This is a genomic window from Methylomonas sp. ZR1 (assembly GCF_013141865.1).
GTDB lineage: Bacteria > Pseudomonadota > Gammaproteobacteria > Methylococcales > Methylomonadaceae > Methylomonas.
The window spans coordinates 1-57671 of sequence record NZ_RCST01000002.1 but is presented as its reverse complement, the minus strand read 5'-3'; the positions used below and the strand labels follow the sequence as shown (position 1 = coordinate 57671).

The 57671-nt window shown below is 50.1% G+C and carries 55 protein-coding genes (1 of these 55 running past the window's edge); 28 read left to right on the top strand and 27 right to left on the bottom strand.

Annotated elements, in window-relative coordinates:
• The 7 genes from DDY07_RS23785 to DDY07_RS23755 all read right to left on the bottom strand — a co-directional run.
• Positions 1-1136, bottom strand: the 5' portion of a protein-coding gene (locus DDY07_RS23785; protein WP_171697930.1) for a Tn3 family transposase. It extends 1894 nt beyond the left edge of the window; the window shows 1136 of its 3030 coding nt (coding positions 1-1136); it begins with the start codon at positions 1134-1136; the stop codon falls past the left edge of the window.
• On the bottom strand, positions 1133-1726 hold the full coding sequence (locus tag DDY07_RS23780; RefSeq protein WP_171697929.1) for a recombinase family protein: 594 nt from the start codon (positions 1724-1726) through the stop codon (positions 1133-1135). The genes DDY07_RS23785 and DDY07_RS23780 overlap by 4 nt, the downstream gene beginning before the upstream one ends.
• A 249-nt stretch (positions 1727-1975) precedes the next feature.
• A complete protein-coding gene (locus tag DDY07_RS23775; protein ID WP_171697928.1) occupies positions 1976-3100 on the bottom strand; it encodes an ABC transporter permease in 1125 nt (374 codons plus the stop codon).
• A gap of 2 nt (positions 3101-3102) precedes the next feature.
• Positions 3103-5859, bottom strand: coding sequence for a ribosome-associated ATPase/putative transporter RbbA (gene rbbA / locus DDY07_RS23770; RefSeq protein ID WP_171697927.1), 2757 nt, complete (start codon positions 5857-5859; stop codon positions 3103-3105).
• A complete protein-coding gene (locus DDY07_RS23765) occupies positions 5856-6923 on the bottom strand; it encodes an HlyD family secretion protein (RefSeq protein ID WP_171697926.1) in 1068 nt (355 codons plus the stop codon). The genes rbbA and DDY07_RS23765 overlap by 4 nt, the downstream gene beginning before the upstream one ends.
• Positions 6924-6946: 23 nt before the next feature.
• Complete coding sequence (locus tag DDY07_RS23760; protein ID WP_171697925.1) at positions 6947-8353, bottom strand: efflux transporter outer membrane subunit; 1407 nt, start codon at positions 8351-8353, stop codon at positions 6947-6949.
• Positions 8343-8951, bottom strand: coding sequence for a TetR/AcrR family transcriptional regulator (locus tag DDY07_RS23755; RefSeq protein WP_171697924.1), 609 nt, complete (start codon positions 8949-8951; stop codon positions 8343-8345). Before DDY07_RS23755 ends, DDY07_RS23760 begins: the two co-directional genes overlap by 11 nt.
• An 84-nt stretch (positions 8952-9035) precedes the next feature.
• On the opposite strand from DDY07_RS23755, the gene DDY07_RS23750 reads away from it, so the two are divergent.
• From DDY07_RS23750 to DDY07_RS23650, 20 genes are all read left to right on the top strand, one after another.
• Entirely contained in the window at positions 9036-10061 is a 1026-nt protein-coding gene (locus DDY07_RS23750) for an HlyD family secretion protein (RefSeq protein ID WP_171697923.1), read from the top strand.
• 111 nt (positions 10062-10172) lie between these two features.
• Complete coding sequence (locus tag DDY07_RS23745; protein ID WP_253734781.1) at positions 10173-11675, top strand: DHA2 family efflux MFS transporter permease subunit; 1503 nt, start codon at positions 10173-10175, stop codon at positions 11673-11675.
• 149 nt (positions 11676-11824) lie between these two features.
• Positions 11825-12433, top strand: a complete 609-nt coding sequence (gstA, locus tag DDY07_RS23740) for a glutathione transferase GstA (RefSeq protein ID WP_171697921.1) — start codon at positions 11825-11827, stop codon at positions 12431-12433.
• 94 nt (positions 12434-12527) lie between these two features.
• Positions 12528-12845, top strand: a complete 318-nt coding sequence (locus DDY07_RS23735) for a DUF2934 domain-containing protein (protein WP_171697920.1) — start codon at positions 12528-12530, stop codon at positions 12843-12845.
• A 133-nt stretch (positions 12846-12978) separates the two neighbouring features.
• Complete coding sequence (locus DDY07_RS23730) at positions 12979-13452, top strand: PaaI family thioesterase (RefSeq protein ID WP_171697919.1); 474 nt, start codon at positions 12979-12981, stop codon at positions 13450-13452.
• A 535-nt stretch (positions 13453-13987) separates the two neighbouring features.
• Complete coding sequence (locus DDY07_RS23720) at positions 13988-15157, top strand: replication protein RepA (RefSeq protein ID WP_171697917.1); 1170 nt, start codon at positions 13988-13990, stop codon at positions 15155-15157.
• Between the two features lie 945 nt (positions 15158-16102).
• Complete coding sequence (locus DDY07_RS23715) at positions 16103-16285, top strand: hypothetical protein (protein ID WP_171697916.1); 183 nt, start codon at positions 16103-16105, stop codon at positions 16283-16285.
• 2 nt (positions 16286-16287) lie between these two features.
• Entirely contained in the window at positions 16288-16569 is a 282-nt protein-coding gene (locus DDY07_RS23710) for a hypothetical protein (RefSeq protein WP_171697915.1), read from the top strand.
• 217 nt (positions 16570-16786) lie between these two features.
• Positions 16787-17029, top strand: a complete 243-nt coding sequence (locus DDY07_RS23705; RefSeq protein WP_171697914.1) for a hypothetical protein — start codon at positions 16787-16789, stop codon at positions 17027-17029.
• A 56-nt stretch (positions 17030-17085) separates the two neighbouring features.
• Entirely contained in the window at positions 17086-18129 is a 1044-nt protein-coding gene (locus DDY07_RS23700; RefSeq protein WP_171697913.1) for a DNA-binding protein, read from the top strand.
• 582 nt (positions 18130-18711) lie between these two features.
• Positions 18712-19101 carry a hypothetical protein gene (locus tag DDY07_RS23695; RefSeq protein ID WP_171697912.1) on the top strand — a complete coding sequence of 130 codons (390 nt, stop codon included), beginning with the start codon at positions 18712-18714 and terminating at the stop codon, positions 19099-19101.
• A 2-nt stretch (positions 19102-19103) separates the two neighbouring features.
• The gene (locus DDY07_RS23690) at positions 19104-19901 is read left to right on the top strand and encodes a ParA family protein (protein ID WP_171697911.1); all 798 of its coding nucleotides are present in this window, start codon (positions 19104-19106) and stop codon (positions 19899-19901) included.
• On the top strand, positions 19902-20993 hold the full coding sequence (locus DDY07_RS23685) for a ParB/RepB/Spo0J family partition protein (RefSeq protein WP_171697910.1): 1092 nt from the start codon (positions 19902-19904) through the stop codon (positions 20991-20993).
• Positions 20990-21442 (top strand): DUF192 domain-containing protein, encoded by a 453-nt coding sequence (locus DDY07_RS23680; protein ID WP_171697909.1) that lies wholly within the window; start codon positions 20990-20992, stop codon positions 21440-21442. The genes DDY07_RS23685 and DDY07_RS23680 overlap by 4 nt, the downstream gene beginning before the upstream one ends.
• Positions 21443-21621: 179 nt before the next feature.
• Complete coding sequence (gene mobC, locus DDY07_RS23675) at positions 21622-22167, top strand: plasmid mobilization relaxosome protein MobC (protein WP_171697908.1); 546 nt, start codon at positions 21622-21624, stop codon at positions 22165-22167.
• On the top strand, positions 22164-23237 hold the full coding sequence (locus tag DDY07_RS23670; RefSeq protein ID WP_171697907.1) for a relaxase/mobilization nuclease domain-containing protein: 1074 nt from the start codon (positions 22164-22166) through the stop codon (positions 23235-23237). The genes mobC and DDY07_RS23670 overlap by 4 nt, the downstream gene beginning before the upstream one ends.
• Before the next feature lie 542 nt (positions 23238-23779).
• Positions 23780-25405, top strand: a complete 1626-nt coding sequence (locus tag DDY07_RS23665) for a DUF4942 domain-containing protein (protein WP_171697906.1) — start codon at positions 23780-23782, stop codon at positions 25403-25405.
• A gap of 290 nt (positions 25406-25695) precedes the next feature.
• The gene (locus tag DDY07_RS23660; protein WP_171697905.1) at positions 25696-25974 is read left to right on the top strand and encodes a hypothetical protein; all 279 of its coding nucleotides are present in this window, start codon (positions 25696-25698) and stop codon (positions 25972-25974) included.
• Between the two features lie 355 nt (positions 25975-26329).
• Positions 26330-26776 (top strand): RadC family protein, encoded by a 447-nt coding sequence (locus DDY07_RS23655; RefSeq protein WP_253734778.1) that lies wholly within the window; start codon positions 26330-26332, stop codon positions 26774-26776.
• A 62-nt stretch (positions 26777-26838) separates the two neighbouring features.
• Positions 26839-27189, top strand: coding sequence for a hypothetical protein (locus DDY07_RS23650; RefSeq protein WP_171697903.1), 351 nt, complete (start codon positions 26839-26841; stop codon positions 27187-27189).
• A gap of 250 nt (positions 27190-27439) precedes the next feature.
• Here DDY07_RS23650 and DDY07_RS24530 read toward each other — a convergent pair whose 3' ends face one another.
• Genes DDY07_RS24530 through dcm form a run of 3 tightly spaced genes read right to left on the bottom strand, consistent with a single transcriptional unit; the run spans position 27440 to position 30406 of the window.
• Positions 27440-28672: a type II restriction endonuclease gene (locus DDY07_RS24530; RefSeq protein ID WP_171697902.1), complete on the bottom strand. Its 1233-nt coding sequence runs from the start codon at positions 28670-28672 to the stop codon at positions 27440-27442.
• Entirely contained in the window at positions 28669-29115 is a 447-nt protein-coding gene (locus DDY07_RS23640; RefSeq protein WP_171697901.1) for a DNA mismatch endonuclease Vsr, read from the bottom strand. The genes DDY07_RS24530 and DDY07_RS23640 overlap by 4 nt, the downstream gene beginning before the upstream one ends.
• Before the next feature lie 4 nt (positions 29116-29119).
• A complete protein-coding gene (gene dcm / locus DDY07_RS23635) occupies positions 29120-30406 on the bottom strand; it encodes a DNA (cytosine-5-)-methyltransferase (protein WP_216614941.1) in 1287 nt (428 codons plus the stop codon).
• Between the two features lie 84 nt (positions 30407-30490).
• Here dcm and DDY07_RS23630 point away from each other — a divergent pair, with 84 nt between their 5' ends.
• From DDY07_RS23630 to DDY07_RS23615, 4 genes are read left to right on the top strand one after another with little or no spacing between them, the layout of a single operon-like run.
• Positions 30491-32413: a DEAD/DEAH box helicase gene (locus tag DDY07_RS23630; protein ID WP_171697900.1), complete on the top strand. Its 1923-nt coding sequence runs from the start codon at positions 30491-30493 to the stop codon at positions 32411-32413.
• Positions 32410-32835, top strand: coding sequence for an EcoRII N-terminal effector-binding domain-containing protein (locus DDY07_RS23625; RefSeq protein WP_171697899.1), 426 nt, complete (start codon positions 32410-32412; stop codon positions 32833-32835). The genes DDY07_RS23630 and DDY07_RS23625 overlap by 4 nt, the downstream gene beginning before the upstream one ends.
• Before the next feature lie 13 nt (positions 32836-32848).
• Positions 32849-34462 carry an ATP-binding protein gene (locus tag DDY07_RS23620; RefSeq protein WP_171697898.1) on the top strand — a complete coding sequence of 538 codons (1614 nt, stop codon included), beginning with the start codon at positions 32849-32851 and terminating at the stop codon, positions 34460-34462.
• A gap of 25 nt (positions 34463-34487) precedes the next feature.
• Positions 34488-35354, top strand: coding sequence for an HNH endonuclease (locus tag DDY07_RS23615; protein WP_216614940.1), 867 nt, complete (start codon positions 34488-34490; stop codon positions 35352-35354).
• Positions 35355-35361: 7 nt separating this feature from the next.
• Here the strand turns inward: DDY07_RS23615 and DDY07_RS23610 are convergent, their stop codons facing one another.
• From DDY07_RS23610 to DDY07_RS23530, 17 genes are all read right to left on the bottom strand, one after another.
• Positions 35362-35922 (bottom strand): OmpA family protein, encoded by a 561-nt coding sequence (locus DDY07_RS23610; RefSeq protein WP_253734777.1) that lies wholly within the window; start codon positions 35920-35922, stop codon positions 35362-35364.
• 107 nt (positions 35923-36029) lie between these two features.
• Positions 36030-37883 (bottom strand): LPD7 domain-containing protein, encoded by a 1854-nt coding sequence (locus DDY07_RS23605; protein WP_171697897.1) that lies wholly within the window; start codon positions 37881-37883, stop codon positions 36030-36032.
• Positions 37884-37988: 105 nt separating this feature from the next.
• Entirely contained in the window at positions 37989-40376 is a 2388-nt protein-coding gene (locus DDY07_RS23600) for a type IV secretory system conjugative DNA transfer family protein (protein ID WP_171697896.1), read from the bottom strand.
• 270 nt (positions 40377-40646) lie between these two features.
• Positions 40647-41732, bottom strand: coding sequence for a P-type DNA transfer ATPase VirB11 (virB11, locus tag DDY07_RS23595; RefSeq protein WP_171697895.1), 1086 nt, complete (start codon positions 41730-41732; stop codon positions 40647-40649).
• Positions 41713-42852: a type IV secretion system protein VirB10 gene (gene virB10, locus DDY07_RS23590; RefSeq protein WP_171697894.1), complete on the bottom strand. Its 1140-nt coding sequence runs from the start codon at positions 42850-42852 to the stop codon at positions 41713-41715. Before virB10 ends, virB11 begins: the two co-directional genes overlap by 20 nt.
• Positions 42845-43726, bottom strand: a complete 882-nt coding sequence (gene virB9, locus DDY07_RS23585; protein WP_216614939.1) for a P-type conjugative transfer protein VirB9 — start codon at positions 43724-43726, stop codon at positions 42845-42847. Before virB9 ends, virB10 begins: the two co-directional genes overlap by 8 nt.
• Positions 43723-44406, bottom strand: a complete 684-nt coding sequence (locus DDY07_RS23580; RefSeq protein WP_171697893.1) for a virB8 family protein — start codon at positions 44404-44406, stop codon at positions 43723-43725. Before DDY07_RS23580 ends, virB9 begins: the two co-directional genes overlap by 4 nt.
• A complete protein-coding gene (locus DDY07_RS23575; protein ID WP_171697892.1) occupies positions 44393-44569 on the bottom strand; it encodes a type IV secretion system protein VirB7 in 177 nt (58 codons plus the stop codon). Before DDY07_RS23575 ends, DDY07_RS23580 begins: the two co-directional genes overlap by 14 nt.
• A gap of 144 nt (positions 44570-44713) precedes the next feature.
• Complete coding sequence (locus tag DDY07_RS23570) at positions 44714-45796, bottom strand: type IV secretion system protein (protein WP_171697891.1); 1083 nt, start codon at positions 45794-45796, stop codon at positions 44714-44716.
• Between the two features lie 9 nt (positions 45797-45805).
• The gene (locus DDY07_RS23565) at positions 45806-46147 is read right to left on the bottom strand and encodes an EexN family lipoprotein (protein WP_171697890.1); all 342 of its coding nucleotides are present in this window, start codon (positions 46145-46147) and stop codon (positions 45806-45808) included.
• A 44-nt stretch (positions 46148-46191) separates the two neighbouring features.
• On the bottom strand, positions 46192-46914 hold the full coding sequence (gene virB5, locus DDY07_RS23560; RefSeq protein ID WP_171697889.1) for a P-type DNA transfer protein VirB5: 723 nt from the start codon (positions 46912-46914) through the stop codon (positions 46192-46194).
• A gap of 12 nt (positions 46915-46926) precedes the next feature.
• Entirely contained in the window at positions 46927-49419 is a 2493-nt protein-coding gene (locus tag DDY07_RS23555) for a VirB4 family type IV secretion/conjugal transfer ATPase (protein ID WP_171697888.1), read from the bottom strand.
• Positions 49420-49425: 6 nt separating this feature from the next.
• Positions 49426-49776 carry a type IV secretion system protein VirB3 gene (locus tag DDY07_RS23550; protein WP_064007257.1) on the bottom strand — a complete coding sequence of 117 codons (351 nt, stop codon included), beginning with the start codon at positions 49774-49776 and terminating at the stop codon, positions 49426-49428.
• Between the two features lie 32 nt (positions 49777-49808).
• Positions 49809-50099 (bottom strand): TrbC/VirB2 family protein, encoded by a 291-nt coding sequence (locus tag DDY07_RS23545; RefSeq protein WP_171697887.1) that lies wholly within the window; start codon positions 50097-50099, stop codon positions 49809-49811.
• Between the two features lie 165 nt (positions 50100-50264).
• A complete protein-coding gene (gene topA / locus DDY07_RS23540) occupies positions 50265-52568 on the bottom strand; it encodes a type I DNA topoisomerase (RefSeq protein ID WP_171697886.1) in 2304 nt (767 codons plus the stop codon).
• Positions 52569-52576: 8 nt separating this feature from the next.
• On the bottom strand, positions 52577-53299 hold the full coding sequence (locus DDY07_RS23535) for a lytic transglycosylase domain-containing protein (RefSeq protein WP_171697885.1): 723 nt from the start codon (positions 53297-53299) through the stop codon (positions 52577-52579).
• A gap of 71 nt (positions 53300-53370) precedes the next feature.
• A complete protein-coding gene (locus tag DDY07_RS23530; protein WP_171697884.1) occupies positions 53371-53775 on the bottom strand; it encodes a hypothetical protein in 405 nt (134 codons plus the stop codon).
• A gap of 841 nt (positions 53776-54616) precedes the next feature.
• Here DDY07_RS23530 and DDY07_RS23525 point away from each other — a divergent pair.
• From DDY07_RS23525 to DDY07_RS23510, 4 genes are all read left to right on the top strand, one after another.
• The gene (locus DDY07_RS23525) at positions 54617-55636 is read left to right on the top strand and encodes a DUF932 domain-containing protein (protein WP_216614938.1); all 1020 of its coding nucleotides are present in this window, start codon (positions 54617-54619) and stop codon (positions 55634-55636) included.
• Between the two features lie 67 nt (positions 55637-55703).
• Positions 55704-56027, top strand: a complete 324-nt coding sequence (locus DDY07_RS23520; protein WP_171697883.1) for a hypothetical protein — start codon at positions 55704-55706, stop codon at positions 56025-56027.
• The gene (locus tag DDY07_RS23515; RefSeq protein ID WP_171697882.1) at positions 56008-56163 is read left to right on the top strand and encodes a hypothetical protein; all 156 of its coding nucleotides are present in this window, start codon (positions 56008-56010) and stop codon (positions 56161-56163) included. The genes DDY07_RS23520 and DDY07_RS23515 overlap by 20 nt, the downstream gene beginning before the upstream one ends.
• A gap of 698 nt (positions 56164-56861) precedes the next feature.
• Positions 56862-57410 (top strand): recombinase family protein, encoded by a 549-nt coding sequence (locus DDY07_RS23510; protein WP_064007249.1) that lies wholly within the window; start codon positions 56862-56864, stop codon positions 57408-57410.
• Positions 57411-57671: the final 261 nt, after the last annotated feature.

Below are 57671 nucleotides of genomic sequence, written 5' to 3'. Positions count from 1 at the left end.
TTGACACTCATGCGCTGACCCGTGTCCTGAAGCGTGTCTTTCGGCATGATCTTGTATGCACGCTGCCGCACATTGCCGAATGGTGTGGCATCGGCTACCGTTTCATCTACATAGAGCAGCAACAGGCGTCCAACCCGCTGGGTTTCCAGGCGGCGTTGTCCCTGAACGACAGCAAACGATTGTTTTGCGGCTGCACTGCTTTCATCTTCCAACTGTTTCATGTGGAAAGCCATCGCATCGACCAGATTATCGGTAAACTGCCGGTAGCGTTGCCAGGCATAGCACAACAAGTAGAGATAGGTCTGCTCCGGCTTGAGGTTTCGCAAGTCGTGAACGGTATAAAAATTGGCCAAACTCGCATAGTAGAGCAAGTTCTGCTGTGAAACGCCCAACTTGGGCAGCAAGGCTTTTGCAATCCTGTGCAGCGGTTCCAGCAGGGTGCGCTTCTCGCGTTCGCGGGTCATCTGACGCCAGCCGAAATTCTTGGCATCCTGCTTTAGCGCCGCTAATTGAGACAGGGTATCATCACGCACTAGGAGCTGGGTCAGTGAGGCTTTGGCCTCGTCATCAAGTATTTCCGCAAGCAGGCCGCCCAACCGCCGGCGTTCGGCAGATAGGGTTTCGCTGATCAATTCTTGCAGAGTGGTATAGCCAGGCCGAATGATTTTGTGTTCGTTAAGCCATATGAGCAATTCGGCAGCGATAAACCCTGGTGAGACATCGCGCCGTACAATAGACTCGACTTGATGTGCAAGCTGCGGCAGGAAGTCGGATGTCCACAGCCGATAGCCGAACAATTCGGCGATTCGCCCGCGCTGGGTGTAATACTCATGGTTGGTTATCGGCTTTCGTTCGAACACATCGCCGATGAAATAACGGCTCAAGACAAAAGCGCAATCGTCTTCGACTTCGTTCCAGTCAAACCGGAAAAAGCTGTGCTTGGCCTTGAAATAACCGATTTGCAAAATGCAATAAACCTGCGCATGAAGACCGGGGCGGCTGGCCGCAAGCTCCAATTCTGTTTCAGATAGAGCCAAGTATTCCAACCGCTGATCATCATCGAAATCCGGCAGGCCGTACAGGGCGACTTGTTCAGCTTCCGAGAGGACTGTTAATCGCTCGCTTTTGGCGATCATGGTGACGATGTTCCACTCGAACCAGTCCAACCAATGCGCGCAAGGGTTTCGATCAAGGTAGTCCGTTTGACACCGAAGTTGCGGCAAGCCGCCGCTTTGGACATACCGCCATTCAGTGCGGCAATAATCGCGTCCAGTTTTTCGCCGGTAATGGCTTGCGGACGACCGCCTATCCGTCCACGCCGCCTAGCGGCGGATAATCCGGCAACAACCCGCTCTTGAATTAAGGCTCGTTCGTACTGGGCAAGTGCGCCGAATACATGGAACAGAAGTTCGCCGGATGCGGTGGTGGTGTCCATGCCCTCGGTTAGAGACCGGAAGGCGACTTGTTTACTCTTAAGCGTGTTTACGATTTCCAGCAGATGCGACAACGACCGGCCCAGCCGATCCAGTTTCCATACCACAAGCACATCTCCAGGGTGGACAAATTCAAGTACCTTTGCCAGACCTGTTCGGTCATCTTTTGCTCCGGAAGCACGGTCTTCAAACAAGTGCCGGGCATCTACCCCGGCAGCCAGCAGTGCATCGCGCTGCAAATCGGTGCTCTGCCGATCCGAATCCGATGAAACACGCATGTAGCCTACTAACATAGACGAAAAACCTATCAAATTTAGTTTCCGTATGGTATCGCATTCCGACAGGGTTTATCGCATATTTTTAGGGCTTGTTCGATAGGCAAATTTTAGATCGGTAGCAAGCTGTCGGAAAACATGTGTTTTACGACAGGCTGACAACGGCCATGAGCTGCAACTTATCTCACTCCTATTATTCTTCAAGCTGAAGAACTTGCGATGGTTAAGGTTGTTGGGTACGTTTTTCATGGCGTGCTCAAGACCTAATCAAGCCATCGAGCTAATGGTATTGCGGAAACGAGTCAGCGCCAATACGAAGAAGACGCCTCCGATCGCGATTAATGCAAGAAATTGCGGCCAAACGATGCTGAAGTCGGCGCCACGATACAGGATAGCCTGAGTTAGCGAGACGAAGTGAGTGGATGGAGCCGCCAACATGATGTTCTGCACCAGCACCGGCATGCTCTCGCGCGGGGTCATGCCGCCTGACAGCATTTGCAGCGGCAGCAGAATAACCAGCAATAACAGGCCGAACTGCGGCATTGAGCGTGCCATTGTGGCGAGGAGAATACCCAGTGACGTAGTGGTGAACAGATATAGCGTCATGCCGGCGACGAACAGTGGGATTGAGCCATGAACCGGCACCTCCAGCAGTCCCTGCACGACGAAAGCCAGCGACGCCGTCGCCACGACGACCACGATCAGACCCATCGACCACACCTTGGCGAGCATGATTTCAAACGGCGTCAGCGGCATAACCAGTAAATGCTCGATAGTGCCATGCTCGCGTTCGCGGATCAGCGCGGCCCCGGTGAGGACAATGGACAGTGCAGTGATGCTGTTGACGAGTTCCATTACCGAGCCGAACCAAGCTGAGTTCAGGTTCGGATTGAACAGCGCCCGCGTTTCCAGTTCGACCGGCCACGTCGCGAGCGTGCGATGACCTTGAACGAAGGTCGCCACTTCGCCATTGACGATGGTCTGCACATAGCCGTTGCCGATGAAGGCCTGCGAGATGCGGGTGGCATCGACGTTGAGCTGAATTGCCGGTTGCCGTCCAGCCAGCAGGTCGCGCTGAAAATTGGGCGGAATATCCAAGATGAAGGTAAAAAGGCCGGCATCCATGCCCAGATCGGCGGCGTATTGATCGATGAAGACAGGCGCCATGAAATGTGGTGGATAAAAGGCATTGGCGATACGTGCCGATAACGGCGAACGATCCTCGTCGATGATGGCGATGGGCGCCTTGTGCAGCGACTGCGGAAGGCCGGTGGCGACCACGTAGATCTGAGCACTAAAGGCGAAGACTATGATCACCAGCATAAAGGTGTCGCGGCCGAGGCTGCGTATTTCCTTGATGCCGAGATTAAAAATATTACGTAGCCTCTGCATGATTAACGCTCCTGTTTATCGAGCAGTAAGACGCTCAGGCCGACCACGACCAGAATCGACAAAGCCAGCGGCAGCAGATAGTGGCCCAACTCGGCAAAACCCAATGCTTTGGAAAAAGTACCGCGACTGAAGATCAAATAATAGGTGCCCGGAAAAATCTCACCCACCAGACGAGCACCACCTTCCAGCGACGACACCGGGTCGACCATGCCGGAAAAACGGCTGGACGGAATGAAGGTGGTGATGAAGGTAGCGAAGATGGCGGCAATCTGGCTGCGGGTGAACACTGAGATCAGCAAGCCAAAGCCGGTGGCAAAGGTCACATACAGCAGCGCGGACAAGGTAAATAACAGAAAGTCGCCCTTGTGTTCCACGCTAAACACCCACACCGCCATCGCACACAGTAAAAAGAAATTGACCATGCCCATGGCGATATAAGGCAGTTGCTTGCCGACCAGAAATTCCAGCTTGCTGACCGGGGTGACATACAGATTCAGGATGGAGCCGAGTTCCTTTTCCCGCACCACACCGAGCGCGCTGAGCATGGCCGGGATCAACATTAGCAGGATCGGAAGAACCGACGGCACCATGGCCGGCAGGCTAAGGACATCAGGGTTGTAACGAAAGCGCGTCTCGATGCTTATCAATCCGGCCGGCATCGGGGTCGTCGAGTGGCGACGCACCTGTTCCTGTAACCAGGTCTGGTGCATGGCCTGCACGTAGCCGAGCACGTTCTCGGCGCGGGTCGGCATCGCGCCGTCGATCCAGGCGCCGATTTTGACTTTGTCGCCGCGTTGCAGATCGCGTGCGAAGTTCGGTGGAATCTCCAGAGCCAGGCTAAGTTCGCCGCTGCGCATGCGGCGGTCTAGCTGCTCGTAATCGGTGATAGGCGGCTGAGCGATAAAATAGCGTGAACCGCCAAGATCGAGTACGTAGTTGCTGCTAAGCGAGGTCTGATCACGATCCAGCACGGCAAAACGTAGATTCTCGACATCCATGGTGATGCCGTAACCGAATGTGAGCATCAGAAATACGGTGCCGAACAGGGCAATCGAGATGCGGACGGGATCGCGGCGTAGCTCGATGGCTTCACGTGCACTGATGCTGAACAGGCGCAGCCAGCTGAAACGGGCGCCGACGGCGTGATTGGGTGCCGGTGTTTGAATCGGAAGTCCGTAAACGCCTGTCGGCGCTTCGGCAACAGGTGTGTCGTCGACACCGCCCGCTTGTTTCAGATAAGCGATGAACGTTTGTTCCAGCGTAGCATGGCCGCTGTTTTTCACCAGCATGGCCGGGGCATCGCTGGCCAAGACCTTGCCGGCGTGCATCAGCGAGATGCGGTCGCAGCGTTCGGCTTCGTTCATAAAGTGGGTGGAGATAAACACCGTGACCCGGTCGCGGCGGGCCAAATCGATAATCAGTTCCCAGAACCGGTCCCGTGCGACCGGATCGACGCCGGAGGTCGGCTCGTCGAGAATCAACAAATCCGGGCTGTGGATCACCGCGACCGCCAGCGATAAACGCTGACGCATTCCCAGCGGTAAGTCGTCGGGCATACTGTCCAGTACCGTGTCGAGCATAAAGCGCTGCGCCATTTCGTCGATGCGGCCGGGAATGCCGGCATCAGGCAAATGAAACAGTCTGGCATGCAACGCCAAATTTTGCCGAACAGTTAGCTCGGCATACAGCGAAAACGATTGCGACATGTAGCCGACCCGCTTGCGCGTAGCCATATTGTCTGCATCAATGACGTCGCCGAACAGCTTGGCATCGCCTTCGCTCGGTGACAACAGCCCGGTAAGCATTTTCATGGTGGTCGACTTGCCGCAGCCGTTGGAGCCGAGAAAGCCGAAGATTTCACCGCGCTCGATGCGTAGACTGACCTTGTCGACGGCCACAAAATCGCCGAAACGCATGGTCAGATCGTAGGCTTCGATAACGATTTCCGAGCCATTACGGGGGTCGCGCGGCGGAATGACAATCGTTTTGTGACCCTGACGTTTGGCCTCCGGCAGCAGACCGATGAAAGCGGCTTCCAGACTGTCGGTGGCGGTAAGTTCGCGCAGTTCAGCGGCGGTACCGGTGGCGAGCACTTTGCCAGCATCCATGGCCGCCAGCCAGTCGAAGCGCTCAGCCTCTTCCATGTAGGCGGTAGACACCAGTACACTCATAGCCGAATGGCGTCCGCGTAGCCGCTCGATCAGTTCCCAGAACTGGGCGCGCGACAACGGATCGACACCGGTGGTCGGTTCATCCAGCACCAGCAGATCGGGGTCGTGGATCAGTGCACAACAGAGGGCGAGTTTCTGTTTCATGCCGCCCGACAGTTTGCCTGCGGGGCGGTCGCGGAACGGCGCCAGGCCAGTGCTTTCGAGCAGTTCGGCGATGCGTTGATGGCGCTCCGCCTGTGCGTGACCGAACAAACGACCGAAGAAATCGACATTTTCGAACACCGAAAGCGTCAGATAAAGATTCTTGCCCAATCCTTGAGGCATGTAGGCGATGCGCGGACATACGGCACGGCGATGGGCTGCGTCAGCGATGTCGCCACCCAGCACATCGATTTTGCCGGCTTGCATCTTGCGCGCACCTGTGAGCAGCGCCATCAGGCTGGATTTACCAACACCGTCGGGGCCGATCAGACCGACCATGCGGTTGGCGGGAATCGTCAGGCTGACGTTATCGAGGGCGAGGTTGTCGTGATAGCGCAGAGTGACGCCTTCGATGCTGACCACAGGTGCGATGGCGTCGGTATTCATTCAGGTAGCTTGACCGCGAGTTCGGTGGGCCATTCGGCGGCCGGATCGAGTTTGACATAGGCCTTGCCGGGCAGGCCGGTCTTGACCTGATCGAGATGCTGTTTCAGCAAAGCGGGATCGATTCTCGCCCGCACGCGGAACATCAGCTTCAGGCGTTCGCTCTCGGTCTCCACCGTTTTGGGCGTGAACTGGGCGACGCTGGCGACGAAGCTGGCTTTGGCCGGAATCACATAGTTGGGCAGGGCATCGAGTACTAGACGGATGTCGCTGTCGAGCGCAACCTTGCCGGCGGCGGCGGTGGGCAAAAAGAAGGTCATATAGACGTCGGACAAATCCACCGTGTTCAGTACCCGGCCACCGGCAGCCAGCACTTCGCCGGGTTCGGCGATGCGGTATTGCACGCGCACGTCGCGCGGCGCTTTCAGTTCGCTGTCGTCGATATCCGCCTGCAGGCGGACAACGGTAGCTTTGACCGCCTCGATTTGCGCTTGAGCTTGTACACGCTGTGATTTCGCCGCCTCGATACCGGCACGCGCCGCCATGACCTGAGCTTCCGCGGCGCTGATCATGGCCTGGATGCCCAGCACCCGCGCACGATTGTCATCAACTTCCTGTTTGGGCGTTGCCCCTTCCCCAACCAGTCGGCGTGATCGCGCCAGGCGGCTTTCGGCGGCATCGAGTTCGGCCCGGTGCTGGGCGACGACCGCCAATGCCGCCTGATATTCGCTCTCACGCTGGGCAATGATGGAGGTCGCGGTTTGCAAGGCGCTTTCTGCGTGACGCACCTGAGCCAGCGCTTCGACTTTCTGTGCCTCCAGTGTTTGCGTGTCCATGCGCACAAGCACCTTGCCAACCTGTACGAAGTCACCTTCCCGCGCCAGGACTTCGGCAATACGGCCGGGAATCTTGGTGGCAATATCGATCTCGGTGGCTTCGATGCGGCCATTACCGCTGACAATGCTATCCGGTAAGCCGTTGGGGCGTAAGATCCACCACGCCACAGCCGACGCGATGGCAATGCCGAGGAGGGTGAATGTCAGTATCGATTTTATCTGTTTGTTCATCACTTCTCCTGGAACATTTGCAGCTACATCTGGGCGTTCGCGCCGCCACCCAGCGCTTTATACACGGCGATCAGATTCGTGGAAGTCTCGGCTTCGGAACGCGCCAGCTCGATTTCAACCGCATAAAGTGCGCGCTGGGCATCCAGCACGTCCAGAAATGTGGAAACACCTTCCTGATAACGCAATTGCGACAGACGTACCGATTCCTGGTGGTCTGCCACCGCACGCGTCAACGTCTGCCGGCGAACTTCCTCCTTGAGATAACGCGTCAAAGCGGTTTCCGTTTCCCGAAGGGCTTCGAGTACTGCCTTTTCCAAGGTCAGATAGGCCTCCTTTTGCTTGGCGTCGGCCAGGTCGATGCCGGCGCGGATGCGGCCGAAATTGAGCAAGGGTTGCAACAGGTTGGCGGCGGTGCCGTAGGAGAAGGCGGCCGATTTGAACAGGCTTTCGATATCCGTGTTACGCAGACCTACAAAAGCCGACAACGATATTTTCGGAAACAATTCCGCGATGGCCGCCCCTTGCATGGCCGTTGCCGCTGCGAGCTGGCGTTCAGCCACGCGAAGGTCCGGGCGGCGGCGTATCATTTCGGCGGGCGAAGCCAGAATCTCCCGTCCCGGCGCTGCCGGCACGGCTTCAGTGGAATTCAATTCGGCATCCAGCGTACCGGGTTGACGTCCCACCAGGACTTCCAGTTGCCGCAATGCGGCGACCAGCCTTGCTTCCAGCGCCGGAATCTGGGCGTCCGTGGTCTCGGTCTGGGCCCGCGCCCGCACCACATCGTGCCGGGTTCCTACGCCTTCGGCGTTGAGTCTTTCGGTCAGTTCCAGCGTTTGCTGCTGCGACTTCAGATTCGAGCGCGTAATCCGAAGTTGATTTTGAAGACTGCGGTAGTCAACATAACTGCGCGCCAACTCGGCCGTCAGCGTCACCAGGGACTGGTGATACTGTTCGCCAGCGCCCTCCAGATCGGCAGTGGCGGCCTCCAGTCTGCGTTGCACACGACCAAACAAATCGACTTCCCAGAGGGCGTCGAAACCCAGTTCGAACATATTGTATTTGATACCGGGCGCCAAGCCGGGGAAGGGGTTGTCTTGGCGCTGCGCTCCCGTCGTCAAGTTAACGGTCGGAAACAATTCCGCACGGGTGCCGCGACGTTCGGCGCGTGCCTGATCGATACGGGTCATGGCTATCTTGACATCAAGGTTTCCCGCCAACGCTTGGTCCATGAGATGGTTCAGGTGCGCATCGCCGAAACTTTTCCACCAGTTTTTCAAGGCCTCCGGACTGGCCGGTTTCAAGCCCGCTTCCGGTACTTGTCCTGCCTGCCAATGCTTCGGAACCGCAGGCTCGACTTTGCGGTAATCGGGCCCCATCGTGCATCCGGCCAAACCGCCCAACAGTAATAACCAGCCGGTTTTATGCATCATGACCATGACCTTTGAGGAATAAAGAAACCGCAGCGTCGATCAGACGTTGTTTTGCCGCATCCTCTAGGCCGGATTGCAAACCCAGCAGGCAGCGGAAATGTTGATCGCCTTTCAACATATCCAAAAATAACCGGCTCGATGTTTCTACGTCGGCGATATGCAAGGCGCCACGTGCATGCAGTTCGGCGAGGTAAGACGACAATTGCCGCAACACCGGTTCCGGGCCGGAACGGTAAACCAGTTCGCCCAATTCCGGAAAATGTTTCTGCTCGGCGATGATCAGCCGGTAAAGTTGCAAGGCTTCCTCGGCATAAATCAGCTCGACGAAAGCGCCGGCAATGGCTTTCAAGCCGGCAACCGGGTCGAGGAGTTCGGTCTTGACGCTGGAAAGGGTGTTCAATACCGCCTCGCACTGACTCTCGATCACTGCGGCGAATAACTCCTGTTTGCCTTTAAAATGGTTGTAAAGAGTCGGTTTCGACACCGGCGCGGCTTCGGCGATGGCTTCCATGCTGGTGCCGCTGTAACCGTGGGCAATAAAAACGCGCTTAGCCGCATTGAGAATAGCCTGTCGTTTGGGGTTGTTAGGATTGTTCATCTTAAGGATTGAATAATTTCGTTGCATCAAAGCGGGGTCAGTGATTATACTAAACTACACCGTTTAGTTAGGCAATAAAAATTTATGTCACTCCCTCTCTCCAAAAAAACCCTATTAATCTCTTTTCTGCTCATGGTCGCAATCGCGGCTGGCATCGTCTATTGGCTCAAGGCGATCCATCCTTTCGAGACTACCGACAACGCCTATCTGAAGGCGCACATCAGCTTGATTAGCTCCAAGGAGACCGGGTATGTCAAGGAGGTGTTGTTCGTGGATAACCAGAAGGTGAAGCCAGGCGACCTGCTGGTGGTGATCGATGATCATGACTTTAAGGCCCGTGTCGCCGAGGCTGAAGCCCAGGTGCTGATGGAAACAGCGCACATCCAGACCCTGGAAGCCAACAAACTCACCCAAAACGCCAAAATACGCGAGGAGGCGGCGAATATCGCTGCCGCCAATGCCGATCTGAATCGCGCCGGCAAGGATTTGAAGCGTTACGGCAATCTCGCCCAGGAGGGGGCTATTTCCGCGCAATCTCATGATAGCGCCCAGTCTACTTACACCCAGGCATCCGCCCATCGGGATAAATTCAGTTCGGCCGTGCAGGGAGCGAAAAGTGAATTGGCTACTCTGGATGCGCAAATCGAGGAAACCCGCGCCCGTGTCAAAGCCGCCGAGGCCGCGCTGGAGCTGGCCCGCATCGACCTGGGGAATACCCGTATCGTAGCGCCAATAGCTGGCGTCATCGGCAATCGCAGCGTGCAGGTCGGGCAATTGGTCAAACCCGGCAGTGCGCTCGGCTTTCTGATTCCGGACGATGGCCTGTTCGTGGAAGCGAACTTCAAGGAAACCCAGATCGCCCGGATGCAGCCGGGGCAAGCGGTGGGGATTTACGTTGATGCTTACCCCGGTGAGGTCTTCGAAGGGTCAGTGGACAGTTTCGCACCTGCGTCCGGTTCGGAATTCAGTCTGTTGCCGTCGGAAAACGCCACCGGCAACTTCACCAAAATTGTACGCCGTGTCCCGGTGAAGATTTCGTTCCGCCCCGGTACCGACTTAACTCGTCTGAGACCGGGACTGTCCACCGAGGTTAAGGTTCGAGTAAAGTAGCGCAACATGATCAAGACCACAGAGACTATAGCCGCCGAAGACGTGCCGGAGAGTCATGGCGGTGCGGCTGAAAAACCGCTCACCCCGCAACAATGGTTCGGTTTTTTCGGCATGGTGTTCGGCATTTTCATGGCGATTCTGGACATCCAGATCGTCGCCAGTTCGATGCAACAGATCCAGGCAGGATTGGCGGCTACAAAAGACGAGATTGCCTGGGTGCAAACCGCCTACCTGATCGCCGAAGTGGTGATTATCCCCCTATCCGGCTGGCTGAGCCGGGCGCTGTCGACCCGTTACCTGTTCGTGCTGTCTTGCGGCGGCTTTACGCTGATGAGCCTGTTTGTTGCCTTATCCTGGAATCTGCCCTCGATGATCGTTTTTCGCGCCCTCCAAGGCTTGTTTGGCGGCGCTATGATTCCCACCGTGTTTGCGGTGATCTACACGATGTTTCCGCCCCGTCTTCAACCGTCCATGTTCATCGTCGTCGGCCTGGTGGTGACCATCGCACCCACGGCGGGACCGGTGCTGGGCGGCTATCTTACCGAAGCATTTTCTTGGAAAGCGCTGTTTCTGATCAATCTGTTACCAGGATTTTTGGTCTGTCTGAGCACTTGGCTGTTCGTGCGGGTGGATGAACCGGACTGGAAATTGCTCGAAAAAATCGATTTTCTCGGCATCGTCTACATCATCGTCTTTCTCGGCAGTATGCAATTTGTGCTGGAAGAAGGGGTGCGGAAGGAATGGTTTGATAGCCGCGAGATCGTGTTTTTTAGCGTGGTTGCCGCCATCGCCGGCATCGCCATGTTCTATCGCGAACTGACCATCGAACACCCTATTGTCGATCTCTGGGCATTCCGCAATCTCAACTTCGCCGTGGGCTGTGTGTTCAGCTTCATCCTCGGCATCGGTATGTACACCACCGTTTATTTGATGCCGGTGTATCTGGCCAGCGTCAAAGGTCTTAATAGCCTGCAGATTGGCCAATATGTGATGGTCACAGGACTGTTTCAGCTGCTGTCGGCCTTCGTCGCTGGCCCCCTCGCCAAAGTATTGGATTCACGGCTGATGATGGCGATGGGCTTGTCTCTCTATGGGCTGGGTGCCTGGATGAACGGCGATCTCACTAATGAGTCAGGCTACTGGGAGTTTTTTTGGCCGCAGGCCTTGCGTGGCTTTGCCCTGATGTTTGCCTTTCTGCCCATCAATTCGCTGGCCTTGGGCACTTTGCCGCCGGAAGAAGTCAAAAATGCCAGCGGACTTTACAATCTGATGCGCAACCTGGGTGGTGCCATCGGCCTTGCCGTCTCTAACACGCTAATGATTCAATTGAACAAGGAGCATTATGCCGTGTTGCGTGAATCGGTGGCGCCGGGGTCTCCACAAGCGCAATCGCTACTGGCGGGCTTGCAGGAACGCATGGCCGGCTTGTCGTTATCGGACAGCGAACTGGCCGCACTCAAGCAGCTTTACGGCCTGGTGATGCGAGAAGCCGAGGTGATTACCCTCAATACGCTGTTTCATATCCTCAGCCTGGTTTTTTTCCTGGCCTTATTGCTGATGCCATTGGTCAGAAAAGTATCGGCGGATGCCGGTGGCGCGGCGGGCGGCCATTGACCGAATGAAGCTTCTTGTTAATTTCCTGCGGAGTAACCTATGGATCAATAGATTTACAGCGCTCAACCTGCCGTCTCGCCTGCATCACCTGCGGTGGTGAGCACGACTGATACCTACTACCCATTTTTCTAGCCTGAGGAGACCACACTATGAAACTTTATTACAGCCCCGGCGCTTGTTCGTTATCGCCCCACATCGTTCTCGAAGAGGGTGGATTCCACTATGAAACCGAGCAGGTCGACCTAGCCAGCGGTAAAACAGAAACCGGCGTCGATTACCGCACGATCAATCCCAATGGTTACGTACCCGCCCTGCTGCTCGATGACGGTCAAGTGTTGACCGAAGGTCCGGCCATTATCCAGTATCTCGCGGACCATGTGCCGGAAACAGAGCTGGTGCCGCCGCTTGGCAGTATCGAGCGTTACCGCCTGATGGAATGGCTCAACTTCATCTCTACCGAGCTGCACAAGAGCTTCGGCGCGCTGTTCAATCCACAGGCGCCGGAAGCCTGGAAAGACCTCGTCAAGGCGCAACTGGCCCGGCGTTTCGATCATGTCAGTACCCGGCTCGATGGCAAACGCTGGCTAATGGGCGACAATTTTACTGTGGCTGATGCCTATCTTTTCACCGTACTGGGCTGGGGCAATTACGTCGGTGTCGATCTTGCCCCATGGCCAGTGCTGGTCGCCTATCAGGGCCGCGTCGCCGCACGTCCTGCGGTGCAGGCGGCGCTCAAGGCCGAAGGACTGATTGAATAACTATTATCACACCCTGCTGGCGGGGGCCGTCGGCAAGGGCAAGATAACCAACGCCAGCGCGCGCAAAACCACTGATTAAATAGGAGTACACCCCATGACCAAATCAAAATCTACTGCCGCCTCTAAAAAGACGGCTCAAGCCGTTGCCGAGCAACCGAATCGTCCGCTCGTAACACCAGAGGAGCGCTATCGAATGATCGCTGAAGCCGCCTATTACCGCGCCGAAAAGCACGGCTTTGCTGGCGGCGACATGGCGGAAGACTGGCGCGAAGCAGAAGCGGAAATCGACTGCCTGTTGCAACAAACGAATCAGGGGAACAGCATTTTGCCCAATCATGAAATCCCACAACAGGTTCAGACCGCACTCGAAAGCGAGCCAACCGTCATCGCCGATAAGGTGCCGGGGAGATAATGCTCCAGGCACTACTGGGCGACGAATTGGACAAAGAACCCCTAAAGCGGGTCATTTAAGCCGTGGTAGCAGGCACTCGCATCGGCCGCAGCGGCGGCGAAACTAGCGCATCAGGAAGCATCGGGACGCAGCGATGAACCTACGTCATTTTATCTGGAACACACCGTTGTTATCAGATAAAAAAAGAATCGAGTGCCTGCCCTTCTTTTGGTTAATGCGCATTAAAGTACTGGTTTTGTCTCCCGACTGGCGCACTATCAAAATCCGTTTGCCACATAGCTGGATTGCAACTAATGTCGGGGGTAGTTTATTTGGCGGATTCCAAGCCTGTCTGGCTGATCCTATTGCAGCAATGGCATGTCAGAAATTATTCCCCGACCATAGGGTTTTGACAAGTTCGTTACAGCTGGATTTTAGAGCGCAAGGTCTAAGTGATTTAGAACTCATTTTTCATATGTCTCCGGAAATAGAGCGGCAAATACGCACTGACTTAGCTAAAAAAGGCAGAAGCACACCGACATTTGAATACGGTTATTATCAGGAAGATGGTTCTTTGTGCACGCTTATTAAGGCAAAAGTAGCTATCCGTCCTATTGCCGACCGCTAAAAAGGTAGACGTGATGATTCCTTCGTAAAGGCGTAATAGAGCCCCCTAGGCCACATCAGCGCTTTTAAATTTATTTGGGGGTTTTTGCGGTTTCCGACGGTAGCGGAATGAACGATCTTTGTGCCGAATATCCCGGACTGTATCGATTCGCAAAGTTGCTGGCGCTAATCGCGATTGGTATTCAGTCGGCAGAGATTGAGGTGCAGCGCTAATTTTTGTCGCCTTGTTCAATTAGCCTAACCTAATATGTCGTCAAATTGTAGCTGCGCTCCCACTGGGCCAACTGGCGGGTCTACTCCATTTAAGGGCCATTGTCAGTTTTAGCATGACTCAGAACGAATTTTGGCGTGACAAAATTTTCGGCGGTTCCGGCTTACAACCCCACGTTGGGCGGCGCTTTCAATTTACGCGGCAACAGGTTTACCGGTTGCGTTTTATCTCGGTACTCTTTTTTATGTGTTTTTCACGCATTACGATTTTACCGGCCGTCGTCGCTACCACTAAACTCAACCCCTTTGAACTGAGATAGGCCGTCATGAGTAAACCAATTGTCGAATATAACGAAGACGATTATCGCGCTGAGCTTATTCAAGCCGGCTTATCTCCCGCGACGGCGGCAGAAGTCGCCGCCAAGATGGCGGAGAATAGACGTATCCCGTCTAGCTCTTCTATCGAAGAAACTACGATCCAGCCGGCTACGCCGGCTAAGAAGCCTCGCGCTTCAAACAAGATCGTCAAAAGCCCTCGTAAAGAATCCGCTTCGAGTTCAAATGAAATGGCGGTTTACGACTACCAGGCCGGCCAATTACCTGACCGGGTTCGTGAGCTGATCGAGACACATCTTGCCATCGAGGCCGAAGACGCCAAGAGCGCCGGAACGCTTGGCTTTATGACGCGTTCCTTGGCGATTGCGACTTTGCCGCATCGCCGCATTAAAGATTATCGATTCGTCCGGAAGAATGGCGACTTTACACTGACGATGATGACCGCTCACCCTGAAGGGTTGCCTTACGGCACCCTGCCCCGCTTACTGTTGACTTGGGTTTGCACTGAAGTTGCACAACAACGCCAACGCGAGCTTAGCCTTGGGCCTAATCTCGCGTCATATTTGGCCGAACTTGGTTTGCATAGTACGGGTGGCAAGCGTGGCGACATTACTCGATTAAAGCACGCCATGACGACGCTGTTTAGTTCGGTTATTTCTTGTCACTATGAAGGAAAGGATAAGTGGGCGCTGCAAAACGTCTTGCTGGCCGATGGCGTCGATTGGTGGACGCCTCAGAATCCGGAGGAAGCCGGCGAATGGCAATCGCGCGTGTTTTTGTCGGAACGGTTCTTCAATGAATGCGTAGAACACAAATTACCGTTTGACATGCGGGCCATTCGCGCACTTCGCCAGTCGCCGCTTGCGCTGGATATTTATGTGTGGCTCACACATCGGATGAGCTACCTCTCAAAAAGAACAACGATTCCTTGGATTTCGTTGTCTGGACAATTTGGGGCTGGTTATGCCGTTACCGATCAAGGTTTGCGCGATTTCAAACGGGCATTTTTGCGCGAGCTGAAGCATGTTCAAATAATTTACCCAGCCGCTAGGGTTTCCGATAGTCGTAATGGGCTTGTCTTGTATCCTAGCCCTACACATGTTTCGGCGTCGGTTTCTGTTGCCATCCCATCTACGCCTAGACAACTTTCCTTGTTGTAGTTTTTGACTAAACGTAACACGTTATGATTTTAAGGGTTGGCGACACACCAGCTACCGACCGCGGCCGGCACCGGGGGATTGTTGTCACCAATTTGGTCGCGAGGGTTTAAAATCAAAAATCAAGACATATGCACATATTTTCGCGTGGGGGCCTCCACTCTGCCCCCGAAAAAGCGAAAATCTGTGTATATGTCGTCCTCATCAACGGCCTTTTTTTGATTCCTTGGGGCATTTTCGCTATCGCGAAAAACCGGACGCCCTTCTTGGCTCGCTATTCGCTCGGTCGCGTTGCGGACTTGTAAGCTAACGCTTACAACCATCAGGCCGCCGTGCCGCGCTCAAAAAGGGGCGTTTCGCCTTATCAGGCTCAACACCCCTTTGCCGCTGGGGCTTATCCCTTTTAAAGACGCAAGGCTACCGCCCTGCTTTGTACGTCGTTCGTACCTCACATTAAGCCGGGTCATTACCCGGCCGCTCAGCGGTACCCCGCTGAATTAGGACGTTTCCACATCCATGCCCTCCTTCGTTGATGAGTTGCTTATTTCGCTGTGAACCTTTCGCCTGCACATACGGTAGACCAGCCGGGACGCATTACAAGGGTAAGGCTACGCCCGAAATCCTCACCCGTTCGCACTCGCTATGCTCGCTTGCGCTGCGGCTTCCGGTTTCGCCCTTGCAATACGCCTTATCCGTCCGGTCCGCGATACGTGCAACTACGGCGAAAGGCACTCAGCGAAGCAATGTTATCAATACTAAAGGAGGACACCGATATGGTTCACAAACTACAAAATCAAAAGCCGGCTCAAGCATCTTGCAACGCAATGTGTGGGGCAGAGCATGAAAATTAGACAATGGCGTATCTATATTATTTGGTGACAACAATCAAACTTGGTTCTGTGGGATCTGTCGCCAATGAGTAGCCCAAACATTTGAAAGGAGTAATCCATGAAATACCTTGATGATCTAATCGTGGCATTAGCGACGTACATTCTACGGGGTGTTCTCGCGGTCGGCGCTGGGGCTGTTTATGCTCAGTTTTTGGCGCTGTTATTTTTGGCATCCATGTTCGGCACCGTGTCTTTCTCGGTGTTGTTGGTGGCGGCTTTCAACGCCTTATCAGGAGTGTAATTATGTCTCAGAAAAACAAACACATCACCGAATTGATGTCGCTGGCCAACGAGGTTAAACCGTTGATCGAGGCGTTAGCTTCGGAAATGGCGGTCATTACAACGCGCATGGCCGAACTGGAAGCGCTGGGGTTGATTTATGCCTCTGAATACTGGCGGAAGGATAGCGACGGTCAGCCGAAATATTTCTATTTGCTGTATCCACTTAAGCAAGGCGAGCCAAGGCGGCGCGATTATATTGGGTGTGATCCGGCACGGATCGAGGCGGCCAGACAAGGGGCCTAGTTCGAGCAAAAGAGTATGACGCGCTGATGGTCGCGTTAGGCCGTCTTGAGGGCCGGGCAAATAGCGGTTTGTTCGCTATGAAAGACGCCTTGCGGCATCTTGCGGACAAAAGTAACCGGTTTTTTTAGGTTAAGGCCTTTTTTTAACTTGCGTAGTAATGATAATAGTAATATTACTATTATAACTATTATTTATTTTGTCTGGCTCGGAGTGGATCATGAATACAATCACCTTATCACTGTTAATAACCGCGATCAGAAATGCTGAATCTTTAGCTGAATTACAGCGCATGGTTGGCCCGTGCGATCAAGAGCAGGAAAAAGCGGAAAGGCGTATGAGTCAGATTGATAATATATGGAATGGCTGCAACGGCGACCTTAATTCTCTTAGTGCATTTACAAAACTTCGCTACGATCAATTGCTGATCGAGCAGAATGAATTTGAAAATAAGTATTGCTGATAAACCACGTAAGACCGCATTACACCACAGAGTTTGAATTTCCAGGGGTATTTAGAATGGCCTTAAATCCAGAAGTAAGAAAACGTATTATTGATGCTGCCGACGAGCTTCACGCGGCTAGTGAAACCGGAGAATATCCAAATGTTGAAGCCGTCCGACAACGTAGTCGTGCCGGCATGAACAACGTTGTCGAAGTTATGCAAGAGTGGCGGCAGAATCAGCGCAAACAGGTACAAGCTGTGCGCGAGCCGTTACCGGCTAACTTGCACGGTGTTTTACAGAGTATGGGGCAAAACCTTTGGGAAACAGCCCAGCAACTCGCTAATGAATCGTTAGATACCGCCAGGGCGGCGTTCGAATCAGAAAAGGCCGACTTGCTTCAGTTGTCTGTTGAACAATCCGATGCCTATGAGAAACAAGCCGCCGAGCTTGAGACTGCACACCTTCGGATTGTAGAACTGGAACGGCTTGTAGAGGTTGCCGGAACGACTGGCCAGGCTATCGCGCAGCAGCTTGAAGACGTACAACATGCCCTACTCTCTTCCGAACAAAAAGCAACCCTTGCCGAACAAAAGGCCGATGAGATAGAGCACCGCGCCGCCGATCTTCGCGCCGAACTAGATCATGCTCACACAGAGGCCGACCGCTTGCGGATCGAGCGCGATAAAGCCCAGGATCGAGCCGAAGAAGCCGCAAAGCAGGCCGAGAAAGCCGATGCACGCACCGAACAATTGCGCGAGGTATTAGCCTCCCAAACTGAAAAAGCCGATTTAACCATCGAGCAACTACGCGACTCGCTTGCTACTCAAATCGCGAAATCGGACGCTATTATTGAACAATTGCGCACTGAGTTGACGGAGACGCGCACCAAGGCCGAAGCTTCAGATCAGCTACACGCTGAACAACGGAAACGTACAGCAGAGGAAGTTCACCGAAGCGCCGAACGTATGGCTAAAGCCGAAACAGAGTGTGATAAGGCTCGTATGGCCGCCGCTGAAGCTCGCGAAGAAGCCGCTACATTACGCGGCCAGTTGGAAGCGACTAAAACCCAAAACGCGGCGATGTTGGCGGCATTAAAGCCCTCCCCTGCCGCTAATTAACTCGCTGCATGATCAACGCTGAATTTGTCTTGCTCGTTGCTTATTTGGCTGTGGATTACCCTGTGGACGACTAAAGTTATCCACGCTGAAATTGTCTTGTTTTTACGCTGAAATTGTCTTGCTCTAAGTCGTTGTTTTATAAAGGTTCACGCTTTTTTGTGCGCTGAAATTGTCTTGCTCCCGCGCTGAAATTGTCTTGAGGATAGCAATCTTAATATCCTTCTAGCCCGCGTCGCTATTGGGCTACGGCGGTTTTACAAGGACGCTACCCTATATAAATAAACCTATACGTTCCTATAGCTTTCCTGTATTTGACTACCAGATTTTGTGGATAACGCATATTTTCAGTGAATCATATTAGACGCTAATTGTTTTAATTTTGTTTTATATTGTGTTTTATAAATGTTTTGTTTCTGTTATAATTTAGTTGCGGTCAATGCATCCAATCCGCACTGATTTAGCTCATATGTGAATTCAAAATAAGGAGAATAGAGATGTCTAATAACGTCATTACGTCAGTATTGCAAAGCCAAGGGCCGTCGTTTTTTGATACCAGTGGTGAATTTCAATAGAGCTTTCGCCATGTCTTTTACACCAGAGATTGATAACGACCTATTTGAACGTGTTTCACTTCAGTTACGTCGTTGGTCTGATCGTTCGTTAGGCGTCGCAAAAGCGTTAATTATTGATGGAGTTCCTCTTTCGGAAGCTGCCGCAATGCATGATATGTCGCCCCAACAGGCCAACGTTATTCGAACTCGGTTTGTCGAAAAAGCTGACAAGGTTCGCCTTCAGTCGTTTATGGCTCGTGAAAAACCAAAGCTTCCGAAAATAGAACTTGAGTTGTTTAAACCTGAAATACAAACACTACACGAAAAAGGTTACACGGTTGAGCAAATCATTACTTTTCTTGCTGAAAATAATGTCACTGCATCGGCCACCACCATTCGAAATTTTTTAAAGGGGAACTGAGCATGAAAACGCTTGTGTTAGCAAATCAAAAAGGCGGTGTTGGCAAATCCGCCGTTGCTGTTCAATTGGCCTATTTTTTTAACCTTGTTATGAAAAAACGAGTTTTGGTTATTGATCTTGACCATCAACGAAATACATCGAAGGCAATTCGCACCGGAGCAATCGCCGCTATTTCGCAACTGGCGGCAAGCCGCCTATTGTCAACACGGATCGACGGCGGCGAAGTTGAAAACGCTGAATTTGTCTTGATTTCGGCTGATAACGCCGAACTGCTTCGAATGGAAAAGCAAGCCGACAAACACAATAGCTTTGCCACTAACTTGCAATCGTTTCTAAAAACTGTTGATGGACAATTCGACGTTTGCATCATAGATACGAACCCTAATCCTGACATTCGCCAGCTTGCAGCTCTAGTCGTGAGTAACTATGTTTTGTCTCCTTTGCAGTTGAATCAAGAAGCTATCGACGGTATTGGCGATCTTCTCAATCATGACAATATCGGCATTCGGAAGATTCAGGCGACCTTGAACCCTACCCTTCAGTTGATTGGTATTTTGCCAAATCTGGTTGAACCAACACCTTTCCAACGGGATAACTTTCGCGATTTGTCTACCCACTTCGCGAAGCTTCTAATTCCAATGGCGACAGGTTTCGCGGCAATCAAAAAATCAACTGCTGTACCTGAATCGCAAGCCGTTGGCTTGCCAATTTGGAAGCTTGGTAAAACGTCTGGCCGTGATGCCTGGACGCAAATCAGGCCGGTTTTTGAGCAAATCGCAACGACTATGGGAGTTATATAAATGGCCCTTGATCTATCTGCATTAGAAGATAAGCCAGAGGTGAAGCCGCAGCATGTGGCGCATACTGGCAAACCTTTGGATATTCCGCTAACGGATATTGAAGAAGACCCCGATCAACCGCGTATCGAGTTTTCCGAAGAATCCATGAAAGAAATGACTGAGAGCATTAAGGAAAAGGGCGTTAAGACGCCTGTTTCTGTTCGCCCTCACCCTGTCCAGTCGGGCAAGTGGATTCTTAACTATGGTGCTCGCCGGTATCGTGGTTCGTCTGCTGCCGGAAAAGATACTATTCCGGCTTTCATCGATGCTTCGCACGATGATTACGACCAGGTAATTGAAAATATACAGCGTGAAAATTTGACCCCTATGGAACTTGCTCTTTTTTTAAAAAAGAGGATAGACAAAGGAGAAAAACAGGTTGTTATTGCGAAAAAGCTTTCGAAAACTAAATCGTACATTGCTGAGCATCTTGCGTTAATCGATCCGCCTGCTTGTGTTGAAGAAATCTATAACGCAGGTAAATGCACATCCGCCAGAACGCTTTACGATTTACGAACACTACACGACAAATACCCTGAGCAGGTCGATAAATGGTGTGCGGACGGGGCGGACATTACCCGACGTTCTGTTTCTGAATTGGCCGGCGAATTAAGTGGCAAGAAAAAGCAGGTTAGCCCTATTAGTCAGCCGGTGGGCGAAGAAGGTGGAAAAAGCGAAGAGGTACAGTTAACCGGCGCTGATAACGAAAAAGTTCGTCATGACGAACTTTCTTCGTCGGGTGGCTCTACTATCAAAGGCGACGCTAAGCCGCCAAAGTCCAAGAAGGTCGATACCGATAATGATGACGACCAAGGCGGTAACGATCATGGGGAGCTTACTAGCTGGCCTAAAGGTCGGGCTATTTCCGATCCGCAACGGATGAACAAGCCTTTATTGCTCGTTGAATATGATGGCCGTTCGGCGGCGGTGATTTTAAATAAGCGACCATCTACACCGGGTTTATTGCACATCCGTTATGAGGACGGCGGCGGTGATGCTGAAGTAGACGCGGGCCAATGCAAGATAAACTTGCTTACGGATACTGACAAATGAATAGGCGGCAACTAACGGCTCTAGGTGTTTTACTTTTGCCGTTCGTTGGTGTGTGTGGGGAAGCACACGCGGCCGAATCTGGTACTTGTGATCTTTTTTTCTCAGGTGGTGTTTCTATTAAGTCTATACCGGTAGCCGCTACCGTTGAACAGCGTAGTAAGGGGTTAGCGGGCCGCGAACATGCTGGTAATGGAATGTTGTTTAGTTGGGGTAATTCTGAACCACGGGCGTTTTCTATGCGTGGGGTACGTTTTCCGTTGTCGGTTGGTTTTCTATCTAAGGATGGTACCTTGTTTGCGATTGAGCGCATGGAGGCCAACACCGATAAATTTTATTTATCTATGTTGCCGGCATCAGATGCAATTGAGTTAGCCGTCGGTCAATTTGAGAAGGTAGGCCTTGTTGTTGGTTTTAAACTTATTCGGCGAGAGTGTAAGGTTTCTGGCTGAAAGGGAGCCGTTTGAAGCGACCGCCTAAAGGCGGTTTTTTTGGCTCATTTAGTTCGTCATGACGAACTTATTGTGATGGTGTGTAGGATTGCAGGATAGGCTAAACGCCGGTATAATGTGCGCACATCGCACATATAATGCCACACCATTTTTAATCACATAACCTTTTTGGAACCGATATGGACAAACCAAGCCGGGCAATGAACATCCATCTGGGGCCAGTTTTAAAGGCCCGCTGGGTGGCGTATTGCGCCAGTCTTGGCAAGACACCAGGCGCAGCCATAAAGGAGGCAATCGAACAACAGTTAGAGAAGGCGGCTAAGAATCCGCCGCCGAAGACATTTAGGCAGACGAAGGAATTGCCGGATGGCGAGCCAAAAATACGATTTGAAATATTGCTTACAAAATCCGAGAAAGAGGCAATATTAAAACGGGCGAATCTTGAACGTTGTTCTCAGCGTCGATGGATCGTTGACGCTATCCGTGCGGGCCTTACGCACGAACCACAGTTCGGCATGAAGGAAGTTGAAGCACTTGGCGAATCGAATTATCAATTATTGTCGATTGGTCGCAACTTAAACCAGGTTGCCAAGCGTTTAAACGAAGGTCGTCTTGAACCCGTTACCGTGGACGCGATAGAACGGCTTCGAACACGTATCGACAAACATATAGATGCCGTAAGCTCGGCCATTCGCGCAAGCCTCGAAAGGTGGGATGTCGAATGACTACAAACAGTGACGGAATCTTTAAGGATTGGGGCGAAAGAGTAGATTATTCGCCTGTTAAGGGGCGAAAGGGTAAAAACATCCGTAGCGGCAAGAACGCGGAGTCAAAGCCCGAAAAACCGAGTGGACCCGCGACGCGTGAAAAACTCGCACGGACTACAAAACGAGTGCCGGAGGTTATGGTAAAAATTACCGGCGGCGGCAAGAACATGAAGCACATCGAGGCGAGTATTGAATACATTTCGCGTGATGGAGAGATAGAAATCGAAGATGAGAACGGCGACCTACATAAAGGACTTGATGGTGTTAAGGATGTTCGCGACGCTTGGGCAAGGGGGCGGATTGGTATACCCGAAGAAGGTCAAAAGCGTAAAGAGGCCTTCAACATTATTCTGTCTATGCCTCCCGGTACCGACAGGGAATCAGTAAAAGATTCCGCCCGCGCATTTGCCGCCGCACAATTCCGAAATCATCAATATGTTTTTGCATCACATGAGGATGAAAGACATCCACATGTTCACCTGATTGTTAAAGCGGTGGCCCATGATGGCGTTCGCTTGAATCCACGAAAGGCCGATTTACAATTATGGCGGGTAGGGTTCGCAGAACAGTTACGAGAAAGAGGGATAGAGGCCAATGCAACACCACGCCGAGCGCGAGGGGTGGTTAAGAAGGCCGAGAAACAAGCCGTGCATAATATCGATTTGGAGTTTGAGCAAGGCAAACGTGATTCGCCTTCACTGATAACCAAGGCGCGAAAGCAAACTGCCGAACAAGAGATAAAGGCGGGTACGCCGCGTAGCAATCCAATTCAAGACAAATTCAGCGCAGCAAGGAAGGGCGTTGAAAAGGTTTATGGGCAAATCGCCAGGACTCTTAGTAAGGGTAATACCGAAGATAAGGCGCTGGCAATGCAGATCGTTGATTTCGTAAAGCAGATGCCACCGGTTGTTACCAAGCATCAACAAGCGGTTGATGACTTACGGGCGACTGAGGCACGTCAACAGGCGGTAAAAACGAATGAGGTTGAGCAGGGGAGGGCGGAACCAAGGGATGAAAGGACGCGATGACAATGCTTGTCCTTGATCTTCCAGACAATACCTATGGCGTTCTTGTTGAGAATGACAAGGACGCTCGAAGCCTATTATGGCTAGTGAATGAAATAGGGGAGGATAGGCTTATTACGAGTGTTGAGAAATACAACAAACGGTATCCAGATTCACGGCCGTTTGTATCTACAGTGCTTAAATGGTACCGCTTAAAGATACCCGTAAGCGTTTATTCAGATCGTCAAGGGAGTTCATCATGAACCTAAAGAATTTTCTACTTGCTAAGAGGGCAATGAGGCGGTGGACAAAGAGTTACAAGCAACGCATTTTTATTGGATTTGCCCCTAAAGGTAAATTCGGATTTAGGTCGTATTATTTTGCACACGTCTACACGGCTCACGATTATTTGATTGGTATAAAGGTGCCGCGCGGGGCGTGTGTGACGGCATTGCAATTAGGGTTACAAACAAGCTAGATAAAAGCGCTTGACATACGCCCCAATGGGGCGTATTGTAGCAATCAGGCCGGGCATTCCGCCAAGGCCGATTTTCAGGAGCCATCCGATGATTCAGTTTTACCCTACGCCACTCTCTTTAGCCGAAAAGGCGTTCGCAAAATTTAAGTCTCATAATTTCTTGAGGGTGTTGGAGCCAAGCGCCGGACGTGGCGATTTGCTCGCTCCATTGCTCGACAAATGGGGCCGCCGTTATTCGTCTCATGGCGCTGATAAAATTGACTGCATTGAACTTGATTTAGACAATCAAGCCGTCTTACGCAGCAAGGGTGTTAATGTGGTCGATACCGACTTTTTAGCTTTTAGTGGGGCAGGGATGTACACCCATATTTTGATGAACCCGCCGTGGAAGGATGGTGCCGACCATCTTGTTAAAGCCTTTGATTTATTAGTCGATGGTGAACTGGTTGCCATTCTAAATGCCGAAACAATTCGCAACCCACACACCGCCAAACGAAAACTCATCTGTAACTGGATCGAAGAGCACGGCTCAGTCGAATTTCTTTCAGAGGCTTTTCTTGATCCTGACACTATGCGTAAAACCGCCGCTGATGTCGCCTTAATATGGTTGCAAAAGAAGGTCGATATAAAGCAGAATTTTACTCATGGCCTAGAAGTCGAACATGTATCGGCAATCGATTACACCGAGAAAAACAGTATCGCCCTGAGACAGAACACGATCAGTAATGCCGTGTCAGTCTTTAATGCTGCTGTTAAGGCGTTGAAATCCGCCGAAGTCGCCAGGGAAGAGGCCGATTACTACGCGCGTTTGTTGGGGCGGCCATTGAATGAGCTGCATAAAACCACGCAAGACGGCGAAGTTATTGCTATCCAAGAGCGATTTAATAAAGGCTATGACGATCTTAAAAAGCGGGCATGGACGAACGTATTACATTCCACGGAATTCAATAAATATCTATCGTCAAAGGCCTATCAACGTCTTGTAACCGACTTCGAACAGATCGCTAAGCTATCGTTTACAGAATCTAATGTAAGGGGTTTTTTGATTGGCCTGGTCAATAGTCAAGGCGATATGAACATGCAAATGTTGCTGGACTGTTTCGATGAAATAACCAAATACCGGCCCGATAACCGCGCTTACTATAAAGGCTGGAAATCGAACGAGAAACATAGAGAGCTGGCTTATCGCGTCAAAATGACGCGGTTTATTATTCCGGTTCGGAACAGTTATGGATTAGGCCCGAGCTGGGACGATCTTAAGAAATTGGAAGATTTTGATAAAGTCTTTGCGATGTTGGACGGTAAGCAGCAATGCCATTATGGTTTGTATGAACTTTTTCATAGCATGCCCGATGATTTAAAACGCAGCCAACGAATGACAACCGATTATTTTGATGTCCGTTGGTATCGGCAAGCGGGAACGGTTCATTTTTACCCTCGAAATCGTGAAATTATTGACCGCCTTAACCGTATGGTTGGCCGTCAACGTCAATGGTTGCCTAACGATGACAATGTAGCACCAACGGCGTTTTGGGAGCATTACGAGAAGGCTGAAACTATCACAACTGCAATGGTATTGCCTACGGTACGTTGGGGCCATCCGTCTGATGAACAGATCGAGGCGGCCCATACTAAAGCCTGTGAGGATGCCGGCCTCGACGTTGATACGTTCTTTGCATTAAGCAATACAAGACCTAGCCAACTGGCGGCCTAGTCTTGCCTGTTGGTGGCAAGCTAAAGTCGCCGGCGAGACTGATATGTCACCATTTTTCTTAATGGGAGAGGCTTGCTTACTGTGCGCCGATATTGACAGAAAGCCCGGCTTATTCGGTCAAGGGGCTTTCGCGGCATAAAGCCGTTCGCTTCGCTCTCTTTTTATTCCACGACCCCTTGACCGCGCCGGCCTCCCTGTCAACCGGTACGCACCGCAAGCCCTCGTCCCATTAAGACCGATTCACTCCAACCGCTGGAGTATGCCCCGTTAAGATTAGATAAGGTGCGGCGATGCCGCGCTTTATTTTGATTCCCCGCTTCCCTGAACCCTTAATCCCGATTGCACAAATCATTTTTGGCGCTGAAATTGTCTTGCTTTATCTTTGGTTGAGCGTTAGAAAGTTCTTGACTATACGCCCCAATGGGGCGTATAGTCAGAATCAGGCCGGGCACTTCCGCCAAGGCCATTTTTCCGGAGAAGCCGATGAAAACCGTTATAAAAATCAGAACAATCGAGACCGCCAGAACCCGCCAATTGAATGCCCGTCAAATGGTCAGAAAGATCGTTGATGCACAAAGCAAACGCGACGCTTAACCCAAGGTATCCAAATGACAGCTAATAATGATCTATCCGAAAACGAATGGCTGGAAGACTCGAAAACAGGTCGTTTTAGCCGTGTTGCAGTTGGGCGGGAGGACTCAACTTGGGTGTGCAATACATGCGGCCAAGACGGTGCTGATCCGTGGGAATATGGCTGCGAGAACTGTGGCGAGGAAGCAGACGTATACTAGCCATCAAAGGCGAACAATAATCGGTAAATAAAGGTAATTAGTGGTTGACATACGCCCCATTGGGGCGTATGATAACAATCAGGCCGGGCACTTCCGCCAAGGCCATTTTTGAGAGGTTTACCGAATGAACACATTGACCGCCGATCAACAAGCTACTATCAATTCCGCCGTTGAAATCCTGTCTGGCTTATATAAGAAACAAGATTTATTTGCTACATCACCGGAAAGCGTTAAGCAATTTTGCCGGTTGCAAGCCGCACACCTTGAACATGAAGTTTTCGGCGTGTTGTTGCTGGATAACCAGCATCAATTGATTGAGTCGATTACCTTGTTCCGTGGCACTATCGATGGCGCAAGTGTTTACCCACGCGAGGTAGTGAAAGAAGTTCTTTCCGTTAATGCGGCCGCCTGCATTTTCTTTCACAACCACCCGTCGAGTCTGGCGGAGCCTTCCGATGCGGATCGCCGAATTACTACCCGCCTGATCGATGCTTTAAAACTGATTGATGTCCGGGTTTTGGATCACTTGATTGTCACTTGCCGCAGTGCTTATAGTTTCGCGGAAGCTGGAATTTTATAAACTTTCTGAGGGGCGGCTTAATCCGCCCCTCATTATTCATTGAAGATTTACAGGGGTTTTTTATGGAAACAGTACCTATTTATGACGTGGGCGGATCGTTGCCGATTTCGCTTGAAGCCTTTCGAAACCGGCCGTGCGCCTTGCCTTTCAATCACGCCGCATACGTGCCGCCTACGCCTGAAGAAGTGAATCGATTGATTAAGCTAGCCGGTTGGTCGCAAAGTGTCACAGCGAAGCTTGTGGGCGTTAATTACGTGCCTAAAAAAGGGTCATCGACGATTAGAAAATGGCAGGCTAGTGTTGAGAAAGATGATTATCGAGAAATACCGTATTCAGCATGGCGGTTGATGTTACTTTATGCCGGTGTTGTATCCATTGATGATGGATTGGTGGCGTTGAATGTACATAGCTGAAGATCAGGCGCGGACCGTGACCAGCGCTGGGTAGTTGCTGTCGCCAGATGTTCGGTGCTGTATTTATCAACAGTTTTTGTGGATAACTCTGTTAAAAAATAGGGCATCTTTACTATAGGTAATTGAAATTAATACGAATTCATTAAAATGGCTAAATAATTACCATTATGTTACTTTTACTGCAATTACGTATTTAGCGGCATACCATCATTCCACAACGCAAAGGCACGCTCAACAAATCATAAACCGACTAAACGACCTGACGCTCATGTGCTAGCCGTGTGAATGCATCCACATCCATTAGCCAGGTTTGCTGTGCAGGCGTATAGGTCGAATGGAGCCCTCGTGGCAAAACAAGTTGTAGTTGTTTCGCTGCCATTTCATCTGTCTGATGCGTGGATATTGCTGTTTCCAACGTCAGCAGGTGCTTATTTTCGATCCGATCAGCCTCACTGAGCACTTGCCGCCACCGGTCTTTGCAGGTAGATTTTACGCCAAGCATGGTTAGCATCAATGAATCATAAGTCGGATTATGATATTCCTCCACTCCAGGGAACAAAAAATCTGGCTTGGACTTGTTTTCTGTAATAGCGGCACGAGTGAAGCGCAAACCATTTTCTATAAACAATAATTCAAGATGATTTTCCAACGCAAGGCCGACACGGCTCTTGCGGCGGTTCTGTACCGACAAGGAAAATGACAGGAAGCCGTCCACATCGGCACCTGTACTTGCCTCATCAGCAAACCCTTCTGAGAGGCGATCCGCAATGAGGTAGCGTTCAAGTGTACGGAACAGAATTTCCTCACGCTCCATCCATGCCATTAGCACCATATCTGGATTTTCCCGTGGATCAAGGTCTTTGAGGGTCGAACGCGCATAGGCTGAGAAATCGCGAGTAGTCGGAAAGCAGCCAGTAAAACGAGTCAGCATGTCATCGAGAAAGGTATCTTCCGATGTTTCAACCGCAATACCGATATTTTCCAGAATAAATCTCGACGCGAATTCGATACGATCCTGTTCAGTTTCAAGCTCGGATTTGACTGAAAAACCGGGATGGGCCAAATCGCCAAAACCAAACAGCCATTCAATCTGCCGCGCAATGCTCGATCCATTTTCGGCGATAATGATCAGTAGGCCAGCGTCACGCCTTTTAGCAATAACAAGCAAATCGCCTTCGCTGGCATTTAACGAGACATTCGTGGTTGGAAAATAGAGATGGTATTCCGGCGCACGTGGCTTGCCCTTACGGCAATTGTAGAGAGTGAGGAAAGCATCCTCGACAATAGGATCAGGATCATCATCGGTGAGGTAAAGAAAACGCGCGGGCATTCTAGTCTTTTCTTCAGGACTGCCAAGAAATGCCTGAACTTTTTTGGTGGCATGGTATTCGTGCTGGTTTGAGCGTGTTTCATCGGCCTCAACCGCACTCAATCGTTTTGCGGCAACACCCTCAAAATACTCGGATAAATACCCAGGCTTCACCCAACAACCTCAAGCAATTGGGCATTATTACGAAGCCATTCTGACAATCTCTGCGCAACACTATCAATGTTTTTGCCTGCGCCACGTAAAGCACACTCCCAAACTATGCCAACCCTCCATCCGGCAACAAGTAAAGCTTCCCTTGCCTTGTGATCGTTTGTACGGTTTCGTCCGATTTTCTCTCGCCAAAAGTCTGGACGAGTACCAGGCCATTTGAACAAAGGACACTCGTGCCCATGCCAGAAACATCCATGTACAAATATCACGGCATGGTAACGCGTCAGCACAATATCAGGTTTGCCCGGCAAATTGTTAACATGAAGACGGAACCGGAACCCATTCCGGTGTAACAGACTGCGGATTAGAATTTCCGGTTTGGTATTCTTTGCCCGGATACCAGACATCATACGGCTCCGTGTTGAGGCGTCTACTATGTCAGTCACTGGATCAAGCAAATAGTGGTTGCTGAGCAATGCCAGTACATTCCTGTTCGATCAACGCCTGAACGCGCGGAGCCATGATACGGGCAACTTCCTTCATCACTGGCATGATGACACTATTGCCGAACTGGCGGTAAGCCTGTGTATCACTTACAGGTATTTGGAATGTATCCGGAAAACCCATTAATCGAGCACATTCACGAGGTGTCAGGCGACGCGGCCGCTTGTTTTTACCTTGCCATACCAGTATTTCCGAACCGTCCTTATAATATCTGGCCGACAGGGTACGTGTTACGCTATCTGGATATGCCATCCCAAAGCCAAAGCCATTGCCGGCGGCCCGATGCTTTTCCGCGTAGGATTGCAGGTAAGTCCACAAATTTGGCGTCAAGGTGTATTTGGATAGCACTGCTTGTTTGCCGTGATCGAAAAAACGGTCCCCATCCCACGGTAATACGGGTTCAGTGCCATCCGTCTTGTGTAATATTGAAGAGAGTCGCGGACTTTCTTCCGGCAGTTGCAAGTCATTCCATGAAAAATCAGTTTTCTCGCGGAAACCGACGATGATTATCCGCTCACGATGTTGGGGGGTAAAGTGCTGCCCATCAATGACCTTGTAGTGAACATCGTATTTTAATTCATCCCGTAAGGTTTGCAGGATCACGTCAAATGTATTGCCTTTATCGTGTGAAAGCAGGTTCTTTACGTTTTCCAGCAAGAATGCCTTTGGCCGTTTAGTTGCAATAATACGGGCAACATCGAAAAACAGCGTTCCTTGGGTAGTACATTCGAATCCATGTGGACGACCAAGGGAATTCTTTTTACTCACACCAGCGATACTGAAAGGCTGACAAGGAAACCCTCCGAGCAATACGTCATGATCAGGAACTTCTTCAGCAGGGTACGGAACTATGTCGCCGACAAAAGGATGGTGATCGCCGTAGTTTTCAATATAGGTTTTCTTTGAGAAGTCATTCCATTCACTGGTGAATACACATTTTCCTCCGTGGGCTTCAAAGCCCATACGGATACCCCCTATACCAGCGAAAAGATCAATAAAGCGAAAGCGATGGTCGCCGCTTACATGAGAAGGGGATTGCAGCAAATCACGCAAGGCCGGTTCCAGCATGGTTGGGCAAGGCGTTTCTCCCTTTTCCCAGCGTCGCACAGTCTTGGAGTCCTTACCTACATACTCGGCAATTTCGCGCTGGGTATATCGGTTGCGGGCCTGCTTCAAGAGTTCGAGCGGGGGAGTCTGAGTCATAATATCGTCGCTGGGTATTTTTGCGGACATTATGACCTAATTAAGTCCCTTTTTCTAGGTATTTTTAGAATTTCAAGCGATAATAACGAAGAATATAGTTTATAAAACTGGACGATGACTATAAATCATGTAAATAACGCTATTGAGCGCTGCCCGACGACCTGGAAAATAGCGGATGATCATCTGGAATATGTCCAGGAAGATGGTATTCCGATAAAACCAACGGCAGAGGAAATCTGGGATTCCCTTTATGGCAATGGCAGTAGGTTTTCATGTACCCCGGATGTGGTTTTATCGGAATACACATTTTCGAGATTTCCGGCTGAACCCGGATTATTGCTAACCGGAAAATCACCAGATACTATTCGGCTCGATCTGATTGGTAAAATCGGTAGTGAATATGCAATTATAGGTCCAAACACTGACCAACTGTTTATCGGTAAAACATGGTACCCCCTTGCCTTATCTGATTATGAAGACGTATTCACCCTACTGAGGAAACAAAACATTTTACTTGGTCAACCAATCACGGTTGGTCAGCTGATCTGGCTCAAGACCCATGTAAACATAGGTATCGAGCTGATTGATAACCTTGAAAGTGGCACTCCCGCCGAAATTCAAGCACCACCAACCCTCAATGCTAATCAATGGGGGCTTAACGCTGAACTCTATGGTTATCAGAAGGACGGTGTCCACTTCCTTTGCCTGATTGCCAATCAAGGCCTTGGTTGCATCCTTGGTGATGAGATGGGCCTTGGAAAAACAGTCCAAGTCATTGCGCTGATGTTGGCAGAGCATTCGGCGGGGCGATTACCGTCATTGGTGGTTGCCCCTGCAACATTACTTGAAAACTGGCGACGGGAACTCACCCAGTTTGCTCCATCGCTTTCAATAAGCATACATGCGGGTCCTAATCGTGCGGGTATTATTTCCAGACTGGCAGGATTTGATGTTGTAGTCACATCCTATGATATTGCTGTCAGGGATGAGCCAATGCTCTCGTCAATTCGCTGGAATCTTTTGGCGCTTGATGAGGCTCAAAACATCAAGAACCCTGATGCCCAGAGAACCATTGCGGTTAAGAGATTACCCAGAAGGGTATCCTTGGCAGTGACAGGTACTCCAGTTGAAAATAAGCTTACAGACCTATGGTCTCTATCTGACTTTTCCCTTCCGGGGTTATTAGGGGAGCGTGGTGATTTTGAAAGTCTTTTCGAAAACACTGCTTCAGATGCATCCCAGCTAGCCCCACTGGTTGCACCGATACTGCTTCGGCGACGGGTCAAAGAGGTAGCAAAAGACCTTCCAGAAAGAATAGACATACCACAACCAATAGGAATGTCGAAATCTATGGCCGAACTGTATGAACAGGTGCGGCTCTCGGCCATAAACGAATATGGAAAATCAGCAGCACTTGTCGCCTTGCAACGACTAAGAATGTTTTGCTCTCATCCTAGACTGGCTGGCTATGACTCGCCTGATCCGGCAGTTCATATGCCAAAATATCAGCGCCTCATTGAGTTGCTTGAGGAAATCTTTTCCCAGAATGAAAAATGCCTGATTTTCACAAGTTATAATGGAATGACGGATATTTTTCTTCAAGATTTGCCAATGCGCTTCAAGGAACAGTATTTCAATTTTATTGACGGAAGGGTTGCGGTTGCAAACCGCCAAATAATAGTTGATGACTTTAGCGCCTCGTCATGCGGTGGAGTACTTATTTTAAACCCTAGGGCCGCAGGTGTTGGCTTGAATATTACATCAGCAAATCATGTAATTCATTACAACCCAGAATGGAATCCTGCATTGGAAGACCAAGCTTCCGCAAGGGCATATCGTAGAAAACAGCAAAGGCCCGTTACTATCCATCAGCTTTATTTTGTGGATAGTGTTGAAGAGGTTATTGTTGAGCGTCTTGGTCTCAAACGCAGTTTGGCAGAACACGCTGCAACCGGTCACCAGGGCGATGCGACCGCGAATGATGTCATGCGAGCGCTTACCGTTTCCCCCTTATCAGGTATTGTAGGACTTGAATGACATATATTGCGCAAATAACAAAGGTACTTAGTGCGAACGATATTGGAGAAACCGGCGCTCACCAAGCCGGAATTCTCGTTCCAAAGGAAAGGGAAATACTGTCGTTCTTTCCTCATCTTAATCCAAAAGAAAAAAATCCTCGTGTTACATTGGTTTTTCGGGAAACAGATGGCATAACCCGTTGGGATTTTAATTTCATCTATTACAATAATCGGTTTTTCGGTGGTACCAGAAATGAATACCGATTAACCTGCATGACCAAGTATTTAAAAGCCCGTAATGCAAGAGCTGGAGATATTGTTTCCTTATTCAAAGATATGGAAGGACGACTTACTATAGAATTAAATCGAACCGGTCTTCCGCCCGCGACACAAGATGATGTTCTGATCCTTTCCGGGGGATGGAAAGTGATCAAAATTTAGATGAGTATATTTAATGATAAATAATAATTTAGATTCCTCATATCTTGAGGTACCGCCTGACCCCGAACGAATAATAGAAGGGTTGCGCGACACCGGTTATGAATTCAATACATCGATGGCTGATGTTATTGATAACTCCATCGCCGCCAAGGCAAACAATATCGAAGTCGCTATAACTATGGACTTTCGTGGGAATATATTCGTTTCCGTGACAGACGATGGTTGTGGCATGGATAAGGATGGATTGATCAATGCGATGCGTTATGGTTCGAGACGGCGCACGGATCAATCCAGTCTTGGAAAATTTGGACTTGGGCTTAAGACTGCTTCAACAGCCTTCTGTCGTCGTCTTTCTGCAATTAGCCGGGGACAAGCCGGAGGCGAAGTACTCAAGGCAACATGGGATCTCGATCATATTGCATCAGTGGAGCGCTGGGCACTTCAACTAGGGGAAGCAACGGGAAATGAAACCGAACTGCTTGACAGTATAGCCAAAGGAAAGACTGGTACAGTAATTCTCTGGGAAAAAGTAGATCGGCTGCTTAAAGCATATGCTACACCTGATGGAAAGGCGGCAAGGAAAGCACTCAAGCGATACGAAGATGATCTTCGGTTTCACATATCGATGGTCTATCAGCGATTTCTTGACAAGAACGACAGGCGTGCATCTGATGTGAATATTCGCATCAACGGAGAGCCAGTTCTTCCGTGGGACCCATATTGTGTATCAGAAACCAAAGCCCCAATAGCCGAAAAGGTTATGAAAGTTGAAATAGGGGAAGATGATCATGCAGAGTTTAAAGTCCGAGCTTTTATCCTTCCCAGAAAAGACGAGTTTTCTGACCAGCAAGTCGCTAAGGACGCACGGCTTACAAACAACATGCAGGGGCTGTATGTGTATAGGGAGAACCGGCTAATTCATGGCCCTGATTGGCTCGAAATGTACATTAAGGAACCGCATACATCTCTATGCCGAATTGAACTATCGTTCGATTATAAGCTTGATGACGCTTTCCAGGTAGATATAAAAAAATCCAGAATTTTGCTGGATGATTCTCTTTATGACTGGATGCAAAAGTTCCTCCAAGGACCACGACGCGAAGGCCAGGAGCGTTATCGTAAAGGCATTGCGGCAACTGTAACAGGAACTGCCGCATTGATCCACGCGGTATCAAATAATGCTATACACTCCCAGGCCGACAACCTCAAAACCGCTGAAGTTACAGAAGTTGACGGTTCGACAGGTAATGTAACGATTACAAACAAGAATGGCATTACAAAGCTAAAAATCAAACTGGTAGAACAGAAAAATAGCGGGGAATGTCATGTACAACCAGTAGACAGTCTGCAAGATGGTGTATTGTGGGAACCGGCATTTATTGATGGCAACCAAGCGGTACGTATTAACACAGGACATCCCTACTACCATAAAGTCTATATCCCAAACCAAAAGTCCGGCGTGATTGTTCAAGGCTTGGATTCTCTCATTTGGGGACTCTGTGCGGCCGAACTCGGTAATGTCAGCGAAAGTAACAAACGAAATTTTGAAGAAATGCGTTATGAGGTATCCCGTATCCTTCGGCGTTTGGTAGAAGATTTACCTGAACCCCCTGAAGCTGATGCATAATGAGAAGGTTGTATAGAAATTGGCCTTGAACGAAATTAAACTTGCCGAGACACTTTCCGCCAGATTTCGCTTGGACCTAACCGGATGTTCAGTCTCTACTAAAGATAATCTGAGCTGTGGTGTACGCGCTACAGATATACCGTCACCCAACGGCTTCATGATTCTGGTTACGCCCGGCTGGAAAAGCATAGAAGCAGATTTTGTACCTGATACCTATGCCGGTGAACTTGTCAGGGCAATGGGAGAATCATTGCCGCATGCTAGGCAAACTTTCTGCTCTTTGGCTGAGGCGTTCAACACAATGGGTAACCGCATTGTGTTACGCATTAATGGTTCTGTCATATCGACATTATCGGATTTGCCTCCAGCCCCTTGGAGTAAATTCCAGCTGAATGTCCGGAAGCTTACAGACGTTACGAATGGGGATGAGGCCACGTTACAGGTATGCACGGAAGAAATAGCAACGGCGTGTCTTGCCTTAGTGTTGACACTACTGCCATTAGAAGAAGACGATACTGTTGCCATACCCCTGTATGAGAGCGGCTTACCCGAAGGCGCTTGTACAAAAGTAACTGTAAACAGGTACGAGAGAAGTCCCGTAAATAGAGCTGCATGTATTGCGGCTCATGGGTCGGCCTGCTATATCTGTGGCTTTGATTTTGGTGTCTTCTACGGATCGCTCGGACAGGGGTATATAGAGGTACACCATCGCATACCCGTTTCAAAAATGGGGGGCAACTATATTGTTGACCCTGTTCGTGACCTTGTACCTCTGTGTGCCAATTGCCATGCCACTGTACATCGCACTGACCCACCTTTAGAACCAGATGCATTGGCTGCAATCATTGCAAAAATAACCGGATCAAGCCCATCTGGATCGGTCACCTGCTAGTCTCGAATTAATTGAAAACATCAATATCAACGCGGCGATTTTGAGCGCGGCCGGCCGCTGAATTGTTGTCGGCTACATAATCGCCAGCTGATAAATAATTTATCGAAATAATCAAAGGCGATATTCCGTTATTCACTAAGTATCGTTGTGCCGACAGTGCGCGGTTCAGTGCGACTTGTTCATCAGCGGCGCTCGCGTGTTGGCCGTCTGTTCTGCCTCGCACTACGATACGTTTAGCGTTGGTCAATAATGGAAGAAGCGCCCCGGTTTGGTCTGTTGTTGGGTTAAACTTCGTACCGTTGAATGGAAATTGCACACTGACCGTTTGCGACGTGATTAGCGATGTCTGCACTGGCGCTGGATGGATTGCCACGGGCGGTATTATGTTTTGTTCACGTAATTGTAGTAGTTCCTGTGTTTGGGCCAATTGAGCGCGAAGCGCTAATAGTTCGGTTGTCTCTCGGCTGTTTATTGGATGTCTGTCGGTACCGTCAACAACTGGCGGTACCGGCAACGATGAGCACGCGGCCATGAAGACTGCGCTAGATATAACTACCATTTTTTGCATGTTGTTGAACTCCATTCTACTAAATATTAGTGTGCCAATATTGTATGTATTGGTAACTATTGCGCAATATTTTCGCGCTGAAACTGTCTTGCAAGACAGTTTCAGCGTTACCGGGTGCGTTCTGTTCTTTGGATTTGAGGGCTTATCTGTTCCGGTTGCTTTGGCTGTTTCGCTGCATTTTTGTCGTACATCGGTACTTCGGGGACTTTGCCGAGCTGCTTACGTTCTACAAGCCGAGCGCCTACAGCCGCTTTTAAGATTTGTTGATTAGCAGGGTCTTTGATTTTTGAGTCAATCAGGGTCGCGGCAACTGCCTCAACCACCTTAGCTTTATCCGAAATTTGTACTTCCCAGGTATTACGATTTGTCTCGATTGGTTTTTTCCCGATGACTTTACCTGCATCGTCACGATCTAAAGCTTCAACAATCACGCGTTCCTTACCCTTGAATTCGAGTTTTACCTCGTCGCCGGACTTCGCTTTTGAATCAGACATTGCGCGATTGAGATCCACTCCCCAGACGGTTTTTTCGCCAGCTTTGGTGTCAAGCTTCACAAAATAACTTTGTTTTTCTTCAGGGTCGTGATTGTATTTAGCCGGGCCATGCTCAAGCACACGACCGCTAAATACGCGAGAATCCGCCTCCACGGCCTTTTTCGTCTCAACCTGTGGCGCTGGCTTGTCCGTTGTCTTTTCTGCCGGTTCTTGACGTTCTGTGGCGGCATTACGACCGCGCCCCGTTGTATCCTGTTCAACGACGTTTTTCATGGTATGTTCGCGGCGACCCTCAAGCGCTTTTATATCCTGCTCCGATGGTTTAAAACCACGGACTTCAAGGCCGCGCAAACTGGCTTCCATCCAAACCTCGCGCTGAAAATCGGGGTGGCCTGATACTTTGATTGTTTTCCAGCCCTTGGCGTCTGCCATTGTCGCCATTGCTTTAGCCACTCGTTCATCGTTTGATGCAGACACCATCTTTTCGCCTTTATCCTTAAAGGCGATTTGTCCGGGCTGATCTTTAAAGTGGAATTTGGCACCGGACACGCGAAATTGATGGTGTAATTGTTCCATCAGTTCGATTTGACGATTTTTCTCCCGTTCGGTGAATTGTTGGCCTTGCCTGTCGGCGGTATTACTTGTGCGTTCGGCAACGTCATTGGCTGTATCTTGCTCGGTTGCTTTTTCCGACAGGTTTTCGACATAGATACGCTTTCCTTCGGCAAGCGTACCAAGACGATTTTGTTCGCCCGCTAACTGGTCGCGGTCACGCTGACGATTTTGAGCGGCACGCGCAACAACATCAGCACCGTCAATGAACAACTCCTTTGCAATCACCGGTTCTACAATGTTTTTTTCGTTGGCCGTTTCCCGCGAGGCGCTTATGGCGTCCAGTTCTGCGACTCGCGCCGCAATAGGTGATATTTGGGATGGATTCCGTAAATAGCCGGAATACGCTACTTCCAGGCCTGTTTTGTAATTAGGGAATTCGCGGGTGTTATCGGCAATTACTACTGCCGCAAGCTCCTGTATTTTTGGGTCTTGAATACGCAGAAAAGCGCTGGCATCCGCCAAGGCTAATTTTCTGTCGATGTTATGGTCTACATCTTGTCCAGCTTGCGCCCTCAGTTGAGCGCGACTAGATATTTCACCAATGCTATCTTGATCGATACCGGACTGTACTTCGGCAAGAGTTTTGCCGTCGTCACGCTTCCATTCGCCATCAATCTTACTGATTTGCGATACCCCTCTGTCGGCGGTATAACCTTGAAATCGTGTAAAGCCGAGTTCATCGGCCTTGGCAACCATTTCGTTCGCTGTGCTAATGAGATATTTTGCATCATTAAACGGGTCTTGCACTCCGTATCGATGTTGGGCTTTTGATAAGTCGTTTTGGATTCGTTCGACTAATTCTTTTCCGCTTGCGCTGTTAGGTTCTGCTGGTTGAGTAGTGTGGTCTGTCATGTTGAGGCTCCTTGTCGATAAAAATATGCGGCTCTCGATAAAGCCGCTCTTGGGCGTCGCCCGTATTGATAGACGCCCTTTCGGGCATTAATCAAAGTCAATGCCTTATAATTCGCGGTCTTCTTTTGATGCGACAGGCTTTTCAAGCACACTTAGATCAAGTATTGGTGCATCGTCTAACCAGTCTGGATATTCTGGAGAATCGTCTTCGCCGGCCATCGCTGCCAGCATTTCCGCTTCATTCATCCCTTCATCGGCGTGATAAATTTCGTCCATCATGTCCACAAGTTCTTCGGCTGAAGGTTCCACTAGCTCTATTACATTTTGATCGTAAGTTGGGCTTTCTAATGTTTCCGGATTTGCTTGAGCATCTAACGCCGCAAGTTCGTCTTCGCTGGGGCGCTCACTGGAGCCGTCTTCGTCATATTCATTCACGGCATCGAGGGCGTTAAAGAAGTCATCTACAAACGCTTCGATTTCTTCGGGCTGCAAATCAGGTCCGTTTGGAACCGGAATATTCGATGCGTCGATGGCGAGCTTGCTAAGATCAATGCCCTTAGAAATGTCTGCCGGCGTCATTGGCCGACTGCGTTCTTGCACGATGGCGTCGTGCAAATCCAAATCGATCAACGGGATGTTGCTTGCCAGTTCTCCCCGTCCCCAGGTTGCTTCTAACAGCTCCTTGGATGGCTTTGCCTTGATGGTGATACCTTTCTTGCGAAACCAGTTGCGAATAGGGGTGTTGTCTAACGCCGCAAGCGTCGGCGATACCGATTTGAGGCGGTCAATGAATACGTGATCCGCGTAATAGGCGATCTTTTCGCATTGAATGGGCTTTGTATTTTCAAGGTTAATGATTTGCTTCCGTAGACTCATTTCCTTGAGTTCTTGCGGGAGCATCAAGGCCCGTTTTTGATCCGATTCGGATTCACTGTGGCCGCCTTCGTTTCGGCCGCCGCGTTGCCGGCTCAACCCTTTTGCCTTGAACGTGTAGTAGCCCAGCATTTCCGAATACTCGTTTGCGTCGCTTTGTTTTCGCGGCGTATAAAGGATTTGCAAGGCATGATTCGTTATCAACGTCCCCGCCCCTTCGCGGCCATACCCCTTACGGGGTTCGGCCTCAATCTGAGACGGCGACTGAATGATGGTTAGCATTCGCATACCATACCCGGCCATGTAGGAATTGGATTTGTCGATAATGCCGATCCGGCCAGGCGCGGCGAATTCGTCCATCAACATTAGGCATTGATATTTAAGCTCCGGCTTCGAATACAGCAGGTCATCGGTGTTGAGATTCACTAGCTGAGAGAAAAACAGATTGAGCAACAATTCGGCTTCGGCGAGCTTGTTAGCAGGAATGCCTAGATAGATGGACATGCGCCTTTTGCGCACGTCTCGTAGATCGAAGTCGTTGGCGCTGGTGGCGGCATCGACTATCGGGCTAACCCAGATTGTCAGCGGGGCGTTGAACGTTGTGAGAATGCTCGATAACGTGTTATCCGACGTGCAGGTGAAACGATTTAAGGCGTCCACGCATTCCATTGACAGAGGCGGCAGGCCTTTACCATCCCAATGAAGAATTGGAACCAGATTTTTTGTAATTACGCCGTCTTCGTCCACTTCCTCAACTTCCTTGTAGTTTCGGGAAATGATTAAGTTTTGTAGATAGGTCTTAATTGGTTGGCCTTTACCCGATGATTGCCGAAGCAGTTCACCAAAAGTGCGCGGCAGGTGCGGCGTTTCGCATAGGTACAAGGTCAAGCCAAGGAACAGGTTTCGGGCGGTATCATCAAAAAACGAATCTCTACTAGCTCCAGGATATAGCGCGTAACCAATTGCCAGGATTTCCGTTACTCGAAGCCTTGGATTATTGCTAATGTAGCCCAGCGGGTTATAGCGGTGCGTTCTTCCGTCTGCCGCGAACGGATTGAACAAGTAAACTTCTTGCCCGTGGCGGGCGCGAAACTTAGAGGTAATCAGGAAGTTTTCCAGCTTCACATCCAGCGCAACCACCGACTCCGGAAAATTCAACAAATTCGGTACGACGATGCCGACGCCTTTACCTGAGCGCGTCGGTGCCGCCAGTAGAACGAACTGCATACCAGGAAAGAGTAAAAACCGATCTTTCCACTTGCCTACAATGATTCCGACGTTACCTAACAGTCCGGCTTTCTCTATCTCGCTTGTGTTCGCAAAGCGGGCTTCGCCGTGCAACGTGCGAACTTCGCGCATTAAATCGCTAATCACAAAGAGGGGCACGCCATAACCGATAACGGCCGCAATGATTCCGGATACCTTGAGTCGTTTAAAGATAACCGGATCATCCTGATAGTATTGCCAGTATGTCCACCAAGTGGATAATTCGGTTTTATCGAAAGGGTTTGTCTTGCTAAGCACAAAAAATACGAAGCCGGCCAGCCACGCAATGGCTATTGTCGCGGCGGCGAATACCACGATTCCGATTAACCATTTAACCCATTTAGGCATTTCCATAGTTCAATCCTTATTTAGCTGCTTGGTGACGCTGGCCGCGACCAGGTAGCCTTAAATTGTCGCCAAAGGCGATCTTATAAGTAGTGGTGACAATCGGTTGTTCTTCGAACGCCTTTCTTGTCGCCAGTTGGGGATGTTTTGGTGACAGCGAGCGGCGCCGGCGGGCGCGTGTTTGTCTCCATTGGTAATCATCGGGCAACCCGCCCGGCTATTGGTGACAATACCGCGCGATCGATGCCGGCCTCTGGTCGCCAAATAACGAAAAACAGGCTATGCGCTGGCATCGTGCCTATCTTCCGTTGGTGCGGGCGCTCGTTTTAGCGTCGGCTCATACCATACTTCGGTTATGTGTCGGCCGGCGGCGCTCTCAATATCGTTGTGAACGTGGATCACCACATCGACTACCAAATACAGTAAGCGGCGAATAACAGGGTAGGGGAGTGTGCGGCCTTGACGGTTTTGCAGAATCATCAACGCCAAACGCTCGAATGCCAGTTGCGGCGATCCAGCATGTAAGCTGGTAATGCTGCCGCCGTGGCCGGATGCGGCCACGTTGATAAAATCGAATGTTTCGCCGCCGCGCAATTCTGCAAGCAGAATGCGAGTCGGCTTCATCCGTAAACAGCTTTTTAACAAGGCCGCAGCCGTTACCAGGGCGTTTTCTTCTTCCTTGGCTTCGCTGGGATAGAACAGGTGGACGTGATTCGGGTGTGATGGCAAGAACAATTCCGGCACGTCTTCTATCGTAATGATGCGCTGGTTTGATGGTATTTCTTGCATCAAGGCCTTCATGAACGTTGTTTTGCCCGATCCGGTTTCACCGGCTACGACAATGACTTTTTCAAGTTGGACGGCGCGACGTAGGAATTGGATGTAATCATGGCTTTCCTTGAGCCGTAGCAGTTCTTTTTCGTCCTCGTTAAGTTCGCTGGCCACTGGCCGAATGTGGTTGAAAAAGCCTTGCTTTTCGTAGTCGGCCAACGTTCGAACATTAAATGACGGCTTACGGATCGTGACCGAGATCGTGCCATGTTCACATGCCGGCGGCAGCACAATTTGCACACGTTCACCGCCGGGCAGAATGGCCGATAGAATCGGCCTTGTGTCTGACACGTCATTATTGGCAAACTTGGCCGTTGCGGTCGCTAGAGACATCAAGTGTTCGAACGTGAGTTCGGGCACTTCGTGCTTTTCCCATACGTTTAGTCGTTCGCACCAAACTTCAGAGGGCCGGTTGACCACAACTTCGGTAATTTCATTGTCGGCCATCCATTCGCGTGCAAATTCCAAATGGTAATTGACCGATGTTGCCCGGTTCACTTCACCGGCAATATAATCATTGAGCTGCTGAGACATCGTACACGCTCGAAAAATTAAGGTCGCGGGCGACATAAATGCCGACTTGTTCACCCTGATTTTTGTACAGAGTTGGGGGAATATTGATGGTGTTTCGCAAGGCTTCTGTTGCTACGTTTTGTGCGCTGGCCGAGCCGCCGCCTCCATTAAAATTCTGCTGAAGGCCCGCTTGACTACTTAGATTCCCGACATAGCTTGATAGGCCTTGTGCCGCACTGTTAATCAATGTCAGTAGCAACGCCCCACCGAACCGATCCCAAAAATGATTATCGACATAGCCAGGTAAGCCAGCGCCGCCGAGTTGGTCGGTACCCGGCGAATCGAGCGCTATCACGATGCCGTTCGGGGTTTTTATGCGATTCCATAGCACGAAAATTCGAGCCATTCCGTGCTTCATGTTTGACTGATATTCGCCGGTAACTTCAGAACCGCGTTCGAGCAACAACACTTTGCCGTTATCGCTATAAATATTGCGCGTAATCACGCACGCGGTCATACCCGGTACGGTTGAGTCCAATCGGGTTTGCAATGCACAATCGATAAAACTACCTTTTGCCAGGATGAAGTTGCGGTTCCCCAGCGTGCCGGCCGAACTAGGCGGTGTACGTGTCGAGGTCAATAGTGCCGTCATTTCGCCAGGCGCTTCGCGTTGCAATGATGGCGATGCGTGCCCGCTTAGTGTGGCGGCGTCTTGATTTTTCGCCCCCCCGACCATCATTGTTGAACCTGATTTGTCTAACACTTGTTGTGGCTTGCTGTCTGCCGTTTGAGCGCGTCCGGATTTGTCGAATACTATTGGTGGCTTATTTTCCGCTATAGGGATTACTGTCGGAACCGGCGTAACCTGTGCCGGCGGCTTCGCCGGAAGATCGGTAAAGGTACGCGAGGGAACCGCGCTTGTGATTTGCAATTCCTTTTGTGCGGCATTTTGTGCGTTGCGATCTTGGTTAATCTGATATTTCCAATATCCCAGGCTTCCGGCCAGGACGATGAATAGAGCGATGAAAAAGACAATCACGCCGCGTGTCGCGGTTGATGGCCCCCGCTCATTGACGCTAGGCATTCCACGCTCACCTTCGAGCGCATGTAGCTCAGCTTCTTGTTGATTAACTTCATTCATGATTCGTCTCCTCTCCTGAAATAATGACGCGCTTCACACCCGGAACCGTTGTGCCGTCATTCGCCGGCACGCCGTCTATGTCGTAACTATCGTTATAAATACCAACGACCGAATTCCCGAGCCTAAGAACAAGTTCAGACGCGACGCGCTGAATGACCATTACATCTTTGTCTACATGCGTGTTTACCAGGCTTTCGGTTTTATCGGCGGCCACTAGAAACACGGCCGGGAAATCCCTGTTGTTTGGAAATTTGAGGTAGGTAAACCGGCCGTCGTCATAGGCTAGAGTTGGAGCGATACCTTCAGAATCCGGCCCGACTTGCATGGAATAATTCCAGTTTCGAGGGGCCGTTTTGGCATCCAGCTTTACCTTAGCCGCTTGCGCTTCTAATGCCTTTTTCGCTTTTTCGGCTTCATCCTCCGGATAGCGGAATTCGACGCGGTAAGAAATCCGCTGGTTGGTGGCTGGAGCGCCACTATTCGAACCGGGAAGTAGCTGCAAATCGAAGTCGTATAGACGCAGGTTCGTTTTCACGAGCAGATTGGTATTCCATTTCCCGGCCTCTGGTGGCATAGACGGCTGACCGTTTTCGCCTTTGATGGATTGCGGCTTGATGTATAAAACGTTTTCGCGTTCTTGAAAATTCCAGCCTTGCGTAAACCCGGATGCTATATCCAGAACGTTTTCACCAGGGCTAAAAACTACTCGGGTACTGATGCCCGGTACTGTTCGGACGACAACTACATCACCGGCATTGTAATCAACATGCTGAATACGGTTGTCGAACTTCGAACTTTGCGGCATGTCCACCGCGATAGTGGCCGTGCTATGCAATGCCAGCGCAATTGCAAAAAGTGACAGGGCGCGAATCATTGTTTACCTCCAATCATTTCAGGATCGACGCGATAGCTCAGCACTTGGAAGCCAAACGGATTGACTAAGCGTTGACTTTCTTTAATGACGGATGGATTACGATATTCAAAAGCAATGGTTGCAAGCCAAGACGTGGAAGTCCCAGGCCCCTCTTCATCAACCCGCTTTGTCGTTTTTATAAACCGAACAGTGCCGGTTTCTGCGCCAGATGGCACAACACTGATAACTTTCACTGTTGCGCGAATGTTTTCCCCATAGCGTTTATCGAGCGCGTCTTTTCCATCGAACAATTCAGCATAAGCTTTGCCGACATTAGACGACGACAGCAGGCCTACCTTGTCATAGTCTTGCTGTAATGTGTGCCAGTCGTAGGTTTCGCGGGCAAGGACGTATTGAGCAAGCCAATACTTATCCATCACTTCGTCGCCCGTCACTTTTTTATCGTCCATTGCGGTTACGATGTCAGGCACGCCGGTTGCGTTGTCCACGCGGATAACATACGGCACGCTCTCCTTTAAGGGCATCATAATTACAATGGCGAGCCACGATAAAACGGTCATGATTCCTGCCAATATGGCGACACTCCAAGCGCGGCGTTCTGATTTCTCCCGAGCAAGGGTTTTAGAGGCCTCCCAATCCATTGCGTCGTTGTGCAAATCTTTAGGATTACTTCCTGACATGATTACTCTCCTGCTGGTTATTGGTTGCTTCTGGAGCGGTCATTGTTGGCACCTGTTTGTTGATTGGTACTCGCTGTGTACCGTCTAACGTGGGCAGTGTTCCTGTTTGCCCAGCGCAACCGGTGACAGCCGCAGTTAAAAATATGACGATTGCGAGCTTCATGTTTATTATCCGTGTTTGGTTATTGGCGGGTACCATTATACACCAATTTGGAAACCAAAATATAGTAATTTGGTAAATAAAAGACAAAATAAACCGCTCTTTCCCAGTAGAAAAGAACGGTCTATTTTTGAATGGCGTTAGTGTTTACTGTTTGACACTGCCGCCGCTTGCGCGACCCCAGTTTTTACCCATGTTTTGTGCGACGTGCTGACGGTATGCAGGGTTCCACATGGTGTTACCCGCTATTAGATGGTTGCCACGACGAGCCGTAACCATCATTCCGGACTGCATATCTCGCCTGGTGCTCATTGGATTAACTATATTGCCAACACCTTTAGCGGCGTTGAGTCCACCCGTAACAGGCATCATAAGGTGACGGATTCCCATCGCCGCCATAGACATGCCGCCCGCCAGCCCGGATGCCATGCCGCCTACTTGTAAAAGAATCCAAAGCAGAACGCCAGTTAGAGCGCCGATCTGCATTGCGGCAAACATTGGGTTACTGTCGCCACTACCAGAAAAGTCGGCGGCGGCCACAAAAGTATCATAGGCTGTCATTGCAAACGTCATGACTATGGCGGTGATGACGACTGTGAGCGTGTAATTCATCACCTGTGCAAACCAGCTATCAAAGAATTTTGCCGTTATGGGGAACATTAAGCTCATTACGAATATCGGCCCCAGAGCGAACATGACCGCAACTGCGAACTTCGCTACGATAATAACGGCACCGCCGATCATTGAAACCAATATTGTACCTATCGCTACGGTAACACCAGCGGCAAACCAGCCCAACGCTGAGCCTATGTTAAAACCCGCTTCGTCGGCTTTTTGAAAACATTGCTCGACAATGGCAATGCCCTTTCCAAGTGAAGTATCAAGAGTTTCATAGACAGAACCCGCCGGCGCTCCAGCAGTGGCCATAGCATCCGATAACCCGGTTTCCAATCCTTCGAATGCCGCCATTATGCCATCGACATAACCGTCTACTGTCAACGCGAACACAGCAATAATGCTGATTTTGATGCACTGCTTAACGAACGTCCAAAATGAAGACTCCACCGCGCCGGTAGCAATCGCATAGCCAGTAAGTGTGATATACAGTGTGACGCCTGTTAAGGCTACTAACTGTAAGGCGGTCATCAAATTAGTCGCGGCCGGCGTAACAAATACATCGGTTGCGTTTTTGACGGTATCGCCAATAAACTGAAAAACCATCGGGTCCATATAGATGTCCTATTTATGCTGCTTGAGGTCGGCGGCTGTCAAGGGCGCTACTTTAATAGCGCCCCCTCTTGCGGCCCATACACTGGATGCGTCGGCTCGACTTGCGTTTATGCAATTAGGTGTCGCACCAATCTGGCCAGGATTATTGCGGCACTTAGCTAACATGCTATGACGCTCTGCGTCATGCGCTTTGTACCAGTCAACGGTTTGCACTGCTTCCACGACTTGTACAGCTTGCGACGTTGAATCTTTCGGTGTATCCGCTGCTGAAGTATCCGTTTTTTCCTCTTTGCATCCTGCCATTACTGACAACATACCTATCGCCAATAAAAATATTGCTGTTCTATTCATGATCGAAGCTCCTTATGTTTCTATGGCGGTAGGCAAACCGCTTTCTATGGATTGTTAAAAGTGATTGGTTCGGCGGAAATGCCTTTTTTGGCCGCCCAGGTTCTGGCATTCATTTCGCGTTTATTCTGTTGCTGCATCTTATCTTCTGCTTCCGCTACCATTGCGTACATTTGTAACTTGGTTTGCTCGTTCTGAATGTTTGCCTGTTCGGTCGCGATCCGGGCTTGCAGTTCGGCAATGGCTTTCGGGTCTTGAGTATCATTGACTTTCGCCATAAGTTGGTCGATTTGATCCATACGACCCTGCGCCTTGTCGTACGCATCCATTGCAAACCCCTTATCTTGTGCACCTTTCACGGCCGACGCCTCGCACGCTAGGCGTTCGTCGTCAACCGCAATGTGTTTACAGCCATCGTAAACTTGTTTGTACATCGTTTTCGCCGTACCTGTTAGGCCGGCATAACCGCCCTGTTTCACGCCGTCATAAACCTTTTGCCAATCTTGCGGCAGGTAGTTTCGTAGCGCCGGGTTGTTCATGATCGTGCCAAGATTCCGATTGCCGTTGAGGCTGTCATAGGTTTGCTTTAATTGTGCAAGCTGGTTTCCCATTGCTGTGATTTGTTCGATCATTTGGCCGTGCTGCTCACCCCAGGCCGCGACTTGTTGCGCGGCCTGTTCAATTGCGGCGACATCGATAACCGCTTCCTGAGCTTGCGTTGTTGATGCAAATAATGCCGAAATTGCCACACAAATAATAGTTTTTTTCATAAAATTACCTCATTACTTCGATTTAGAGGACGCCACGCGAGCCTTGCGGCGTTCGTGGAATGCAGGGAGCCAAACATTCGGATCATCGCCGACTTCAGCGGTGATCGTATCGAGCAGTTCGACGTTATCGACACTACCGGATAGGATTGCCAGCTCATCATCGAAGCCGGCAAGATCGAGGCGGCCAATCATCGATTGATGACCTTGTTTAATCAGGAACATCCGGCTTTCCTCGCCCATGTTTCTGATAATATCGAATTCGGCTTCGGATACCTTGAAGCCATTGACGTACTCATTAAAATCGGCCTTTGGATTCGGCAAATAAATTTCCGTCGCCACCTGTTGCACCAGGGCTGAAGCGATTTTTGAATTTAGTAAGCTACTGGGCATTTGTGTTGCAAATACGCCGAAGCCATTTTGCTTGCGGATCGTAAGCTGCTTGTTGCCGGCGAATTCCGAGAAGGCCTCATCATCAACCCATTTCCACGCCTCATCCATCCAGTAAATAAAGCGGCGGCCATCAATGACCGATTCCATTCGATGCAGCAAATACATTGAAATCGGTGTGCGAACATCGGCATTATCCAGAAAGTGAGTGCCGTCAAATCCGTAATTCGTATGCGTGGTGAAATCAATTTCATCGGTCGGACAATCTAACACCCAGGCGAACGGTCCTTGTCGGCCGTTGCCATCGTCATAACACCAACGTGAAAGCCGTTTTACAATGCTGTTCTCGCGGTCTTCCTTATCAGTTCCTTCAGTCATGTTTTGAATAACTGTTGATAAACGGCGAAGCCCGACAGGCATATTCATAACGGTGCGAACAGCTTGGCTAATTCGTAGTTCGTCTGATGTCGTAACCCGCTGGCCTTCGCCCGATACCAGTACACGAACGAGTTTTTCCAAAAACAGAATGTTTGCTTCGCTCTTTTCCATTTGAAACGGGTTAAAGCCTGTCGGCAACCCGTTTTTGATGGATAGGTATTTGCCGCCGATAGCCTTGATACAAAGCTTCGCGCCTTCGTCTTTATCGAAAAAGACCGACGTAAAACCAAGTGGCGCTTTGGATTTGTACTTCTGTGATTGCAATAACAGTGCATTCATTAAAACGGTTTTACCTGCACCGGACTGCCCGATGATGCGGGTATTGCCAAGCACCTTTTTATCGTAAGAATCCTCATCGCCTTTTGAGTAATGAAAATTGAGATACAACGGTTGTCCTGATGGCGTTTTGCATATCATAACGGCCTGTCCCCACGGGTTTCCGTCGCGTTTACCCGCGCGGAAATTGTGAAAGCTGGATAAGCCGGCGAAATTCTTGCTCGTTAGACCTGCTACACGTGGCCGATAGCTCCAATTGCACGGCAATTGCGCGTAAAATGCTGCATCCGTTGCCGTCGCCACTAGGGCGGCCAGAAACCCCCGATCCTGAATAATCGTCATCGCCGATGTTGTGTTTCGGCGAACCTTTTCAACGGATTCACCAAAGATCATGAGCGAATAATGATATTCGCCCATGACAAACTCGCCTTGAATTAGCTGGTCAATTGCTTGCCGCATTTGTTCGAGCTGGGTGGCGCTGCCGTCTTCTGCGTTCTGGAGCTGTCCAAGTTGTTTCTCTAGGAATTCCTTACCTTGTCGTTTCGCCATGAAGCTATACGACTGGGTTACGACATACTCATAATCTTCATACATCAACCCGTTCAGAATGCCTGGCTCGGTATGTGCGGTGTAGTCTTTGAAGTCAATGCATTGAGCGAAACGTGTTTTTGTCGGTGAGCGAATTTCTATCGTTTCGGTACCGACAAATATCCAAGCAGTACCGAGATATTCATTGAGCGGCGCTTTGGGTACACGTACTTTTTGCCACTCGCCAGACACCAGAAAATTCAAAAACGACAGGGCATGAGAAAACAATACGCCGTTTTCTTCATAGGTCGTTAATTCTTCAGGTCTGCCGCCTTGTTTTTCATCTGGGCCATAACGGCGCAAGCTCGATTCGACTTGGTAGGCGATGTCGTCTAGTTTGCGGATAGCGGCCCGTTGATCGTCCATGATTTGAGAGTGTGTGCGTCGCCCTGCCTTCACAAACGCTTTATCCATTCGCGAGGGATTCGGCCGATACACCACAGTCAAATACAGTTCGTTTGCCATCATTCGATAACCAGCAAATGAATCGTAATATTTTTCATCGAAGTTACGGCAAAACTCGTTATCAAATGAGGATTTCAGTCGATCCGATGTTTGCCGGTGGACGCAATGTGACCACAAGGCAACATTACTAGAACCAATTGAACGGTACAGCGTATTCAATTGTTCTTTGCGTAATAGGATTTCATCGGCGTCGGCCGTCTCAAAACTGATGCCGGCCAATTTCCAGATACGCATATAATCGCCATCTTTAGTCACGATGGTGTTTGCTGATACATGGCTACTGTATGGCAAAAACGGCGCTACAGCCCTCTCATTGTTGGTTTGATGAAAATATTTGGGTTGCGCTGACATATCGCCTCACTTGATGCGTTGTTTGAAGGGGATAGGACTGTAGGCTGATGCCTTCCAGAATTCGCCATTTCGATTGCAATGAAACAACCGATTCAGCAATGGGCGATTAACGCCCCTAAACATGATTCTTAGCCCCAACAATCGAAACTGCTGGTCGTCGTGCTTGGTGATGAGCTGCATCACCACAATAAGCGGAATTAGCAGCAACGAGACGAGTAGGGATGTCCAGATCGATATGAGTACGACCGTTCCGGTCACGATGGTAAGCGGCACCAGCGGTACACCCAGCACCATTGCCGGCCTAGTACATCCCTTAAACAGCGGGTCGCGTGGATCATTGTCTTCCATTTGGTTCATTGTTAACTCCTTTACGTTGCCGCGGATTCATACTAGCCCAAAAGATACGCGGCTAACTCGGCGGCACCGCCGACCAGTAGACCACCGCCCAAAATTTTGCCCACTTCGGCGATGTCCGCGTGTTTGAACAAAAACTTGTAGCCTGCCCACATAATGGCGCAGGTAACAACGGCAATAGCGATGCCTTGCAGCACGGCTAACACGTTTTGGACAAACGTATTCACTTTGTCCAAACCGCCCGCCGCGAATGCAGGCTCAACCGCCATCAGGGCCAGCAGGGCGAAAAATCCTAATACGGTTACTCGATCTAGCTTCTTTGTCATGTCGTACTCCAGTTTTTTATAAAAAAGATTGCTTGGTGATTCCCCGGCTTGTCGCCGGATTTAGTGGTGTGTGACGGGCATTGTTTTATCTAATTACCCCCATAAGATGAATGGTTGTTGTTACTTGTTAGCATAAACCAAATTATAGTAATTTGGTAGTATTTTTTATAGTTTTTTGGTTATTTTTGGCGGACGTTTTACGGGCTTGCCGTCCTTATCGTCCATAACGGTTTTACAGCCATCCTTGTATCCGCTACACCCCCACCAGTAGCCGTACTGGCCTTTGCGGCGGTACATTATTCGCCCGCAATCAGGGCAGGGCGAGGTTTTGAGCACAAGCGGCTTACCTTTCGCATCATCGAGGAACGTTTTACAATCGGTATTCGTACAAAACCAGCCAAAGCCACCTTTGGGCTTGCCCGTTTCCTTGTCTTTTTTCCGGTAGCGCCGTAGCGGTGCCGTCTTGCATGTTGGGCAGGTATGAACAACGGTTTCGACGGGCTTACCATCCTTGTCGTCCATGAAGTGCTTACATTCATCGTTTGAGCAGGCCCACAAGTAACCGTTGCCGGTCTTGCGTTTAAAGCGGCGCATTGTCCCGGTTTCACACACCGCACAAGTGTATGTTTTGCGCTCAATGGGTTTATTGTCGGCGTCGTCCATGAATGTCTTGCATTCGGTGTTCGTACAACCCCAGAAAGGCGATTTCCCGGCCGGTGAATAGCGGCGTAGGCCGCCGTCACACTTTGGGCAAGGGAAACGCGGCTTTATGGTTCCACTACTTTCCACGGCGTTAATGTCGGTCTGGAGCTGTTCGAAGGCTGGGGCGACTACATCGATGTAGCCGCTATTGCCTTCGGCAATGCCGTCTAACTCTTCCTCAAGTCCGCGCGTAAATGGTAATTCAATGAACGCGAACTCGGCTTTTACTAACTGATCGACTAATAAGACTCCCGTTTCCGTAGGCTCTAAAAACCGCTTCTCTTCAACAAGGTAGCCCTTGCCCATGATGTTCTGCATGATTGCGGGATAGGTGGACGGCCGCCCGATGCCTTCGGCTTCGAGCTTGGCAATCAAGCTGGCTTTAGTGAAGCGCGATGGTGGCTTTGTTTCCTTCCGGAGCAACTTGCCGGATTCAGCCGACTTGGCCGATCCGACATCGAGCAACGGGACTTTGCCGCCGCTGGCGTCGTCGCCCTCCCCTTCGTCTTCATCCTTCACCGCGTCTTTCGCGGTCAGGATTCGCCACCCTTGTTCTACGAGTACGCGGCCTTTGGCCTTGAACTCGAACACTTGTTCGCTATCCGTGGTTTCGAGCGTGACGGTATTTACCTTGTATTTTGCATCGGCCAATTGAGAGGCAACGGAACGTTGCCAGATGAGCCGGTATAACGCCTTTTGTTGGTCGTCTTCGCCTGCCTGCTCAACATCGATATGAGTCGGTCGAATCGCTTCGTGCGCCTCTTGCGCGTCGCCCTTTGCTTTGAATTTACGGGGTTTACTGGGTAGCGGCCAACCTTTGCCTTCGGCAAAGCCGCGAATTTCCGCAATCGCTTCATCGCTAAAATTTACGCTGTCCGTTCGGATGTAGGTAATCGCTCCTTGCTCAAAAAGTTTTTGCGCAAGCTTTGCGGTTACTTCCGGATCGAGTTTTAAACTTACGCTTGCTGCTTGCAGCAGCAGCGAGGTTGAGAACGGCGACGGCGGCGATTGCTTCGCCGGCCCGCTATCCGACTCTGTTACTTTGAATTGGCGGCAAGCCGCTACACGCGTTGCCAGGGCTTCATCAAGAATATAGGGCTTGTCTTCACTAACAAACGGCTTGGTGTTCCATTCTGCTTGCCATGTATCGCCATCAAAGAAAACGACGGCCCCAAAGTGCGTCGTCTTCCTGAAGGCCTTGATCCGCCGATTTTGATCGACAACCAGGCGGACGGCGGGGCTTTGCACCCGCCCGGCCGAGAGCGACATGCCTAGCGCGTTGGAAAGCAGAGGCGACACCAAATAACCGTACATGCGATCAAGAGCGCGACGCGCTTCTTGCGCATGTACCAGGTTGTAATCGATTTTTCTGGCTTTTTTCAGGGCATCGCGGATTACGTCATCCGTAATAGCGTCGAAAGTCACGCGCATATAATCCGTTTCATCCAAATCGAGCGTTTCTTTAAGGTGCCAGGCGATGGCTTCGCCTTCGCGATCCGGATCGCTGGCCAGGTAGATCATTTCGGCTTTGCCCGCCTCCTTGCGGATGCGGTCAACGCGCTCTTCACCACTGGGAAACGTGCGGCCGTTAGCGGATGCCGCTGGAATGTATTCGTAGTTAAGCGTAAAACCGGGCTGTTCAATGCCTAGTTCTTTGCGAGGCAAATCGCGTATGTGGCCGACGCTTGCGACTACTTTCCATTCACTCCCGAGAATGGATTCAAGCTTTTTGATCTTGTTCGGACTTTCAACAACCATAAGTTTCATGCTGCCCCCTAAAACACGATAGCGGAGCTACGCCGTAGGTCCGTCTCTATATCGACGGGGGCATTGTCTATTAACTTCCCCGTGTGATTGGTGACTGGTTTTTCTTGTCCGGAGCGCGGGTTTGTCTCCATTGCTTTCAGTTGCACCGCGTCATTACTGCGCCGCAGTAATACCGGTGCATTATCAGACGGTGCCGCTCGATCAGCCTTGGGTTTTGGGCCGTTTGATTGGATGTTCGGGACAACCGGAATGGCTTGCGTTGCTATGTCGGCGTTGGCTAAGACTTTCTCTACATAGCTAGGCTTACCGGCTACGTCGGGTTGAAAGCCGCGCGTAAAGTTGCCGGAGTAATAGCAGGAAAACGCGGCTTGTAAGGCGACTTGCGTGTCCGGTGTGGTTTTCGCTGCGCGTACATAGCAATCTTCCAGGATTTTTGAGCCAACCCGAATATTCGTGCAGGCATCAAATGCCTGCTCCAGACTGACGGCGTATTTGGGTAAATTGTAGCGGTTGACCTGTGCAACACCTACTGAGAAATTCCAACCGTTTTCGGCCAAGGCCTTAGCGGTTGCCACGGCTTCTAGTTGATTTGTCGGCTGGCGTTCAAGCCGCCCGCCGACGACGCCAATTGCATAAGGATTTTTGCCGGACTCTACATTGACGATTGCCGCCATTGTCTGAGGGGCTACGGTAGGGGCGCATTCTTGCGCTAACGCCAGGAGGTCAAACATCGGTAGTTCTCCGTAATCAACACTGTTTAGGTGTTGCCAATATACCATAATTTGGTATACGCCGATATTATTTATTGGTTTTTATTTTTAGGGGTGCGCTTAGTTGGTTTTTTAGCTTTCCCTGGATTGGCCGTAAGAGTCTGTACGGGTTCTTCGACTTCTGCCGGCGGCATGTGTTGATTTCTAAGCAGCTCAAAACCTATCGTTGGAAATATTTCTTTCATATTTTTATTTAAACGTATCAAATCCTTATAGAGTCTGGGTTCTGTTCGATTCCGCCGGGTTGTCAAATACCAGTCTTTACCTTTCGCCCACAAAAATCTTGCGATGACATAAAACCCTTCTGGCGTTTCCATAACGATCAATTTGTCGAGGGTTTGTTGTTGCGCGGCTAGTTCTAAATCGCCTTCCAAAATACTACTGGCGAGACTGCAAGGCAGTAAGTTCATATGTGTCCTGTCTTTTTGTGGTGCCATAGAATACCCTATTTTACTGCCAAAATACTATAATTTGGTAGTTGTTAATTGTTATTTTTGCTTTTTATTCAGTGTTTTTTGTAAGCCTTGATTTACAATATTACAGGACATCTTTAACTCTAAACAAATCTCATTACCTTAAAAGGTCGCCATGGTTTTAAAATCAAAACAACAAGATTTATCCACATATTGAGCGTGGGGGCCTTCAATCTGCCCCCGAAAAAGCGAAATCTGTGGGTAAATCGTCCTCATCAACGGCCTTTTTTTGATTCCTTGGGGCATTTTCGCTATCGCGAAAACCGGACGCCCTTCTTGGCTCGCTTTTCGCTCGGTCGCGTTACGACTTGTAAGCTAACGATTACAACCATCAGGCCGCCTTGCCGCGCTCAAAAAGGGACGTTTCGCCTTATCAGGCTCAACACCCCTTTGCCGCTGGGCTTATCCCCTACCCCTCCTGCGGCGGTTGGTGACAATATAAGCCTGGCGCCAGTCTGTCTTTGACACCAAATTTTACCGAGTAAAGTGCGTGGCGACAAATCCTTGCGCCTAGCCTGATCTGTTTGTCACCACTGCAAGAACTTCCGTTGCTCACATCGTCCTTCAGATGTCTTAATGGGAGAGGCTTGCTTACTGTGCGCCGATATTGACAGAAAGCCCGGCTTATTCGGTCAAGGGGCTTTCGCGGCATAAAGCCGTTCGCTTCGCTCTCTTTTTATTCCACGACCCCTTGACCGCGCCGGCCTCCCTGTCAACCGGTACGCACCGCAAGCCCTCGTCCCATTAAGACCGATTCACTCCAACCGCTGGAGTATGCCCCGTTAAGATTAGATAAGGTGCGGCGATGCCGCGCTTTATTTTGATTCCCCGCTTCCCTGAACCCTTAATCCCGATTGCACAAACCATACCAACATTGCTTTACGGATCAATAATTTATTTGAATTTAGGCGTTAAAAAGTGTTTGACATACGCCCCATTGGGGCGTATTATAACAATCAGGCCGGGCAATTCCGCCAAGGCCATTTTGAGTGAGGTAGTCACCATGTTTAACAATCGCTTCTATAACACCATGAACCAAGGCCCGCTGGAAAATGACGCTTTGCGCCGTTTGGCTCCATCCGTTTTCGCTGAAGCTAAGCACGGTTCACGCGCTGAAACCTATAAATTTATACCGACCATCAATATTGTTGATGCCTTGCGTAAAGAGGGATTTTTGCCGGTGTTCGCTTCCGAGTCTCGCACACGTAGCGAAGATAAAAAGGGCTTTGCAAAACACCTGATCCGCTTTCGCCAGCACGACGGTTTTTCTAGCGTCGGCGAGGTTAAACCCGAGATCGTTCTAGTCAATTCGCACGATGGAACCAGCAGCTATCAATTAAGCGCCGGGCTTTATCGTTTGGTTTGCTCAAATGGGATGATTGTTAGCGATGGGCAAATCGATTGTGTACGGGTACGCCACAGCGGCAACGTGGTTGATAACGTCATCGAGGGGACTTATCGAATCGTGACAGAAACCCCCAAGGCCATTGAACACATGGACGCAATGCGCGGCCTCATGTTGACCAGAGCCGAACAAGGGATTTTTGCGGAAGCGGCAAAGGGTTTACGTTGGGACGGTGAAGAGGTCAGCGTTAACAATGCTGAACTATTAAGGCCGCGCCGGACTGCTGACCAATCCGCCGACCTTTGGACAACGTTTAATGTGTTGCAAGAAAAGGTTTTGAAAGGCGGGGTTAGTGTGCAGAACCTCAATACCAGAAACTCACAACGGGCAAGGGAAGTTAAGAGCGTGACCGAAAACGTTAGATTGAATAAGGCACTTTGGACGCTGGCCGAAGAAATGAAAAAACTCAAAGCCGCTTAAAAGCTGGAAGCCTTGCAAACATGGTGCCCATTACTGGGCACCTTTCTAATAGATCGGAGAAACCATTATGAGCCGCTATATTTCAGCCAACGCAGAAACCCGCGATTTTCCCGCCGCCGTCGTTATTGCCTACTGTTTTGAGGGTAAGAGCGGGCCGGCCTATGTTGCCTATAAGGGGAGACAAGGCAAGCCCGCGCGTTTTTTGTCGTTCTCTTCGCCAGATCGACGCGATAGACATTTATCCAATTACATCGAGCAGCAAACAGCGTTCGAGGAATTGAAACGCTCAAATCGCCAAACTGGCCACGGCTTGGCGGTTGGTGAGATTGTCTTTGCAACGTGGGGTTATGAACAAACAAATGTTGATTTTTTTGAAAATGCATTTGCTTGATGAAATCAAGCGGCAAAGCGACGCATTAAACCCAGACAACGCCGCCGCAAGCGGCAACGTTATCAACGCGCTTGCTGAGTCTGTTTTATGGTTGTTAATTGCCGCACACCCGGCGAACGTTGCTAGTCAATCTTAACAACGTAAGCAAGGAAGGGCTACGCCCTTCCTTGCTTTATATTTAGTAGAAATCGCCGCAAGGCCAACCTTACCAGGTTGGCCTTGCGGCGAAACGCTCAATAAGGGCGATGTGCCTTTGCTATTGCGTCGGCACAACCCCTTAGCCGCTGGGCTTATCCCCGGCTGTGCTGTCGCCATATACCTGATGATTTACACACAACTTCGCTTTTTCGGGGGGGCGATTGAATGACCCCCCACGCTTCAGATGTGCATAAATCACAGGTATTGATTTTCGCAGGCGCGAAAATCATTTTTCAAGCCGGGCGTCCCGAAAAGGACAATTTTAAGGATTCGCAAATGCATAAATACATTTATAGGATGAAAAGGTTAAACGGCAGCTCGGACAGATACGGGCCTTGTGAGCACTGCGACAAGCACGTTGATTCGACTTATTACATGAATAAGATGCGGGTTTACATCAGCCGTCTAGGGGTTGAATCGGTGACGTTTCATAAAGACATGTTCGGGCATAGGGTGTGCTTAGCAGATTCGACGGTGCTGTAGGAATCATGATAGGCGCTAACGTGCATTTCTAGGGTATACCTTGTTGACTCAATTTATTTGAGACAGTTTTTTGTTTCATCAGGGTTGTTTGTCTTGAGACAAACTGATATTCTGAAGATGTCTAAACCCTGTTGAAACATTTTTCATACTCATATGGCACTTTACGGTTACGCGCGGGTATCCAGCGCAGATCAAGATTACACCTTACAAGAGCAAGCTTTAAGGCAAGCTGGTTGCGATATTGTTCGGGCTGAAAAAGCTTCAGGTACGAGCAGGCACGGACGGCATGAATTGAAAATCCTGCTCGACTTCCTTCGACCAGGCGACACGCTGGTCGTGACAAGAGTGGATCGTCTAGCCCGCAGCATTAAAGACCTACAAGACATCGTTATAGACCTCAAAAAACGCGGGGTATCGTTAAGGGCAACTGAACAGCTTATCGATACCGATTCGGCGGCCGGAAAGGCGTTTTACGACATGCTTGGTGTGTTCGCTGAATTTGAAACTAATTTAAGGAAGGAGCGGCAGCGGGAAGGAATCGAAGCAGCCAAAGCCAGGGGGGCGTATCGAGGGGGAAAAAAATCTGTCGATAACGACAAGATTCTGGAGCTACATAATCAAAAACAAGGGGCAACAAAAATTGCCAAACAGCTTGGCATTAGCCGTGCGTCGGTTTACCGGGCGCTCAAATCTGCAAATTAGTGTTGGAGTTTTAAATGTATCGTCTTTATGAAATCTGGTTCACTTACGTAATGTTTATTATTGATGCTGTTTCCGCCTTCAGTAGGAGAATGGAACACTTGCCTATCATTTTTCCTCTCGGTTCAATGTTCCTCGCCTTGTATGCGGTGGACTTATTTTTGCCACGTTGGGGTTGTAAGCCGGAACCGCCGAAAATTTTGTCACCCTAATTTCAGTCCTTCTACCAGCGCATCCAAGTCGATCAATTTGCCGTCGTTTTGG

Coding starts and splice junctions, on each gene's coding strand:
- DDY07_RS23780 (WP_171697929.1), bottom strand. CDS start 1,726: ATGTTAGTAGGCTACATGCGTGTTTCATCGGATTCGGATCGGCAGAGC.
- DDY07_RS23775 (WP_171697928.1), bottom strand. CDS start 3,100: ATGCAGAGGCTACGTAATATTTTTAATCTCGGCATCAAGGAAATACGC.
- rbbA (WP_171697927.1), bottom strand. CDS start 5,859: ATGAATACCGACGCCATCGCACCTGTGGTCAGCATCGAAGGCGTCACT.
- DDY07_RS23765 (WP_171697926.1), bottom strand. CDS start 6,923: ATGAACAAACAGATAAAATCGATACTGACATTCACCCTCCTCGGCATT.
- DDY07_RS23760 (WP_171697925.1), bottom strand. CDS start 8,353: ATGATGCATAAAACCGGCTGGTTATTACTGTTGGGCGGTTTGGCCGGA.
- DDY07_RS23755 (WP_171697924.1), bottom strand. CDS start 8,951: ATGAACAATCCTAACAACCCCAAACGACAGGCTATTCTCAATGCGGCT.
- DDY07_RS23750 (WP_171697923.1), top strand. CDS start 9,036: ATGTCACTCCCTCTCTCCAAAAAAACCCTATTAATCTCTTTTCTGCTC.
- DDY07_RS23745 (WP_253734781.1), top strand. CDS start 10,173: ATGGTGTTCGGCATTTTCATGGCGATTCTGGACATCCAGATCGTCGCC.
- gstA (WP_171697921.1), top strand. CDS start 11,825: ATGAAACTTTATTACAGCCCCGGCGCTTGTTCGTTATCGCCCCACATC.
- DDY07_RS23735 (WP_171697920.1), top strand. CDS start 12,528: ATGACCAAATCAAAATCTACTGCCGCCTCTAAAAAGACGGCTCAAGCC.
- DDY07_RS23730 (WP_171697919.1), top strand. CDS start 12,979: ATGAACCTACGTCATTTTATCTGGAACACACCGTTGTTATCAGATAAA.
- DDY07_RS23720 (WP_171697917.1), top strand. CDS start 13,988: ATGAGTAAACCAATTGTCGAATATAACGAAGACGATTATCGCGCTGAG.
- DDY07_RS23715 (WP_171697916.1), top strand. CDS start 16,103: ATGAAATACCTTGATGATCTAATCGTGGCATTAGCGACGTACATTCTA.
- DDY07_RS23710 (WP_171697915.1), top strand. CDS start 16,288: ATGTCTCAGAAAAACAAACACATCACCGAATTGATGTCGCTGGCCAAC.
- DDY07_RS23705 (WP_171697914.1), top strand. CDS start 16,787: ATGAATACAATCACCTTATCACTGTTAATAACCGCGATCAGAAATGCT.
- DDY07_RS23700 (WP_171697913.1), top strand. CDS start 17,086: ATGGCCTTAAATCCAGAAGTAAGAAAACGTATTATTGATGCTGCCGAC.
- DDY07_RS23695 (WP_171697912.1), top strand. CDS start 18,712: ATGTCTTTTACACCAGAGATTGATAACGACCTATTTGAACGTGTTTCA.
- DDY07_RS23690 (WP_171697911.1), top strand. CDS start 19,104: ATGAAAACGCTTGTGTTAGCAAATCAAAAAGGCGGTGTTGGCAAATCC.
- DDY07_RS23685 (WP_171697910.1), top strand. CDS start 19,902: ATGGCCCTTGATCTATCTGCATTAGAAGATAAGCCAGAGGTGAAGCCG.
- DDY07_RS23680 (WP_171697909.1), top strand. CDS start 20,990: ATGAATAGGCGGCAACTAACGGCTCTAGGTGTTTTACTTTTGCCGTTC.
- mobC (WP_171697908.1), top strand. CDS start 21,622: ATGGACAAACCAAGCCGGGCAATGAACATCCATCTGGGGCCAGTTTTA.
- DDY07_RS23670 (WP_171697907.1), top strand. CDS start 22,164: ATGACTACAAACAGTGACGGAATCTTTAAGGATTGGGGCGAAAGAGTA.
- DDY07_RS23665 (WP_171697906.1), top strand. CDS start 23,780: ATGATTCAGTTTTACCCTACGCCACTCTCTTTAGCCGAAAAGGCGTTC.
- DDY07_RS23660 (WP_171697905.1), top strand. CDS start 25,696: ATGCCGCGCTTTATTTTGATTCCCCGCTTCCCTGAACCCTTAATCCCG.
- DDY07_RS23650 (WP_171697903.1), top strand. CDS start 26,839: ATGGAAACAGTACCTATTTATGACGTGGGCGGATCGTTGCCGATTTCG.
- dcm (WP_216614941.1), bottom strand. CDS start 30,406: ATGTCCGCAAAAATACCCAGCGACGATATTATGACTCAGACTCCCCCG.
- DDY07_RS23630 (WP_171697900.1), top strand. CDS start 30,491: ATGACTATAAATCATGTAAATAACGCTATTGAGCGCTGCCCGACGACC.
- DDY07_RS23625 (WP_171697899.1), top strand. CDS start 32,410: ATGACATATATTGCGCAAATAACAAAGGTACTTAGTGCGAACGATATT.
- DDY07_RS23620 (WP_171697898.1), top strand. CDS start 32,849: ATGATAAATAATAATTTAGATTCCTCATATCTTGAGGTACCGCCTGAC.
- DDY07_RS23610 (WP_253734777.1), bottom strand. CDS start 35,922: ATGCAAAAAATGGTAGTTATATCTAGCGCAGTCTTCATGGCCGCGTGC.
- DDY07_RS23605 (WP_171697897.1), bottom strand. CDS start 37,883: ATGACAGACCACACTACTCAACCAGCAGAACCTAACAGCGCAAGCGGA.
- DDY07_RS23600 (WP_171697896.1), bottom strand. CDS start 40,376: ATGGAAATGCCTAAATGGGTTAAATGGTTAATCGGAATCGTGGTATTC.
- virB11 (WP_171697895.1), bottom strand. CDS start 41,732: ATGTCTCAGCAGCTCAATGATTATATTGCCGGTGAAGTGAACCGGGCA.
- virB10 (WP_171697894.1), bottom strand. CDS start 42,852: ATGAATGAAGTTAATCAACAAGAAGCTGAGCTACATGCGCTCGAAGGT.
- virB9 (WP_216614939.1), bottom strand. CDS start 43,726: ATGATTCGCGCCCTGTCACTTTTTGCAATTGCGCTGGCATTGCATAGC.
- DDY07_RS23580 (WP_171697893.1), bottom strand. CDS start 44,406: ATGTCAGGAAGTAATCCTAAAGATTTGCACAACGACGCAATGGATTGG.
- DDY07_RS23575 (WP_171697892.1), bottom strand. CDS start 44,569: ATGAAGCTCGCAATCGTCATATTTTTAACTGCGGCTGTCACCGGTTGC.
- DDY07_RS23570 (WP_171697891.1), bottom strand. CDS start 45,796: ATGGACCCGATGGTTTTTCAGTTTATTGGCGATACCGTCAAAAACGCA.
- DDY07_RS23565 (WP_171697890.1), bottom strand. CDS start 46,147: ATGAATAGAACAGCAATATTTTTATTGGCGATAGGTATGTTGTCAGTA.
- virB5 (WP_171697889.1), bottom strand. CDS start 46,914: ATGAAAAAAACTATTATTTGTGTGGCAATTTCGGCATTATTTGCATCA.
- DDY07_RS23555 (WP_171697888.1), bottom strand. CDS start 49,419: ATGTCAGCGCAACCCAAATATTTTCATCAAACCAACAATGAGAGGGCT.
- DDY07_RS23550 (WP_064007257.1), bottom strand. CDS start 49,776: ATGAACCAAATGGAAGACAATGATCCACGCGACCCGCTGTTTAAGGGA.
- DDY07_RS23545 (WP_171697887.1), bottom strand. CDS start 50,099: ATGACAAAGAAGCTAGATCGAGTAACCGTATTAGGATTTTTCGCCCTG.
- topA (WP_171697886.1), bottom strand. CDS start 52,568: ATGAAACTTATGGTTGTTGAAAGTCCGAACAAGATCAAAAAGCTTGAA.
- DDY07_RS23535 (WP_171697885.1), bottom strand. CDS start 53,299: ATGTTTGACCTCCTGGCGTTAGCGCAAGAATGCGCCCCTACCGTAGCC.
- DDY07_RS23530 (WP_171697884.1), bottom strand. CDS start 53,775: ATGGCACCACAAAAAGACAGGACACATATGAACTTACTGCCTTGCAGT.
- DDY07_RS23525 (WP_216614938.1), top strand. CDS start 54,617: ATGCCGCGCTTTATTTTGATTCCCCGCTTCCCTGAACCCTTAATCCCG.
- DDY07_RS23520 (WP_171697883.1), top strand. CDS start 55,704: ATGAGCCGCTATATTTCAGCCAACGCAGAAACCCGCGATTTTCCCGCC.
- DDY07_RS23510 (WP_064007249.1), top strand. CDS start 56,862: ATGGCACTTTACGGTTACGCGCGGGTATCCAGCGCAGATCAAGATTAC.